Source organism: Amycolatopsis sp. NBRC 101858 (genome assembly GCF_030269325.1).
Classification (GTDB): domain Bacteria; phylum Actinomycetota; class Actinomycetes; order Mycobacteriales; family Pseudonocardiaceae; genus Amycolatopsis; species Amycolatopsis ponsaeliensis.
This window is the reverse complement of the sequence record NZ_BSTD01000001.1, coordinates 968,054-1,025,355: the sequence shown is the minus strand read 5'-3', so window position 1 is coordinate 1,025,355 and position 57,302 is coordinate 968,054. Positions and strand designations below refer to the sequence as shown.

Annotated in this window: 49 protein-coding genes and 1 pseudogene (1 of these 50 cut by a window edge); 33 read left to right on the top strand and 17 right to left on the bottom strand. The window is 72.2% G+C overall.

Annotated features, from left to right (window positions below):
• A protein-coding gene (locus QSK39_RS04850) for an ABC transporter ATP-binding protein (RefSeq protein ID WP_285476444.1) crosses the window boundary here: on the bottom strand, positions 1-1,699 show its 5' portion. The gene continues 83 nt to the left of window position 1, outside the view; only the first 1,699 of its 1,782 coding nucleotides appear in the window; the start codon lies at positions 1,697-1,699; the stop codon falls past the left edge of the window.
• A gap of 113 nt (positions 1,700-1,812) precedes the next feature.
• Between QSK39_RS04850 and mshB the strand changes: the two genes are divergently transcribed.
• The 3 genes from mshB to QSK39_RS04835 are packed head-to-tail and all read left to right on the top strand — an operon-like array spanning position 1,813 to position 3,819.
• Positions 1,813-2,655, top strand: coding sequence for an N-acetyl-1-D-myo-inositol-2-amino-2-deoxy-alpha-D-glucopyranoside deacetylase (gene mshB, locus QSK39_RS04845; RefSeq protein ID WP_285476443.1), 843 nt, complete (start codon positions 1,813-1,815; stop codon positions 2,653-2,655).
• Positions 2,652-3,047, top strand: coding sequence for a hypothetical protein (locus QSK39_RS04840; protein WP_285476442.1), 396 nt, complete (start codon positions 2,652-2,654; stop codon positions 3,045-3,047). Before mshB ends, QSK39_RS04840 begins: the two co-directional genes overlap by 4 nt.
• Entirely contained in the window at positions 3,040-3,819 is a 780-nt protein-coding gene (locus QSK39_RS04835) for a hypothetical protein (protein WP_285476441.1), read from the top strand. Before QSK39_RS04840 ends, QSK39_RS04835 begins: the two co-directional genes overlap by 8 nt.
• A gap of 28 nt (positions 3,820-3,847) precedes the next feature.
• On the opposite strand, the gene QSK39_RS04830 is transcribed toward QSK39_RS04835, so the two are convergent.
• On the bottom strand, positions 3,848-4,609 hold the full coding sequence (locus QSK39_RS04830; RefSeq protein WP_285477929.1) for a site-2 protease family protein: 762 nt from the start codon (positions 4,607-4,609) through the stop codon (positions 3,848-3,850).
• A 261-nt stretch (positions 4,610-4,870) separates the two neighbouring features.
• Here QSK39_RS04830 and QSK39_RS04825 point away from each other — a divergent pair, with 261 nt between their 5' ends.
• Entirely contained in the window at positions 4,871-5,158 is a 288-nt protein-coding gene (locus tag QSK39_RS04825; RefSeq protein ID WP_230862597.1) for a WhiB family transcriptional regulator, read from the top strand.
• A 134-nt stretch (positions 5,159-5,292) separates the two neighbouring features.
• The gene (locus QSK39_RS04820; protein ID WP_285476440.1) at positions 5,293-8,568 is read left to right on the top strand and encodes a glycosyltransferase family 2 protein; all 3,276 of its coding nucleotides are present in this window, start codon (positions 5,293-5,295) and stop codon (positions 8,566-8,568) included.
• Between the two features lie 316 nt (positions 8,569-8,884).
• Here the strand turns inward: QSK39_RS04820 and QSK39_RS04815 are convergent, their stop codons facing one another.
• Entirely contained in the window at positions 8,885-9,349 is a 465-nt protein-coding gene (locus QSK39_RS04815; protein WP_285476439.1) for a metallopeptidase family protein, read from the bottom strand.
• A 79-nt stretch (positions 9,350-9,428) separates the two neighbouring features.
• Between QSK39_RS04815 and QSK39_RS04810 the strand changes: the two genes are divergently transcribed.
• The 6 genes from QSK39_RS04810 (at position 9,429) to QSK39_RS04785 (ending at position 14,537) form a co-directional block, all read left to right on the top strand.
• Entirely contained in the window at positions 9,429-9,782 is a 354-nt protein-coding gene (locus QSK39_RS04810; RefSeq protein WP_026468546.1) for a DUF3499 domain-containing protein, read from the top strand.
• Positions 9,783-9,862: 80 nt separating this feature from the next.
• Positions 9,863-11,218, top strand: a complete 1,356-nt coding sequence (locus tag QSK39_RS04805; RefSeq protein WP_285476438.1) for a phosphomannomutase/phosphoglucomutase — start codon at positions 9,863-9,865, stop codon at positions 11,216-11,218.
• An 84-nt stretch (positions 11,219-11,302) separates the two neighbouring features.
• Positions 11,303-11,524: a Trm112 family protein gene (locus QSK39_RS04800; protein ID WP_285476437.1), complete on the top strand. Its 222-nt coding sequence runs from the start codon at positions 11,303-11,305 to the stop codon at positions 11,522-11,524.
• Entirely contained in the window at positions 11,508-12,602 is a 1,095-nt protein-coding gene (locus QSK39_RS04795) for a serine/threonine-protein kinase (protein WP_285476436.1), read from the top strand. Before QSK39_RS04800 ends, QSK39_RS04795 begins: the two co-directional genes overlap by 17 nt.
• Before the next feature lie 54 nt (positions 12,603-12,656).
• Positions 12,657-13,886 carry a mannose-6-phosphate isomerase, class I gene (manA, locus tag QSK39_RS04790; RefSeq protein ID WP_285477928.1) on the top strand — a complete coding sequence of 410 codons (1,230 nt, stop codon included), beginning with the start codon at positions 12,657-12,659 and terminating at the stop codon, positions 13,884-13,886.
• 99 nt (positions 13,887-13,985) lie between these two features.
• Positions 13,986-14,537, top strand: a complete 552-nt coding sequence (locus QSK39_RS04785; RefSeq protein ID WP_285476435.1) for a hypothetical protein — start codon at positions 13,986-13,988, stop codon at positions 14,535-14,537.
• A gap of 678 nt (positions 14,538-15,215) precedes the next feature.
• On the opposite strand, the gene QSK39_RS04780 is transcribed toward QSK39_RS04785, so the two are convergent.
• The gene (locus QSK39_RS04780) at positions 15,216-18,128 is read right to left on the bottom strand and encodes an AfsR/SARP family transcriptional regulator (protein WP_285476434.1); all 2,913 of its coding nucleotides are present in this window, start codon (positions 18,126-18,128) and stop codon (positions 15,216-15,218) included.
• 168 nt (positions 18,129-18,296) lie between these two features.
• Between QSK39_RS04780 and QSK39_RS04775 the strand changes: the two genes are divergently transcribed.
• From QSK39_RS04775 to QSK39_RS04765, 3 genes are all read left to right on the top strand, one after another.
• Complete coding sequence (locus tag QSK39_RS04775; protein ID WP_285476433.1) at positions 18,297-19,214, top strand: cation diffusion facilitator family transporter; 918 nt, start codon at positions 18,297-18,299, stop codon at positions 19,212-19,214.
• 86 nt (positions 19,215-19,300) lie between these two features.
• On the top strand, positions 19,301-20,827 hold the full coding sequence (locus QSK39_RS04770) for an amino acid permease (RefSeq protein ID WP_285476432.1): 1,527 nt from the start codon (positions 19,301-19,303) through the stop codon (positions 20,825-20,827).
• A gap of 261 nt (positions 20,828-21,088) precedes the next feature.
• On the top strand, positions 21,089-21,751 hold the full coding sequence (locus tag QSK39_RS04765) for an LPXTG cell wall anchor domain-containing protein (protein ID WP_285476431.1): 663 nt from the start codon (positions 21,089-21,091) through the stop codon (positions 21,749-21,751).
• A gap of 48 nt (positions 21,752-21,799) precedes the next feature.
• Here the strand turns inward: QSK39_RS04765 and QSK39_RS04760 are convergent, their stop codons facing one another.
• Complete coding sequence (locus tag QSK39_RS04760) at positions 21,800-24,058, bottom strand: hypothetical protein (protein ID WP_285477927.1); 2,259 nt, start codon at positions 24,056-24,058, stop codon at positions 21,800-21,802.
• A gap of 93 nt (positions 24,059-24,151) precedes the next feature.
• On the opposite strand from QSK39_RS04760, the gene ahcY reads away from it, so the two are divergent.
• The 3 genes from ahcY (at position 24,152) to QSK39_RS04745 (ending at position 26,274) form a co-directional block, all read left to right on the top strand.
• Positions 24,152-25,624 carry an adenosylhomocysteinase gene (gene ahcY, locus QSK39_RS04755; protein WP_285476430.1) on the top strand — a complete coding sequence of 491 codons (1,473 nt, stop codon included), beginning with the start codon at positions 24,152-24,154 and terminating at the stop codon, positions 25,622-25,624.
• A 98-nt stretch (positions 25,625-25,722) separates the two neighbouring features.
• On the top strand, positions 25,723-25,890 hold the full coding sequence (locus QSK39_RS04750) for a hypothetical protein (RefSeq protein ID WP_285476429.1): 168 nt from the start codon (positions 25,723-25,725) through the stop codon (positions 25,888-25,890).
• Positions 25,891-25,935: 45 nt separating this feature from the next.
• The gene (locus QSK39_RS04745) at positions 25,936-26,274 is read left to right on the top strand and encodes a VOC family protein (RefSeq protein ID WP_285476428.1); all 339 of its coding nucleotides are present in this window, start codon (positions 25,936-25,938) and stop codon (positions 26,272-26,274) included.
• On the opposite strand, the gene QSK39_RS04740 is transcribed toward QSK39_RS04745, so the two are convergent.
• A complete protein-coding gene (locus tag QSK39_RS04740; RefSeq protein WP_285476427.1) occupies positions 26,271-27,710 on the bottom strand; it encodes an MFS transporter in 1,440 nt (479 codons plus the stop codon). The two genes, QSK39_RS04745 and QSK39_RS04740, sit on opposite strands and share 4 nt — an antisense overlap.
• Before the next feature lie 49 nt (positions 27,711-27,759).
• Between QSK39_RS04740 and QSK39_RS04735 the strand changes: the two genes are divergently transcribed.
• Positions 27,760-28,365 carry a TetR/AcrR family transcriptional regulator gene (locus QSK39_RS04735; RefSeq protein WP_285476426.1) on the top strand — a complete coding sequence of 202 codons (606 nt, stop codon included), beginning with the start codon at positions 27,760-27,762 and terminating at the stop codon, positions 28,363-28,365.
• Here QSK39_RS04735 and QSK39_RS04730 read toward each other — a convergent pair whose 3' ends face one another.
• Positions 28,366-29,364 carry a hypothetical protein gene (locus QSK39_RS04730; RefSeq protein ID WP_285477926.1) on the bottom strand — a complete coding sequence of 333 codons (999 nt, stop codon included), beginning with the start codon at positions 29,362-29,364 and terminating at the stop codon, positions 28,366-28,368.
• A gap of 247 nt (positions 29,365-29,611) precedes the next feature.
• Here QSK39_RS04730 and QSK39_RS04725 point away from each other — a divergent pair, with 247 nt between their 5' ends.
• The 3 genes from QSK39_RS04725 to QSK39_RS04715 all read left to right on the top strand — a co-directional run bounded on the left by QSK39_RS04725 (position 29,612) and on the right by QSK39_RS04715 (position 31,660).
• Entirely contained in the window at positions 29,612-30,187 is a 576-nt protein-coding gene (locus QSK39_RS04725; RefSeq protein ID WP_285476425.1) for a papain-like cysteine protease family protein, read from the top strand.
• A complete protein-coding gene (locus QSK39_RS04720; protein WP_285476424.1) occupies positions 30,184-30,942 on the top strand; it encodes a hypothetical protein in 759 nt (252 codons plus the stop codon). The genes QSK39_RS04725 and QSK39_RS04720 overlap by 4 nt, the downstream gene beginning before the upstream one ends.
• 64 nt (positions 30,943-31,006) lie before the next feature.
• Positions 31,007-31,660, top strand: coding sequence for a dTMP kinase (locus QSK39_RS04715; protein WP_285476423.1), 654 nt, complete (start codon positions 31,007-31,009; stop codon positions 31,658-31,660).
• Here QSK39_RS04715 and solA read toward each other — a convergent pair.
• The 3 genes and pseudogenes from solA to QSK39_RS04700 all read right to left on the bottom strand — a co-directional run bounded on the left by solA (position 31,649) and on the right by QSK39_RS04700 (position 35,368).
• Positions 31,649-32,779, bottom strand: coding sequence for an N-methyl-L-tryptophan oxidase (gene solA, locus QSK39_RS04710; RefSeq protein WP_285476422.1), 1,131 nt, complete (start codon positions 32,777-32,779; stop codon positions 31,649-31,651). The genes QSK39_RS04715 and solA overlap by 12 nt on opposite strands.
• Positions 32,776-34,831, bottom strand: a pseudogene (locus QSK39_RS04705) (FAD-dependent oxidoreductase). The gene solA and the pseudogene QSK39_RS04705 overlap by 4 nt, the downstream one beginning before the upstream one ends.
• Before the next feature lie 87 nt (positions 34,832-34,918).
• On the bottom strand, positions 34,919-35,368 hold the full coding sequence (locus QSK39_RS04700) for a hypothetical protein (protein ID WP_285476421.1): 450 nt from the start codon (positions 35,366-35,368) through the stop codon (positions 34,919-34,921).
• A gap of 64 nt (positions 35,369-35,432) precedes the next feature.
• Between QSK39_RS04700 and QSK39_RS04695 the strand changes: the two genes are divergently transcribed.
• Entirely contained in the window at positions 35,433-36,413 is a 981-nt protein-coding gene (locus QSK39_RS04695; RefSeq protein WP_285476420.1) for a helix-turn-helix transcriptional regulator, read from the top strand.
• On the opposite strand, the gene QSK39_RS04690 is transcribed toward QSK39_RS04695, so the two are convergent.
• Positions 36,398-37,222, bottom strand: a complete 825-nt coding sequence (locus QSK39_RS04690; protein ID WP_285476419.1) for an IclR family transcriptional regulator — start codon at positions 37,220-37,222, stop codon at positions 36,398-36,400. The two genes, QSK39_RS04695 and QSK39_RS04690, sit on opposite strands and share 16 nt — an antisense overlap.
• Before the next feature lie 164 nt (positions 37,223-37,386).
• Here QSK39_RS04690 and QSK39_RS04685 point away from each other — a divergent pair, with 164 nt between their 5' ends.
• From QSK39_RS04685 to QSK39_RS04650, 8 genes are all read left to right on the top strand, one after another.
• Entirely contained in the window at positions 37,387-37,701 is a 315-nt protein-coding gene (locus tag QSK39_RS04685) for a bifunctional 3-phenylpropionate/cinnamic acid dioxygenase ferredoxin subunit (RefSeq protein ID WP_284747635.1), read from the top strand.
• A 157-nt stretch (positions 37,702-37,858) separates the two neighbouring features.
• Positions 37,859-38,536 (top strand): MtrAB system response regulator MtrA, encoded by a 678-nt coding sequence (mtrA, locus tag QSK39_RS04680; RefSeq protein ID WP_005150760.1) that lies wholly within the window; start codon positions 37,859-37,861, stop codon positions 38,534-38,536.
• Between the two features lie 7 nt (positions 38,537-38,543).
• Positions 38,544-40,268, top strand: coding sequence for an MtrAB system histidine kinase MtrB (gene mtrB / locus QSK39_RS04675; protein WP_285476418.1), 1,725 nt, complete (start codon positions 38,544-38,546; stop codon positions 40,266-40,268).
• A complete protein-coding gene (locus tag QSK39_RS04670; RefSeq protein WP_285476417.1) occupies positions 40,265-41,974 on the top strand; it encodes an LpqB family beta-propeller domain-containing protein in 1,710 nt (569 codons plus the stop codon). Before mtrB ends, QSK39_RS04670 begins: the two co-directional genes overlap by 4 nt.
• 42 nt (positions 41,975-42,016) lie before the next feature.
• Positions 42,017-42,772, top strand: a complete 756-nt coding sequence (locus QSK39_RS04665; RefSeq protein WP_285476416.1) for a ComF family protein — start codon at positions 42,017-42,019, stop codon at positions 42,770-42,772.
• Positions 42,773-43,662: 890 nt separating this feature from the next.
• Complete coding sequence (gene hpf / locus QSK39_RS04660) at positions 43,663-44,349, top strand: ribosome hibernation-promoting factor, HPF/YfiA family (protein ID WP_284747639.1); 687 nt, start codon at positions 43,663-43,665, stop codon at positions 44,347-44,349.
• 206 nt (positions 44,350-44,555) lie between these two features.
• The gene (gene secA / locus QSK39_RS04655; RefSeq protein WP_285476415.1) at positions 44,556-47,438 is read left to right on the top strand and encodes a preprotein translocase subunit SecA; all 2,883 of its coding nucleotides are present in this window, start codon (positions 44,556-44,558) and stop codon (positions 47,436-47,438) included.
• 64 nt (positions 47,439-47,502) lie between these two features.
• A complete protein-coding gene (locus QSK39_RS04650) occupies positions 47,503-48,738 on the top strand; it encodes a cytochrome P450 (RefSeq protein ID WP_285476414.1) in 1,236 nt (411 codons plus the stop codon).
• Positions 48,739-49,127: 389 nt separating this feature from the next.
• On the opposite strand, the gene QSK39_RS04645 is transcribed toward QSK39_RS04650, so the two are convergent.
• Positions 49,128-49,574 (bottom strand): Rv3235 family protein, encoded by a 447-nt coding sequence (locus QSK39_RS04645; protein ID WP_285476413.1) that lies wholly within the window; start codon positions 49,572-49,574, stop codon positions 49,128-49,130.
• Positions 49,575-49,802: 228 nt separating this feature from the next.
• Here QSK39_RS04645 and QSK39_RS04640 point away from each other — a divergent pair, with 228 nt between their 5' ends.
• Entirely contained in the window at positions 49,803-50,177 is a 375-nt protein-coding gene (locus tag QSK39_RS04640; RefSeq protein WP_284747652.1) for an HAD-IA family hydrolase, read from the top strand.
• Positions 50,178-50,180: 3 nt separating this feature from the next.
• On the opposite strand, the gene QSK39_RS04635 is transcribed toward QSK39_RS04640, so the two are convergent.
• Complete coding sequence (locus tag QSK39_RS04635; protein WP_285476412.1) at positions 50,181-50,942, bottom strand: TrmH family RNA methyltransferase; 762 nt, start codon at positions 50,940-50,942, stop codon at positions 50,181-50,183.
• 34 nt (positions 50,943-50,976) lie between these two features.
• Between QSK39_RS04635 and QSK39_RS04630 the strand changes: the two genes are divergently transcribed.
• Entirely contained in the window at positions 50,977-52,383 is a 1,407-nt protein-coding gene (locus QSK39_RS04630) for a WS/DGAT/MGAT family O-acyltransferase (RefSeq protein WP_285476411.1), read from the top strand.
• Complete coding sequence (locus tag QSK39_RS04625; protein ID WP_285476410.1) at positions 52,380-52,871, top strand: DUF6912 family protein; 492 nt, start codon at positions 52,380-52,382, stop codon at positions 52,869-52,871. Before QSK39_RS04630 ends, QSK39_RS04625 begins: the two co-directional genes overlap by 4 nt.
• Positions 52,872-53,447: 576 nt before the next feature.
• On the opposite strand, the gene QSK39_RS04620 is transcribed toward QSK39_RS04625, so the two are convergent.
• From QSK39_RS04620 to rsgA, 4 genes are all read right to left on the bottom strand, one after another.
• Complete coding sequence (locus QSK39_RS04620; RefSeq protein ID WP_285477925.1) at positions 53,448-54,320, bottom strand: NAD-dependent epimerase/dehydratase family protein; 873 nt, start codon at positions 54,318-54,320, stop codon at positions 53,448-53,450.
• Between the two features lie 60 nt (positions 54,321-54,380).
• A complete protein-coding gene (locus QSK39_RS04615; RefSeq protein WP_285476409.1) occupies positions 54,381-55,118 on the bottom strand; it encodes an SCO4651 family lipoprotein in 738 nt (245 codons plus the stop codon).
• Positions 55,119-55,182: 64 nt separating this feature from the next.
• Positions 55,183-56,067, bottom strand: a complete 885-nt coding sequence (locus QSK39_RS04610) for an SCO4651 family lipoprotein (protein WP_285476408.1) — start codon at positions 56,065-56,067, stop codon at positions 55,183-55,185.
• Positions 56,068-56,168: 101 nt separating this feature from the next.
• Positions 56,169-57,191: a ribosome small subunit-dependent GTPase A gene (rsgA, locus tag QSK39_RS04605; RefSeq protein ID WP_285476407.1), complete on the bottom strand. Its 1,023-nt coding sequence runs from the start codon at positions 57,189-57,191 to the stop codon at positions 56,169-56,171.
• Between the last annotated feature and the right edge of the window lie 111 nt (positions 57,192-57,302).

The window sequence follows — 57,302 nt, the reverse complement described above, 5'->3', positions numbered from 1 at the left end:
CCGACAGCAGGCGGCGCGTGTAGTCCTGCTGGGGCGAGTGCAGCACCTGGTCGCGCGTGCCGATCTCGACCAGCTTGCCGTGCTGCATCACCGCGACGCGGTCGGCGAGCAGGTCGACCACCGCCAGGTCGTGGCTGATGAACAGGCACGCGAACTGCAGCGACTGCTGCAGGTCGAGGAACAGGTCCAGCACGCGGGCCTGCACCGACACGTCCAGTGCCGACGTCGGCTCGTCCGCGATGAGCAGCGCCGGGTCCAGGGACAGCGCCCGGGCGATCGCCACGCGCTGGCGCTGGCCGCCGGAAAGCTCGTGCGGGTAGCGGTTCATGTAGTGCCCGCCCAGCTCGACCTTGTCGAGCAGCGAACGCACGCGGGCCGAGAGCTCCTTGCCGGCCAGCACCTTGTGCAGCACCATCGGCTCGGCGATCGACTCGCCGATCGTCATCTTCGGGTCCAGCGTGGACGCCGGGTCCTGGAACACGATCGAGAAGTACCGGCGAAGCGGGCGAAGCTCCTTCGCGGACATCTTCGTGATGTCCTTGCCCGCGATCGCGATGGTGCCCTGGGTGGCCTGGAGCAGGCCGACGGCGCAGCGCCCGACGGTCGTCTTGCCCGAGCCGGACTCGCCGACCAGGCCGACGATCTCGCCCTTGGCGATGGTCAGCGAGACGTCGTCCACCGCGCGGTTCTTGCCCTGACCGCGACGGCCCGGGTACTCGAGCACCAGGTTCTTGATCTCGAGGGCCGGCGCGGCCTCCTCGATCACGGCCTCGAGCTCGGCGTCGGCCAGCCGGATCTCCTCGGCGATCTTGGCCGCCTCGGTGCTGTCGGAGGCGATCCCGGCGTCGTCGAGCAGGCGGCGCCCCTCCGGGCGCTGGCCCAGCACCGGCACCGCGGCCAGCAGCCGCCGGGTGTAGTCCTCCTTCGGCGACGCGAACAGCTCGCGCGACGGGGCCTCTTCGACGATCTCGCCCTGGTACATCACGATGACGCGGTCGGCCATGTCGGCGACGACGCCCATGTCGTGGGTGATCAGCACGATCGCCGTGTCGAGGGTGTCCCGCAGCTTGCGCAGCAGGCCGAGGATCTCCGCCTGCACGGTGACGTCGAGCGCGGTGGTCGGCTCGTCGGCGATGATCACCTTCGGGTCGCAGGAGATGGCCATCGCGATGACGACGCGCTGGCGCAGACCGCCCGAGAGCTGGTGCGGGTACTGCTTGAACCGCAGCTCCGGGTTCGGGATGCCGACCATGTCGAGCAGTTCGACCGCGCGCTTGTCCGCGGCGGCCTTGGAGATGTCGAGGTGCGAGCGCAGGGCCTCGCGCAGCTGCCAGCCGACCGTGTAGACCGGGTTCAGCGCGGTCATCGGCTCCTGGAAGATCATCGCGACCTGGTTGCCGCGGATCTTCTGCATTTCCTTGTCTTTGAGATCCGCCAGGTTGCGTTCGCCGAGGCGCAGCTCGCCGGCGATCCGGCTGGTCTTGGGCAGCAGGCCCAGCACCGACATCGACGTGACGGACTTGCCGGACCCGGACTCCCCGACCACGGCGACGATCTCGCCGGGCTGCACGTCGAACCCGATGCCCTTGACGGCGTCCACGACGCCGTCCTCGGTCTGGAACGACACGCTCAGGTCGGAGATCGACAGGACCGAACCGGACACGCCGGCGACGTCCGCCGAAGTTGCTTCAGTGCTCACCAAGATGCCCTTCGTGGGGGTACAGACGATCGCGACGCGGCGGTCGCGACTCGCGCGAGGATAACCGAGGGTGTCCCCGACGAAGGTCGGAGCACGGGAATTACGCTCAACCCGTGATCTCCCCGGTACCGCGCAGGCTGCTGCTCGTCCACGCCCATCCCGACGACGAGAGCATCACCACCGGCGCCACGATCGCACGATACGCCGCCGAAGGTGCCGAGGTGACCGTCGTGACCTGCACGCTCGGTGAAGAGGGCGAGATCATGGCCGGCTTGCCCGAGCTGGCCGGGCTGGGCGCCTGGGCGGCCGACCAGCTGGGTGGCTACCGCGTCGCCGAGCTGAAGGCCGCGTGCGCCGCGCTGGGGGTGTCACGACATCGTTATCTGGGCGGGATCGGCCGGTGGCGCGATTCGGGCATGGCGGGCACGCCGTCGGCCGCGCACCCGCGCGCGTTCACCGGGGGGAGCGCCGAGGAGCAGGCCGGGCAGCTGGCGGAGATCCTCGACGAGGTGCGGCCCCAGGTCGTCGTCACCTACGACGCCTTCGGCGGCTACGGGCACCCCGACCACATCCGCGCCCACGAGATCACCATGGCCGCGGCCCCGAGCGCGGAGTCGGTGATGCGGGTGTTCCACACCGTCACGTCGCGTGACGCGATGCGCACCGGGCTGGCCGCGCTGCGGGCCGGCGAGCCCGAGTACCCCGTGCCGCCCGACGACGAGCTGCCGGTGACGCCGGACGAGGAGATCACGACGAAGCTCGACGTCGCCGCATACGTCCCGGCGAAGCTGGCGGCCTTGCGTGCGCACGCGACGCAGCTGGCCGTGGTCGGCGGCGACGTCCCGTACTTCGCGCTGACGAACGAGGTCGCCCAGCCGATCCCGGCGCACGACTCCTTCGTCCTCGCCCACGGCCCGGCCGGCGGCGCGGCGGACGACCTGTTCGGCGGGCTGTGACGGTGCCCGAGCCGCTGACCTGGGAGCAGAGGCTGTTCCTGCTGCTGCTCGCCTTCGACACGGTGCTGCTGGCCGTGCTGGAGCTGTTCTTCCTGCCGCTGCGGATCGGCGTCGTGCCGCTGCCGGTGACGGTCGTCGTCGGCGCCGTCACCACGCCGTGGTTGGTGTCGACCACGGCGAAGCTGGTGCGGCCCGGGCTTTCGTGGGTACCCCTGGTGGTGTGGGTCGTCGTCGTGTTCGGCGTCGGCCTGCTGGGCCCGGGCGGCGACCTGGTGCTGATCCAGGACTGGCGCGCGCTGGTGCTGCTCGGCGCGAGCGCGCTGCCGGGTGCGCTGGTGCTCGGTGGCGGGCTGGGCCGCGCCGCCGCGGGAAGGAGTCCGGGACGTGGCTGAGGCGATCTCCGACAAGCAGGTCGTGGCGGTGCTGCGGCCGTTCGTGCGGGCGTGCGGGCCGATGCTCGACGCGCTGCGGGAGTCCGACCCGTTCGGCCTGCAGGCGCGCGCGGCCGACGACCTGGCCGAGGTCGAGTCCGGGCTGAAGGCGAAGCTGATCCACGGCGTGACGTCGGTGAAGGTGCCGGGCACGGCCGCGTGGGCGCGGATGACGGGCTACGACCGGTCGAGCTGGTGGATGAACCGCGTCGGCCGGTTCACGGCGCTGCTGACGTCGATCCCGGGCCTGGGCGGCGCGCTGGCCGACCGGCTGCCGGTGCAGGACACGCTCGGGGCGGCGTCGCAGGGGCTGCTGCTGTGCGCGATCGCCGGCGAGTACGGCGTGACGGACGTGGGCACGCGGGTGCGGCTGATCGCCTCGGTGCTGTTCGAGCGGGAGATCGACGCCGACCTCGCGGCGGGCAGGCACCCGGAGCACGACGAAGCGGCGGAGGCGGAGGAAGCCGCCAGGCTGACCGAAGAGCTGACGGCGTCGGAGAAGAAGCACGGCAAGGCGACGGTGAAGGCGGCGGCGGGCACGCTGTGGCGGCTCGGGCGCGGGCTCCTCGGGATCACCGAGGAACTGGAGAAGCGGCCGCGCGGCAACCTCCTCCACCGGGCCCTCGGCATGCTGCCGGTCGTCGGCGCGGCGGGGGACTACCTGGGCGAGCGGTCGGGGCTGCGCGAAGTCTGGAAGCGGGCACACGCCTGGCTGACCGAGCACCGCACCTGATCTTCCCGCGCGGTGCCCGGCGCAAACCTCAGTTCCAGAACTGGAACACGCTGAACCCGATCTGGGCACCGTCCACGTAGCCGCCGAAGGCACCGAAGATCGCGTACGAGGCGTTCCACAGGGCCGCGTTCGCCGGGCGGAAGAACCACAGGATCGCGAACAGGATGATCGGCGCCCAGGGGCGCACCTTGGCGCCGAGCTCGCGCGCCCGCGGCGGGAGGTACGGCTCGATCGCGCCCCAGCCGTCGAGGCCCGGGATCGGGAGGATGTTCAACAGGAACGTCACGATCTGGAGCAGCGCCAGGTAGGACATCGCGATCACCAGGCCGCCCGCCATCGGGACCAGCGACACGACCAGGGCCAGCGCCGCGCCGACCGCGAGGTTGCTCAGCGGCCCGGCCAGCGACACCCACGACGACGTCCCGCGCGACCGCAGCGCGCCGCGGTTGATCCAGACCGCGCCGCCCGGGAGCGGGATGCCGCCGATGATCAGGAAGATCAGCGGCAGGATGATCGACAGGACCGGGTCGGTGTACTTCCGCACGTCCAGCGTCAGGTAACCCTTGTGGGCGACGCTGTAGTCACCGCCGCGGTAGGCGACCATCGCGTGGCCGAACTCGTGCAGCGACAGCGACGCCACCCAGCCGGCGGCGACGAAGATCACGACCCCGGCGATGAGCAGCGGGTCGCGGTCGCGGACGAAAACGGTGTTGATGTCACCGAACGCGGCCATCACGCCACCGGCGACGGTGAGCGCGAGGATGCCGAGGAAGACCGGGCTGGGACGCACTGCTGACTTCTGCACGCTTCCAGTCTTCCGTATGCCCGGTGTGAAGTTACCGGCGTGTCCCCTTGCGCGGTCGGGCCCGAACGTCCCCCGAACTCGCTACTCCGCTTGACCTGACCGCACTACACGGGTGTAATCACAGTGATGTCATTCGTTGTCGAGGGGACAGCGAGTGTCGTTTCACCACCGCCAGCCTGGGGAGTGCTAGGGAGCGAGGAGGCGGACGTGCGGTTGGAAGCCGATGGTAAGGAATGGGGGCACGTCATGGGTTGGGGCGAGATCCCGGAGCAGGCTCTGGGAGATCTCACCGAGCTCATCGATGCCACCGAGGAAGAGCAGGATTGGCAGGAACGCGCCCTGTGCGCGCAGACGGACCCGGAGGCGTTCTTCCCCGAGAAGGGCGGTTCCACCCGCGAAGCCAAGCGGATCTGCCTGGGTTGCGAGGTCAAGGACGAGTGCCTTGAGTACGCGCTGGCCAAGGACGAGCGCTTCGGCATCTGGGGCGGTCTGTCCGAGCGGGAGCGCCGGAAGCTGAAGAAACGCGCTGTCTAGAGGGGGTCTCACCGGTGATGCGTGGCGTCACCGGTGATTCCACGTGGTGAACGCTCGGCGTGGGTTCACCACCGGGTGACGGACCGGGGCCGTAGGGTGGCCGCACCGATCCGCCGCCTGATCTGGAGCGTTCGTTGCCCCGCACCGCCGCGCCGCCCGTCCTGCGCACCGCGCCCGTTCTGGCCATTGTGGTCTGTCACAACGGCGAGAACTGGCTGCCGCTGGCGCTTTCTTCGTTGCGCCGCAGCACTGTCCGGCCCCGGCACGTGCTCGCCGTGGACACCGGTTCCACCGACGCGACCCCGCGGCTGCTCGCCGAGGCCGCCGAAGATCCCGGCCCGGACTCCGTGCCCGTGCTCTCGGGCGTCATCACACTTTCAGGTGATACCGGCTTCGCCGCCGCGGTCGCCGGAGCCGTCGAGCACGCCACCGAGCGGTGGGGCGACCCCGGTTCGTGGCTGTGGCTGCTGCACGACGACTGCGCGCCCGAGCCCGACTGCCTCGACGAACTCCTGCGCGTCGCCACCAAAACCCCGTCGGCGACCGTGCTCGGCTCGCTGGGCCTCGACTGGACCGACCCGCGGCTGATCGTCGAAGCCGGCCTGTCGACCGACGCCTCCGGGCACCGCCAGCAGATCGCCGCGCTCGGCGAAGAGCCGGCCGAGGTGCTCGCCGTGCCCAGCGCCGGCTCCCTCGTCCGCCGCGACGCCTGGGACGACCTCGGCGGCTTCGACCCCGATTTCCCGTTGCTGCGCGAGGATCTCGACTTCGGCTGGCGGGCGAACGCCGCCGGCGGGCTCGTCCTCTCCGTGCCGACCGCGCGGGTGCGCCACGCGCGCGCCGTCACCACCGGGCAGCGCGCGGCGGACGCCGTCGCCGCCCCGCTCGCGACCGCGAACCGCGCTCACGGGCTGCGGGTGTTCCTCGTGAACTGCTCGCCGTTTTCCTTCTGGCTGGGGATGATCCGGCTCCCGCTGCTCTCGCTGCTGCGCGCGCTGGCCTTCGTCCTGCTGCGCCGCACCGGCGAAGCGCGGGCCGAGTTCTCCGCCGCGACGTACCTCCTCAGTGGACGCGGCGGATTGCGCGCCGCCCGCGCCCGCCGGCGGCGGAATCCGCGGCCTGGCACGGTTCGCGGGCTCTTCACCGGACGCGGGACGCGCTTGCGCAACGCCGTGCGAGCCGGCGTCGTCGGGCTGGTCCGCCGCGGCGTCGAGGAAGACGTCGCGCTCGGCCGCGTGCCCGAAACCGTCGAAACCGAGTCGGCGTGGGTAACGCCCGAGGCGCTCGACGCGCGTGAAACCCGTCCCGTCGGGCCGGACGCGCTGCCCGCGGGCGCCCTGCGCGGGCTCAGCTCGCGGGGGAACGGGCTGCGCAAGCCGGGCACGCTCGTCGCCGTCGCGCTGCCGGAAACCGCGGCACCGGAACCGGTCCTCGAAGACACCGACGTCACCGTCGTCGAGGAGCCCGAACCGGAGATCGTCTTCGTCGAGGTGAACCGGCGGCGCGTGCTCGCGGCGACGATCTTCGCGCCGCCGGTGGTGCTGCTCGTCGTGATGACCGCGCTGGGCCTGGTGGTCAACCGCGCCCGGCTCGGCCTCGACCTCTTCGGCGGCAAGCTGCTGCCGGTCGGCGGGCTCGGCGAACTCTGGTCGTCGTACCTGACGCCGTGGCACGCGATCGCCGGCGGCACCGGCGCGCCCGCGTCGGCGACGCTGCCGGTGCTCGGCACGCTCGGCGCGGTGTTCGCCCCGATCGGCGGCCCGGCCGCGCTGGTGGCGATCCTGCTCCTCGGCGACATCCCGCTGGCCGCGCTGAGCGCGTACGCGGCGACGCGGCGGCTGCGCGTGCGCCGCTGGGTCCGCGCGGTCGTCGCCGCGACCTACGCGCTGCTGCCCGCCGCGACCGCCGGGGTGGCGCAGGGCCGGCTCGACGTCGTCGTGGTGCACCTCGCGCTGCCGCTCGTGGCGGCGGGCATCGCCGGGCTGCTGGTCCGGGCGGACACGCGGTGGCTGCACGTGTCGGCGCTCTCGGCGTTCGGGGTCGCGCTGCTCGGCGCGTTCTCCCCGCTGGCGCACGGGCTCGCGCTCGCCGGGCTGCTGGTCGGGTTCGTCGTGCTGCCCGCGCCGACCGGACTGGCGCGGCGGATCGCGTCGGTCGGCATCGTGGTGCTGCTGCCGCTGGCGTTGCTGCTGCCGTGGCCGACGGTGCTGCTTCGGCACCCGGAGCTGCTGGTGCAGGGGCTCGGCGGCGCGGCCGCGGTGGTGTCCGGCACCGATCTGGCCGGGCTCGACCCGGGCGGGCCGGGCGCGTGGCCGATCGGCGTCGCGGTGATCGCGGCGGCCCTGATCGCGATCGTCGTCCGCCCGACGAAGCTCGCGGCGGGCGGGCTCGCGCTGGCCGCGCTGGGGGCCGGCGGCCTGGTGCTGGTGCGGCTGGTGACGGCGACGCCGATGCAGGGTGGATCACCCGCGCACGGCTACGCGGGCGTGCCGCTGCTGATCGTCGGCGCCGGGTTGCTGTGGGTCGTGCTCGGCTCGTGGCAGCGCGGTGGTTCGGCCGGGGTGCCGTCGCCGTGGCTGCCCAAGGTGTTCGCGGTCGCCGGGGTCGTGGTGTTCCTCGCGCTGGCGGCCGGCGCGGTGGTCGTCGGCGGCCAGGGTCCGCTTCGCGCGGGTGAACGGCCTTCGCTCGCGCCCGAGGTGTCGGCGGAGGTGTCGGCGTCCGGCCGGTCGGTCCTGGACCTCGCGACGGACGCGACCCGCCAGATCGGCGGCCGCCTGCCCCACTACGGCGACGACGAACTGGCCCCGACGCCCGGCACCCCGGCCCGGCTGGCGGCGTGGCGCCGCGACCTCGGCCAGGGCGACGCGGCGGCGGTCCAGCGCGCGTTCGCCGCCGCGGCCGCCTCCGGGGTGCAGTTCGTGGTGCTGCCGGCGGGCGTCGACCCGCAGGCGTACGTGCCCCTGGCGAAGGACCTGGTGTCGGTGGCCGCGCCGACGTCCGACGGCCGCGCCGTGCTCCGGCTGCTCCCACCGGCCGGCCAGGTGATCTTGATCTCCCCGGAGCAGGCGAAGGCGGCGGTGACGGGCGGCGGCGCGCCCGGGAACGCGCCGGGCGTGGCCCCGGTCCAGGCGGGCCTGCCGGACGTGCGGGTGCGCGTTTCGGACGGCCCGACCGGGCGGCTGCTGGTGCTGGCGGCGGAGCAGGAAGCGGGCTGGAAGGCGTCGGTGGGCGGCAAGAGCGTCCCGATCGTGCCGGCCTGGGGGCACCAGGTGGCGGTGTCGGTGCCGCCGACGTCGTCCGAGGTGACGGTCGAGTTCCCGGGGACGGAACGGAACCTGCTGCTGCTCGCCCAGCTGGCGGCGGTGCTGTTCACGCTGCTGACGGCGGTCCCGGCCCGGCGCCGCCCGTGACGATCACGGCCCAGTGGGTCCGCGCGTCCTGGACGAAGCGTTCGCGTGGCGGACCCGCCGCGGCCGCGCGGAACGCGCTCCCGGCCGGCTTCGCGCTGCCCGAGCTGCCCGAACGCGGCGCGCACGTGGTGCGGATGCGTGAAGAGGCCGGCTTCGCGCCGGTCGAGACCGTGGAGGGCCTGGGCGCGCTGAACGTGAGCCTCCGCGAGCAGGCGGGCGCTTGCGGGTGCTGCCCCGCGTCGGGCCGCTGTACGGGCTCCCGCCCCGGAAACGGCGCCCGCCTGCTTCGTCGACGAGCAGGGCCCGGTCCGGCAGGTCACTCGCCTTCGATGACGTCCGGCTCCACGCCCAGGTACCCGGCCACCTGCTCGACCAGCACGTCGTGCACCAGATCGGCCAGCTCCGACGGATCCTTCGCCCGCGCCTCGAGCGGCCGCCGGTACAGCACGATCCGCGCCCGCGTCGGCAGCCCCGTCCGGTCGACTCCGGCCGGCACAAGACGGGACAACGGCACCGCGCCGTCGTGCAGCACGCCGTCCGAGGGCGCCCGGCCGTTCTCGCGGACCTCGGGCACGTCGTCCACCGCGACGTCGAGCTTCGTCAGCTCGTGGCGCCACCGCGCCTCGATCGGCTCGAGCGCGTCGAGCACCAGCGCGTCGAACCGCTCCGCGCGGCTCGCGGCGGCGGGCAGGGTCGCCGGGTACAGCGTCCCGCGCAGGCCCCGGCCGTGCCGGTCCCGTCGCGAGCGCCGCCGCTGTCGGAAGTCACGAGCCGTCGCCACCCCGGAAGTCTATGCGGTCGGCACGTCCCAGCGCGTGTCGCTCCTACTAGCTTGCGGCGACGCGCTATCGTTTCGGATCGTGCGGAGCGTACGGAAGTGTTCGCGTACCGGCTGTCTCGAGCCGGCTGTGGCCACGCTGACGTATGCCTACAGTGACTCGACCGCCGTCGTCGGCCCCCTGGCCACCGCTTCCGAGCCGCACTCGTACGACCTCTGCGAAGCCCATGCGCTGCGGCTGACCGTCCCCAAGGGCTGGGAAGTCGTCCGGCACGAAGGCGCCTTCGCCGCTCCGGACCCGTCGGCCGACGAGCTGACGGCGCTGGCCGAGGCCGTGCGCGAGGCCGGCCGCCCCGGCAAGCCGGCCCCCGCGCCCGAGCCGGAAGGCCCCTCCGGCCGCCGCGGGCACCTGCGTGTCCTCCCCGGTCGCGCCTGAACGCGTAACCCACCACCCCCGCCGGTAGGCTTTCCGCGCGGCGCAGCGGGCGCCGGGACGACTAATCGCGGGGAGACGGCGTGCCAGACCTTTCGGGCATCGTGAAGGCCTACGACATTCGCGGCGTGGTCGGCGAGCAGCTCGATGCGGACCTCGTCCGCGACTTCGGCGCCGCGTTCGCCCTGCTCATCAAGCCCGAGGCGCCCGCGGTGGTGATCGGGCACGACATGCGCGACTCGTCGCCGGGCCTGGCGGCGGCCTTCGCCGAGGGCGTCACCTCGCAGGGTCTCGACGTCGTGAGCATCGGGCTGGCCAGCACCGACCAGCTCTACTTCGCCTCGGGTTCGCTGAACCTGCCGGGCGCGATGTTCACCGCGAGCCACAACCCGGCCAAGTACAACGGCATCAAGATGTGCCGCGCCGGCGCGTCCCCGGTCGGCCAGGACACCGGGCTCGCCGAGATCCGCGACACCGTCGAGCAGGGCGTGCCCGGGTTCGAGGGCCAGCGCGGCACCGTGTCGGAGCGGGACGTCCTCGCCGACTACGCCGCCTACCTGCGCAACCTCGTCGACCTGTCCGCCAACCGGCCGCTGAAGATCGTGGTCGACGCCGGCAACGGCATGGGCGGGCACACCGTCCCCACCGTCTTCGACGGGCTGCCGATCGACGTCGTCCCGATGTACTTCGAGCTCGACGGCAGCTTCCCGAACCACGAGGCCAACCCGCTGGACCCGGCGAACATCGTCGACCTGCAGGCGAAGGTGCGCGAGGTCGGTGCGGACGCGGGCGTGGCCTTCGACGGCGACGCCGACCGCTGCTTCATCGTCGACGAGCGCGGCGAGCCGGTTTCGCCGAGCGCGATCACGGCGCTGGTCGCCGTCCGCGAGCTGGCCAAGGACCCGGGCGGCACGATCATCCACAACCTGATCACGTCCAAGGGCGTGCCGGAGATCGTCGCCGAGCACGGTGGCAAGCCGGTCCGCACCCGCGTCGGGCACTCGTTCATCAAGGCCGAGATGGCCAAGACCGGCGCCATCTTCGGCGGCGAGCACTCCGCGCACTACTACTTCCGCGACTTCTGGCGCGCCGACACCGGCATGCTGGCGGCGCTGCACGTGCTCGCCGCCCTCGGCGAGCAGGACGGTCCGCTGTCCGACCTGACCAGCGCGTACTCGCGCTACGCGGCCTCCGGTGAGATCAACTCCACCGTCGACGACCAGGTCGCGAAGATGATGGCCGTCAAGGACGACTTCGGCGTGCGCCCCGGCGTCGAGCTCGACGAGCTGGACGGGCTGACCGTCCAGCTGCCGGGCGGTGCCTGGTTCAACCTGCGCCCCTCGAACACCGAACCGCTGCTCCGGCTGAACGTCGAGGCCGCGAACGCCGAGGCCGTGCAGGGGCTGGTGGACGAAGTACTCGCGATCATCCGCAGCTGACCCGTCCCCGTGGAGGGGCTTCCGCGGCCAACTGTGTCCGGAAGGTGCCCTTCACCACACCTCATCGCGTGGTATGGAGGAACCATGGCCATCACGCTCGACGCCCAGCTCCTCGAGATCCTGGCGTGCCCGTCGCCCGATCACGCCCCGCTGCGCCCCGGGGCACCGGACGACCCCGAGGCCGACGCACTGACGTGCACCGAGTGCGGCCGGGTGTACCCGGTCCGTGACGGGATCCCGGTGCTGCTCCTCGACGAGGCCCAGACTCCTGGCGACAGCGGAAATTCCGATGCCGACAGTGCTTGACGACTCGTTGCTCGACGACCCCGCGCGGCTGGCCGAGGCCGACAGCGCGGGGCTCCTCCGGGCGGCCGCGATGGCCGGTGCCCAGGTGCGCGCGACCGCCGAGATGGCCGCCGAGCTGGAGCTGTCCGACCGGCTCGACGTGGGCCGTCCGCGTGCCGTCGTGCTGATCGACCGGCCGGGCGTGAGCCGGACGCTCACCCGGCTGCTCGCGGCGCTGCTGGCGCCGTCGTGCCCGGTGCCGGTCGTGGTGGCCGAGGTGGTGCCGAGCTGGATCGGCGCGCTCGACGTCGTCTTCGCGCACACCGACGACCCCGGCGACCGCGAGCTCGCCGCGTCGCTGGAACGTGCGGCGCGCTTCGGCGCTTCGGTGGTGCTCTCCGCGCCGTCGGAAGGACCGGTCGCGGCCGCGGTGGCGGGCAAGGGCGTGCTGCTGGCGCCGCGCGTCCCGGTGCCGCCCGAGCTCGCGTTCCCGCGCGGCCTGGCCGCCGGGCTGCTCACCGCGAACGCGCTGGGCCTGCTGGTGGCCGACGTCCAGGTGCTGGCCGACCAGCTCGACCTGGAGGCCGAAAAGGACTACCTGGCGCGGGACTCGTTCGCGAACCCGGCCAAGGCGCTCGCCCTGCGCGTCGCCGACCGCGTGCCGCTGCTGTGGGGGCTGGACCCGGTCGCGGTGGCCGTCGGCGAACACGCTGCGCACGCGTTCGCCGCCCATGCGGCTACTGTGTGCGACGTCGAGGACTATCGTCAGGCACTGGCGCGCCCCGCGTTGCGGCGGGCAGCGCAATCAAGTGGCGCGGAGCGTGACATCTTCGCCGATCCGGACGATCCATCAGGTGACATCCCGACCCGGGTGCTGCTCCTCTCGGTGCGAACCGGTCCGGCCACGGACGCGGCGCGCTACCAAGTCGAGGATCTGCTGCCCGGTGCGGACGTCATCGCCCCGGCCGAGGAGATCGAGGCGGACGAAATCGTACGGGCCGCGGTGCTGGCACTGCGGTTCGAACTGGCGGCGGTCTATCTCGGGCTGGCGGCGGGCAGCATCGGCGGCGCGGGCCGCTTCGAGCCCGTGACGGCCTGAGAGCCGCCGAGCACCGGCCCCGGCCGGCGCCGAAGGAGTGGAGTTGAGGTGACAGTGGAGCTGCTGCGCAACGCGGTGCGGCCCTACGCCTGGGGATCGCGGACGGCGATCCCCGAGCTGCTGGGCCGTCCGGTACCCGCGCCGCACCCCGAGGCCGAACTGTGGATGGGTGCCCACCCGGGCGACCCGTCACACGTCATCGGCCCCGACGGGACCGAGCGGAGCCTGCTCGAGCTGGTCGACGCCGACCCGGTGCGGCAGCTCGGCGAGCGGTGCGCGAAGCGCTGGGGCGGGCGGCTGCCGTTCCTGCTGAAGATCCTCGCCGCGGAGGAGCCGCTGTCGATGCAGGCGCACCCGTCGGCGGCGCAGGCCGCGGAGGGCCACGCCCGCGAGGAGCGGCTGGGCATCCCGCGGGACGCGTCGAACCGCAACTACCCGGACCCGACGGCGAAACCGGAGCTCGTCTGCGCGCTGACGGAGTTCCACGCGCTGGCCGGGTTCCGCGAGCCCGAGCGCACGGTGAAGCTGCTGAAGGCGATCGAGACGCCCGGGCTGGCGAAGTACACCGGGCTGCTCGAGGCGCAGCCGGACCCGTCCGGGCTGCGGGCGCTGTTCACGACGTGGATCACGCTGCCGCAGTCGTCGCTCGACTCGTTGCTGCCGGAGGTGCTCGACTCGTGCGTCAAGCACGTCCAGGAGCACGGCGAGTTCGCGGTCGAGTGCCGGACGATCCTCGAGCTCGGGGAGACGCACCCGCGGGACGCGGGCGTGCTGGCGGCGTTGCTGCTGAACCGGCTGACGCTGCGCGCGGGCGAGGCGATCTACCTGCCCGCCGGCAACCTGCACCTGTACCTGCACGGCACCGCCGTGGAGATCCTGGCGAACTCGGACAACATCCTGCGCTGCGGCCTGACGCCGAAGCACGTGGACGTCCCGGAGCTGCTGCGCGTGGTCGACTTCGCGTGCGGCGAGATGCCGGTCCAGTGCGGCGACGGCGGCGACCGCCTCGCGGTGTACCGCACGGACGCGCCGGAGTTCGAGCTGTCGCGCGTCGAGTGGGCGCCGGGCGAGGACGACGAGATCTCGGTCGACAGCGTGGGCCCGCAGATCCTGCTGTGCACGGCAGGCGACCTGCTCGTGACGGCCGACGACGGCGAGAAGGTCGAGCTGCGCCGGGGTCAGTCGGTGTGGCTGCCGGCGGCGGACCCGCCGGTGCGCGTGCGTCCGCTGGACGGGGCGCGGGCCCAGCTGTTCCGCGCGACGGCGGGAACCTGCGACGACTGACGCACTTCTGTGTGCGTTCCGTGTGGTGCTCTTCTCCACTATCGCTCGTAGGGGTGGTTGTTACGCCCCATCGTGTCGATTTTCGAGGAGAACGAGCTTGTGACTTCCTATCCCGATGCCGCGACCGGGCTTCCCCAGCCTGCCCCGGTCGCGGCGCCGTCCCGCCCCGGAGCGCTGCTGGCGCTCGTGGGGGTGGCCGTGGTGTCGGCGCTGGCCGCGATCGTCGACGGGGTGCTGTACTTCGTCGGCGGCCGCGACATGGCGCTGGACGTGGCGGCGCAGACGATCGCGGCGATCACCGGCGCTTCGGCGGACTCGGTGAAGGCCGACGGCGGCGCGCTGCTGGAGGCGGCCCTGGACGAGGTGCAGAGCACGCTCCAGGTACGCGGAGCGATGGCGGTGTTCTTCGGCGCGGTGCTGGTGTTGTGGGGGTTGCTGGCCCTGCGCGGCGCGGTGTGGGTCCGGGTGCTGGTGACGTTGGCGGCGCTGGCGAACGCGGCCGTGGCGCTGAGGCTGGCAACGGACATCGAGGGCGGAACGGCAGCGATCCGCGGGATCGCTTGGCTGACGCTCGCGACGGGTCTGGTGGTCGTGGCGCTGGCGTGGTTGCCGGCGATCAACCGGTACGCCCGGGCGCGCAAGGGTCGGTAACAGCTCCCTGGGGGTGGCGCCGGCCGGATTTTGGTTCGCCCGGCGTCTGTGGGCTGGGGTGGTGCCGTGAGGGGGCGGCACCACCCTGTTTGTTCCAGTGCGGGGTTACGGCGGGGGTTCGGTGAGGGCGAGGGGCGCTCACCGGAGGGGCCGGTGCCGCGCAAGCCGAGTGCGGTTCGGGGCCGTGCGAAGCCGAGGTTGAGCGGGGGCGGCCGGGCTGACCTTGTTCGGCTTCGCCGGATGAGGGGCGTTCGCGCAGGGCGGGGGTGGCCGAGCGCCGGTTGCCGGGTGAGGCGAGGGGGCTCATTGGGGGAGGCCGGCCGGTGGGCGGAGTCGGCGGGAGGTGGGCTCGGCGAGCGCAAGTCCCGCTCTCCGGAGGGGCGGCTGGGCCGGTACCGCGCGAGTGAGCAAGCCGGGCGCGGTTCGGGGCTGCGCGAAAGCCGAGGTCCGGCAGGGGTGGCCGGGCTGGCCTCGTTCGGCTTCGCCGGATGAGGGGGCATTCGTGCAAGGCGGGGTGGCCGAGCGCCGGTTGCCGGGTGAGGCGAGGGGGCTCACTGGGGGAGGCTGGCCGGTGCCGGTTGTCGGGCGGAGTCGGCGTGAGGTCGGCCCAGCCGGCCCGGAGGTGGGCCCGGCGAACGCAACTACCCAGCGCGAAGGCGACCGGGTCGGCATCCGTCGTCAGGCCGGCTCCGTCAACGCCAGCAGTGCCCGTCGCAAGGCGGCTGCGCTTGCGTCGCGTGGGTCGGCCAAGCCCTCCGCCTCGGCCGCTGCCTCCGCGGCCGCCTCCTCCTCTCCCGCCTCTTCGCAGGCCCGGCTCAGCACCAGCCACGTCAAGCCCGTTGCCGGTTTGCCGCCCATCTCGCGGAACTCGTCCAAGCACGCCCGGAGCACCGGGATCGCCTGGGCCGCGCGGCCTTCGCCGATCCAGCTCGCCGCTATCGCCCTGGTGCACGACAGCTCGCGGGGCCGCTCGTCCAAGTCTCGGGCCAGGGCGCGGGCCTCCTCGAACGCCGCCGTCGCTCGGTCGCGCGACCCCGTTGCCGCCGCGATCGCGCCCGATGTTCGCAACGACTTCGCCAGTGCCGAACGCGCCACCGTGCCGCGGAGCAGCTCCACCGACTCCGCGATCGCCGTCGCCGCCTCCGTGTCGTCGCCCGTCAGCAGGGATGACCACGCGAACCCGTGCAGTGCCGTGCCGATGCGGCGCGGGTCGCCCGAAGAGCGGGCCGAAGCCAGCGCCAGCAGGTCTACCTCGCGGGCCTCCGCCACCCGGCCCAGCCGCAGCAGAGCCGCCGACTCCGCTTCCCGGACCAGAAAGTGGTCGTCCCAAGTGGACAGTGAGCGTGCGGTCTGCAACGCCTCCTCGGCGCGGCCCAGCCCGATCAGGCAGTGCGCCAGGTTCGCCGAAACCCACGCGTGCGTGCGGTGGTCGCCGTGGGCCTCCAGCTCCTTCGCGCACTCGCGGTACGCCGCCGCGGCCTCCTCGTACTGCCCGCGCGCGTGCCGCAGCAGCGCCAGGTTCGCCTCGGCGATCGCCGCCGACGGGCGGTCCTCCGTCGCCGCCAGGACCGTTTCGTACGCCGCGCGCATGTCGGCGTAGTGCCCGTGCAGGTACAGGTACACGCTCAGCTTGTCCAGCAGCAGCAACGCCTTCCGCGCACCCAGCGACCCGATGAGCCGCACGAGATTCACGCGCTCGGCCGCGAACCACTCCTCCGGACGCTCCAGCAGCCGCTCGACCAGGGCGTCCGGCAACGGCTGCGGGAACGGCTCGTGGGCCATCGCCGGCATCGGCACCGTGCGCGGCAGGCGGGCCGCCGCCGCGTCGGCGAGCGCGAGCGTCGCCGCGAGCACCGTCGCCGCACCGCCTTCGACCGGTGGCCCCTCCGCCGCGTACAGCCGGACGAGGTCGTGCATCCGGTAGCGGCCCTCGCCGGTCGCGTCCGGTTCGCGGGCCTCCAGCAGGCTGGCTTCGACGAGCTCTTCGACCGCCTCGTCCGCGTCCGGCGCGCCGATGAGCGTCGTGACCGCCCACGCCGGCAGGTCGACGAGCCGGCACCGCCCGAGCAGCCGGAACGCGCGCCGCGCCGGGGGCCGCAGGCCTTCGTGGCTCAGCGCGATGCTGCTCCGGACGGCCAGATCGCTCACGGTCAGCTCGTCGAGCCGGCGGACCTCGTCCTCCAGGCGGTCGGCCAGCTCGCCGAGCCGCAGGTGCGGGCGGATGGCGAGCCGGCTGCCGGCGATCCGCAGCGCCAGCGGCAGCCGCGCGCACGCCGCGATGATCCGGCCGGCGTCGGCGCGCTCGCGGGCCACCCGCGCCCCGGCGAGCCGGTTGAGCAGCTCGGTGGCTTCGGCGTCGGACAGCGGACCGAGGGACAGCCGGTGCGCGCCGGCCAGCCCGCTCAGGCGCTGCCGGCTCGTCACGAGCACCGCGCAGCCCGGCGTGCCCGGCAGCAGGGCGCGGACGTGCTCGGGGTCGCCGGCGTCGTCGAGGACCACCAGCACCCGACGGTCGGTCAGCCGGCCGCGGAACACCGCAGTGCGGGCGCGGACGTCGTCCGGGACCGCCGGGCCGGGCACGCCGAGCGCGCGCAGCAGGTCGGCCAGCACCTCGCCGATTTCGCGCCCGCCCAGCGGGACGTACAGCTGGCCGTCCGGGAACCGCGCCCGCAGCCGGTGGGCCGCGCGCACGGCCAAGGTGCTCTTGCCCGCGCCGGGTTCGCCGCTGAGCACGGCGACCGGGACGCCGGCGCCGCTGCCCAGCACGGCGGTCAGCTCGGTGAGCTCGGCGTCGCGGCCGGTGAAGTCCGCGATGTCCGGCGGCAGCTGGCATACCGGCCAGACGGGCGGCGGCATGCGCGGGACCGGGTCCTCGCCGCGCAGGACGGCGGCGTGCACGCGACGCACCTCGGCGCCCGGTTCGACGCCGAGCTCTTCGACCAGCGTGGTCCGCAGCCGCCGGTAGATCTCCAGGGAGTCGCCTTGGCGCCCGGCCCGGTGCAGCGCGATCATCAGCTGCGCGGCCAGCCGTTCCCGCAGCGGGTGCTCGGTGATCATGGCCTGCAGCTCGCCGGTCAGTTCGCCGTGGCGGCCGGCGGTGAGCTCGGCGTCCACGCAGTCCTCGAACACGGCGAGCCGTTCGGACTCCAGGCGCGCGACGTCGGCGTCGAGCGGCGGGACGTGCAGCCCGGCCAGCACCGGTCCCCGCCACTGGGCGAGCGCCCGCCGGTAGTGCCCCGACGCGGCGAGGGCGTCCCCGGCCCGCTGCCCGTCGGCGACGGCCGTCCGGAAGACGAGCAGGTCGAGCTCGGCCGGCTCGACGCGCAGCCGGTAGCCGAGCGGCCCGTGCTCGACGCGCAGGCCGTCGATCTTCTCGCGCAGCCGCGAGAGGTAGGTGTGCAGGTTCGAGGCGTAGGACTTCGGCGGCCGCTCCGGCCACAGCGCTTCGACCAGCACGTCGACGTGGACGTGCTGGTTGGCGTTGAGCAGCAGCACGGCCAGCAGGGTGCGCTGCCGATCGCCGCGCAGCGCGACCCAGTGCCCCGGCGGGCTTTCGATCGCGAGCGGACCGAGGACGGCGAAGGACGCCATGTCACCTTCCCCAGGCTGGTGAGCAGGGAGAGTCACGGTAGCGGAGGAGTACGACAGAAACCGGCGGCCGGGGAAGTCGGAGGCCGGTTAGCCCGGGCGGGGACCGTCGCGGGCTCGCCGCCCTATTAGGCTCCACCCGGACATTCAGGACCAACCAGGGGAGCGGTCGTGTCAGCTGGAGGCGGAACCAAGGCGATCATCGCCGCGCTCGGGGCGAACGCCGGGATCGCGGCCGCGAAGTTCGTCGGCTTCCTCGTCACCGGGTCGTCGTCCATGCTGGCCGAGTCCGTGCACTCGCTGGCCGACACCACGAACCAGGGCCTGCTGCTGCTCGGCCAGAAGACGTCGAAGCGGGCGGCCGACCAGGAGCACCCCTTCGGCTACGGCCGCGACCGGTACTTCTACTCCTTCATCGTCGCCCTGATGCTCTTCAGCCTCGGCTCCGCCTTCGCGATCTACGAAGGCGTCCACAAGGTCGGCCACCCCGAACCGCTGGACTCGCCGATCGTCGCCGTGATCATCCTGCTCGTCGCCGTCGGCCTGGAGGGCTACAGCTTCTACACCGCCATCGGCGAATCGAAGAAGATCAAGGGCGACGCCACCTGGTGGGGCTTCATCCGCCAGGCCAAGGAGCCCGAGCTCCCCGTCGTCCTCCTCGAGGACGCCGGCGCGCTGCTCGGCCTGGTCCTGGCGCTGCTCGGCGTCGGGTTGTCCGTCGTCACCGGCAACCCCGTCTGGGACGGCGTCGGCACCCTCGCGATCGGCGTGCTGCTCGGCGTCATCGCGATCATCCTGATCATCGAGATGAAGAGCCTGCTCATCGGCGAAGGCGCCACCGAGCCGATGCTCGCGACCATCGTCGACGAGCTCGCCGCGGGCAAGGTCGAGCGGGTCATCCACATCCGCACCCAGTACATGGGCCCGGACGAGCTGCTCGTCGCGGCGAAGCTGGCGATGGTCCCCGGCCTCGACACCGCCGAACTGGCCTCGGCCATCGACGACGCCGAGGCGCGCGTCCGCGCCAAGGTGCCCGTCGCACGGCTGATCTACCTCGAACCGGACCTCGACCGCAGCCTCGCGAAGTAGGCCCAGCCGTTCGGCGAGCCGTCACGCGTCTGACCCGATAGGGTGACCTACCGCGATACACGCAGGCCAGCGGCAGGAGGTCAACGGTGCCCGGAACGGGATTGTGGCGCACTAAATCGATCGAACAGTCTATTTCGGACACCGATGAGCCGGATACCAAGCTCCGGCGGAACCTGAGCGCGTGGGACCTCACGGTGTTCGGTGTCGCGGTCGTCATCGGCGCCGGCATCTTCACGCTCACCGCGCGCGCTGCCGGTGACTACGCCGGTCCGTCGGTCTCACTCGCGTTCGTCTTCGCCGCGATCGCCTGCGCGCTGGCGGCGCTCTGCTACGCCGAGTTCGCCTCGACCGTGCCGGTCGCGGGAAGCGCTTACACGTTCTCCTACGCCACGTTCGGCGAGTTCATGGCGTGGATCATCGGCTGGGACCTGATCCTCGAGCTCGCCGTCGGCGCGGCCGCGGTGTCCAAGGGCTGGTCGGTCTACCTCGAGACGGTGCTCGGCTACCTCTTCGGCAAGGGCGCCAAAACGACGTTCGACATCGGCGGCGTCACGGTCGACTGGGGCGCGCTGGTCGTCGTGGCGATCCTGACGACGCTGCTGGCCGTCGGCACCAAGCTGTCTTCGCGGGTCTCGATGGTGATCACCGGCATCAAGGTCGCCGTCGTGCTGTTCGTGATCATCCTGGGCATCTTCTACATCAAGGGCGCCAACTACTCGCCGTACATCCCGCCGGGCTCGACCGGCGGCTCTGGTGAGACCGGTGTCGACCAGTCGCTCTTCTCGCTGATCGCGGGTGGTGCGAGCAGCTCGTACGGCGTCTTCGGCCTGCTGGCCGGTGCCTCGCTGGTGTTCTTCGCGTTCATCGGCTTCGACATCGTGGCGACCACCGCCGAGGAGACGAAGAACCCGCAGAAGTCGGTGCCGCGCGGCATCTTCGGCTCGCTGATCATCGTCACCGTGCTGTACGTCGCGGTCTCGCTCGTGGTCGTCGGCATGACGTCCTACAAGGACCTGGCCACTTCGGCCGGCGACGGCAGCCACAAGACGCTCGCCACGGCGTTCTCCGCCAACGGCGTCGACTGGGCGGCCAACCTCATCTCCTTCGGCGCGCTGGCCGGCCTGACCACCGTCGTCATGGTGCTGATGCTCGGCCAGGTCCGGATCATCTACGCCATGTCCCGCGACGGCCTCATGCCGCGCAGCCTGGCGAAGACCGGCGAGCACGGGACGCCCAAGCGCGCCACGCTCATCGTCGGCGGCCTGGTCGCCCTCGCGGCGACGTTCTTCCCGGCCGACAAGCTCGAAGAGATGGTCAACGTCGGCACGCTCTTCGCGTTCGTGCTGGTCTCGGCGGGCGTCCTGGTGCTGCGCAAGACGCGGCCCGACCTGCCCCGCGCGTTCAAGGTGCCGCTGGTGCCGCTGATCCCGATCCTGGCGATCCTGGCCTGCCTGTGGCTGATGCTGAACCTGACCGTGCTGACGTGGCTGCGGTTCGTCGCCTGGATGATCGTCGGCGTGCTGATCTACTTCGGCTACAGCCGGCGGCACTCGCTGCTCGGCAAGCGCCAGGCCGACGGGCTCGACGAATCCGTCAAGGCTCCGGAGGCCTAGCGTCACCCACCCGTTCGTGAAGCCCCGCCGATCCGCGTTCGCGCAGGTCGGCGGGGCTTTTTCGCGGAACTTCACATCGGACGATCTTGCGTTTCGTGCCTAAAAGGGGACCCGGTGTAGCCAGTCGAGTGACGTGCGATACCTTTCGATCCTTCGCGTGCCACTGACGGGTGAATTACAGCAGCGTGATTCGCACGCTCGGTGGCTTCGCGACCCCAGATTTCGCAAGTGCTCTCTCCCCGCCGGTATCAGGAGTTCTGAATGCGCAGACGTACCTTCCGCGGCGCCGTCGCCGTCATGGCGCTGACCACCGCAGCCCTCATCGGCACCGCCGGCTCCGCGCTGGCCTGCCACAGCGACGACAACCGCCCGCACCCGACGCCGGGTCAGGCGACGCCGTGCGCCAAGGGCACCGACCTCAAGCAGAGCGACGTCGAGTTCAAGATCGTCAAGAACCGCCTGAACATCTCGAAGGTGAACGAGGGCGTCACGGTCACGCGGATCGTCGTCGTCGGTGGCGATGACGGCTTCAACGACTACACCCCCGGCAAGCAGGGGCTCGACAAGGCCGCGCCGTGGAACGACCTGCGCGCGCCGTTCAGCCGCAACGGCCACCAGGCCGACCTCGACCACTGGTACCTCTGCGGCAAGAAGACCGACAAGCCGACCGAGACCACGAAGCCGCCGACGACCAAGCCGACCGAGACGACGAAGCCCAGCGCTCCGGCGACCTCGGACACCTCGGTTTCGCCGTCCAGCACCGCTCCGGCCGTCGTCCCGGCGGGCAACGAGTCCGGCACCGGCGGCGGCCTGGCCAACACCGGTTTCGACAACATGTGGCTCGTGTGGATCGCGGCCCTGCTGATCCTCGGCGGTGGCGGCCTGCTCGCGCTGCTGAAGTTCCGCCGCAAGGCTTCCGAGTGAAGCTGAGCTAGCTCGCGGTCGAAGGCCCCTCGCTCCGGCGAGGGGCCTTCACTGTTTCGGGGGGAAGTCCGCGAAGAGCAGGCCCTGTTCGCCGCCGGCCGGTTTGCCGAGACCGGCGGCCATCGCGACGGCGTGGTCCCACTCCGCGTCGACCACGTAGTCCTGGTGCTTGAGCACCCCCGGCGCCCAGCGGTGCCGCCCGGTCGGGCCGCGCAGCGGGTCCGGCAGCCAGTGGTCGCCGCCGAGGATGAGGACGCCGTTCGCGTCGGCCTTCGCCTTCAACGGCCCGGTGCCGCCTTCGGGCTGGTAGCCGACACCGTAGAGCTGCCGGTCGGAGACCTCGTGCCGCCAGGTCGTCACGCCGCCGCCGAAGATGTCGGTGCCCCGGCAGAGGGCGCGCCAGCGGCCGTCCAGGTCGGCGAAGAGCGTCTCGAGCGATTCCTGCGGGAGCAACGCGGGGAAAGCACGCTGGTAGCCCCACTGCAACGGGGAGCCGGCGGTGAGCACGCCGACGCGTTCGAGGTCGGCGGCCGGCAGCTCGGCCGCCAGCCGGGCGGCGGCCATGACCGTGAGCAGGCTGCCGAGGTTGTAGCCGGAGAGCACCACGCGCGTCGCCGGTTCGGTGAGGTGCTCGCGCGCCCGCGCGGCCAGTTCCGGGACGACTTTCAGCGCGTAGCACGGCGGCACGGTCGGGTGCGCCGCCCGCGGCCAGAAGCAGACGAGGTCGGCCAGCGCCCCGAGGTGCCGGCTGCGCTGCGGGGTCCGCGCGGCCGTGTAGACGACGCGCAGCAGGCCCGCGGCCAGCGCGCCGAGCGCGACCACGCCGATCGCGGACAGCGGCCCGAACCAGCCGGGGACGAGCCCGAACCCGAACCGCAGCACCAGCAGCGCCGCGCCACCCGCGGACATCGCCGACGCGACCGTGAGAGCGAGGTGGTGCAGGTGCCGCCGTTCCCACGCCGAGCGCGCCCACGCCGCCGCGGCCTGCGCCTCCTGCCGCTCGTCGTGCTCCATCAGCCCGACGATCTCCGGGACGCCCCGCCGCACCCGGCGCAGCGGGACGGCGACCGCGAAGCCCAGCGCGGCGAGCACCGCGGCCAGCGCCAGCCCGGCTCCCCACAACACCGTGACCAGCAGGTACGTGTCGGGCACGTGCAGGAGTTCCGCGCCGGACAGCCGGCGCAGCGCTTCGGCGAGGCCGGCGCCGAACCCGCCGCCGAGCAGCCCGGCCAGCGCGAGCACCGGCGCGGCCGCCCAGCCGCCCAGCCACGGCCGCAGCCGGCGCGGCTTGTGCACCCAGCCGGGCCGGGCCAGCAGCGCGGCCGGGACCAGGAACAGCGCGAACAGCACCGTGACGGCGACCAGGGCCGCGCCGAGCCCTTCGACGACGCCGTTGGTCCCGGGCAGCGGACCCGGGCCGGGCCGCAGCCGCACGGCGGCCACGACGACGAGCAGCGCGGCCAGCGCGATCACGCCGGGGCGGGCGAACCGGCCGGTGTCGACGCCGATCGCGGCCGCGACGACCGTGGCGAGCACCAGCGCCAGCGTGATGATCCACACCACCAGGTCGAAGACGGCGCCCGGCACCCGGAACGGCCCGCCGAGCAGCAGCAGCGCGACCGAGACCAGCGCCGCGACCGTGTGCAGGCAGCGCAGCGCCGGGGTGTCCGGGTCGGCGCGCATCCGCAGCGGACCGCCGGTGAGGTCGCCGTCGGCGTGCACCGCCCACGTCGCCGACGAGATCCGGTGCAGCACGAAGATCACGGCCAGCAGCGGCACGACGCCGACCGCGATCCGCGCCGGCACCGAGCGGAGGACGTCGGGGACGACGGGCAGGCAGCCGGACCCGGGCGCGAGGCACTGCGTGGCGAAGAGGTCGAGCGCGATCGTCGCGAGCTGGCCCATCAGCAGCATCGTGAGCAGCAGCGCGCTGACGCGCAGCAGGCCGCGGCACACCGCGCCGAGCACGCGCGGCAGCCGTCGGCCGGGCGGGGCCGGCGGCAGCATCCAGAACGTGACGTTGGCGAGGGAGAACGGGAACAGCAGTGCCCAGGTCGCCTTGGCGGCGCCGCCGGAGGTCATCCCGTGCCACAGGTAGCCTTCGAGGGTCCGCGGGATCGACCGGCCCAGCGCCGGCAGCACGGGCCCGGGTGCCGGCCGTCGCAGGCGGTCGGCCGGGCGGATCACGCGGCCCAGCCCGTCGCCGGCGACGTCGACGGTGGACACCGCGTCGAGCAGCGTCTCGCCGCTGGTGCCGACGAGTCCGGCGACGCGGATTTCGACGACGCGGGTGTCCGGGCCGGGCATGGGCACGGTGCAGGCCTCCTACGCGATCCTGGGGCAGGTCGAGCGGACAACGGTAGTGTTCGGACGTCATCGAGTCTTGGAGGAATCGCCACTATGCCCCCCGAAAGCGTTGCCAAGCGGCACCAGACCCGCGGCGGCATCGAGTTCGCCGTCGCCGACCTCGACGCCGCCGAATTCGGCCGCAAGGAGATCCGCCTCGCCGAGCACGAGATGCCGGGCCTGATGGCGCTGCGGCGCGAATACGCGGAGGTCTACCCGCTGCGCGGCGCGCGCGTCTCCGGTTCGCTGCACATGACCGTGCAGACGGCCGTCCTGATCGAGACGCTGGTCGCGCTGGGTGCCGAGGTGCGCTGGGCGTCCTGCAACATCTTCTCGACGCAGGACCACGCGGCCGCCGCGATCGTCGTCGGCCCGCACGGCACGCCCGAGGAGCCCCAGGGCGTCCCCGTCTTCGCGTGGAAGGGCGAGTCGCTCGAGGAGTACTGGTGGTGCACCGAGCGGATGCTCACCTGGGACGGCGAGGGCCCGAACATGATCCTCGACGACGGCGGCGACGCCACGATGCTGGTGCACAAGGGCACCGAGTTCGAGAAGGCGGGCGTCGTCCCGACCCCGGACGAGAACACGTCGGACGAGTTCCGCGTGTTCCTCGAGCTGCTGCGCGACTCGGTCGCGGCCGACACCGGCAAGTGGACCAAGATCGGCGAGGGCGTCCGCGGCGTCACCGAGGAGACCACCACCGGCGTGCTGCGGCTGTACCAGCTCGCCGCGGCCGGTGAGCTGCTGTTCCCGGCGATCAACGTCAACGACGCGGTGACGAAGTCGAAGTTCGACAACCGCTACGGCATCCGCCACTCGCTGATCGACGGCATCAACCGCGGCACGGACGTCCTGATCGGCGGCAAGGTCGCGGTGGTCTGCGGCTACGGCGACGTCGGCAAGGGCGCGGCGGAGTCCCTGCGCGGCCAGGGCGCGCGCGTGGTCGTCACCGAGATCGACCCGATCTGCGCGCTGCAGGCGGCGATGGACGGCTACCAGGTCCGCACGCTGGAGAACGCGCTGCCCGAGGCCGACATCGTCATCACGACGACCGGCAACAAGGACGTCGTGCTGGTCGAGCACATGGCGAAGATGAAGCACCAGGCGATCCTGGGCAACATCGGCCACTTCGACAACGAGCTCGACATGGCGGGCCTGGCGCGCTACCCGGGCATCCGGCGCATCAACATCAAGCCCCAGGTCGACGAGTGGATCTTCCCGAACGGCAACACGATCATCGTGCTGTCCGAGGGCCGGCTGCTCAACCTGGGCAACGCGACCGGGCACCCGTCGTTCGTGATGTCGAACAGCTTCTCGAACCAGGTGATCGCGCAGATCGAGCTGTTCACCAAGTACGAGGAGTACGACAAGGAGGTCTTCCGGCTGCCCAAGAAGCTGGACGAGAAGGTGGCGAAGATCCACCTGGACGCCCTGGGCGGCGAGTTGACGAAGCTGACCAAGGAGCAGGCCGAGTACATCGACGTGGACGTCGAAGGCCCGTTCAAGGCGGATCACTACCGGTACTGAGGTAATTGGGTTTCAGCAGGTCAGGGCCGTCCCGAACGTGTTCGGGGCGGCCCCTCTGTTTCGCCTGGGGGACAGCCGATGAGTGAAGAATGGACGATATGGCCACTGAGGCCCGCGCCTGGCAAAACCGCTTGGTCGCTGAAGGCAAGCTGCTCACTTTCGCGCCGGAGGGCCCGGTGCCGAGCCTCGACGAGATCGAGGAGCTGTCCCGTGGCTGGGGCACCGCCGTCAGTGAGGCGCTGGACTGGACCCGGGGCAAGTGGTGACGGTATGCAGAGCGGAGTAGCCAAGGCCAACGGATTCGAGGTGTTATGACCGTCGAGCTCTTCGCCGGGATCGCCGTCCGCGACTTCGAGGGCGCCGTCGCCTGGTACGAACGCCTCTTCGGCTCCCCGCCGACCTTCGTCGTGCACGACACCGAAGTCCTGTGGGAAGTCACCCCGCACGGCTCCGTCTACGTCGTCCAGCGACCCGAACGGGCCGGGCTCGCCATGCACACCCTCTTCGTCGAGGACTTGGACGAACGGGTCGCCGGGATCTCCGCGAGGGGTATCGAACCGGCGGACCGGGAGACCTACGACAACGGTGTCCGCAAGATCATCTACCGCGATCCCGAGGGAAACGAGCTCGGCATCGGCGGCGGTCGCTAGGCACGCCGTGATCGGGCGAACCCCCAGGCGACGAGTGCCGCCGCCACAACCGTGAGCGTCAGGCCCGCCACCGTCACCGCCTCGCGGAATTGCGCGGTCTGCTCCGCGCTCCAGTGCGTCGTCGCGATGTCGCCGGTGAACAGTGCGGCGAGGATTGTGCCGGTCGCGGCGATGCCCGCGCCGGAGGTGACTTCGGTGGCCGTGTCGGTGAGGGCCGCGCCGATCGTCGTGCGGTTCTCCGGCAGGCCGCGCAGGACGTTGACGCCCGCGACGACGCCGACCACGCGCATCCCGGCCGCCACGAGCACCAGCGCGAGCGCCACCCACGCGTAGCCGAACCGGCTCAGCAGGCCGTACACGGCGAGCCCGGCCACGACCGCCGCGGCGCTGATCCACGCCGCTCGTTCGAGGCCGGCCCGGCGCACGAACGGGCTGACGAACGCGCCACCGGCGACCAGCACCACGACCTGCGGCAGCATCCCGGCGGCGGCGAGCGCGGGCGGCCAGCCCCAGTCGAGCTGCAGCTGCAGCGTCACCAGGTAACCCAGCCCGGCGGTCGCGAGCCCGGCGGCGGCCTTGAACGCCAGGCCGCTGGACACCAGCGGGTGCGCGACGAGCTTGAGGTCCAGCAGCGGATACCGGGCCGACCGCTCGCGGACGACGAACAGGAGCGCGGCGGCGACGGCCGCGGCGGTGGCGGCCCAGGGCTCCCAGGCGTCGGGGCCCTCGTTCACGAACAGCGTCGGGGCGACGAGCGCGAGCACGACCGTCGCCGTGCCGAGCACCGCGCCGAGGACGTCCACCGGGTCGCGGTGGAGGCCGGCCGGGTCGTCCGCGGCGATGCCGAACCGGACGCCGACGAACGCCAGCGCCGCGACCGGCACGTTCACCAGCAGCAGGACCTGCCACGGCGCGATCGCGAGCACGAAGCCGCCCGCGGTCGGGCCGATCGCCAGCCCGACCAGGCCCACGGTCGAGATGAGGGTGGTCGCGCGGACGCGCAGGCCGTCGTCGCCGAACAGCCGGAACGCCAGCGCCATCGAGCCCGGGGTCGTCATCGCGGCCGCGACGCCCATCGCCACCCGCACGGCGATCAGCTGCTCCGCGGTGCCGACGAACGCGGTCGCCAGGCTCGCGACGCCGAGCAGGACCAGGCCGATGAGCATGATCCGCCGCCGGCCGAACCGGTCGGCCAGCGCGCCGAAGGCCAGCATCAGGCCGCCGAACACCACGGCGTAGGCGCCGGTGACCCACTGCAGCGTGGTGGTCGACGCGGAGAGTTCGCGCCCGATCGTGGGCAGCGCGACGTTCAGGATCGAGTTGTCGAGCATCTCGAAGAGGAACACCGCGGAGAGTCCCGCCAGGGCGACCCACGCCTCGCGCAAGGATCGAGGGGCGGGTTCGGTGAGAATGCCGGTGGTCTGTTCGGAGGACATGCCACTAAGTTAACTGACTAAGTTTAGTGACACAAGAGAGGGTGATCCGATGCCCAGGACCGGCGAGCGTGGCGGGCCGCAGACGCGGGCGAAGATCTCGCAGGCCGCCACCCGGCTGTTCCTCGAGCGCGGGTTCGACGCGGTGACGGTCGCCGAGGTCGCGAAGGAGGCCGGGGTCTCGAGCGTGACCGTCTTCAAGCACTTCCCGCGCAAGGAGGACCTCCTGCTGGACCGCCAGGTCGACGCGGCCGACGTCCTGCGCTCGGCGGTGCGCGACCGCGCGCCGGGCGTCGACGTGCTCGAGTCCCTGCGCGAAGCGACCCTCCGGCTCCTCGACGAGCGCCACGGGCTGTCCGGTGTCGCCGACGGCGCGATCCCGTTCTTCCGGACGGTCGCGGCGTCGCCCGCCCTGATCGCGCGGGTGCGGGAGATCGGCGCGGACCTGCAGCGGCTGCTCGCCGACGAGCTCGCAGGCGACCGGGACTTCGACGACGACGGGCCGCTGTTCGCGGCGTTCTTCATCGCCGGTTACGCCACGGTGCTGGTGCGGACCGCCAGTCGGCTCATCGACGGCGGCGAGCCGGACGTCGTGGCGGCCGACCACCGCGAACGGCTGGAGCGGCTGTTCGTCGCCCTGCGCAGCGGCGTGGTGTGATCAGTTCCACTCGACGGCGACGCCGGCCAGCCCGGGCCCGGCGTCGCTGAAGAACGCGCTGCTCACCCCGCCCATGTCGCACGCCAGCTCCTCCGCCACCACCGGCAGGGCGTCGTCGCGCGCCCGGACCTGACGCGTGCAGCGGGCCGGCAGCGCGTTGCGGTCGAAGCGCAGCTGGACCAGGTAGCTCGCGCACCGGTCGCGAAGCATCCGGTAGTACCCCGGCGACGCCGAGCCCGAGTCGTCGCGGACCTCGTAGCAGAACACGTGGATGTCGCCCTCGGCGAGCTTGCGGTCGAACAGCAGCTCCGTCGCCATCGTGTCCGCGTCGGGGTTGCGGCGCATCCGGCCGATCCGGCAGCCCTCGTCGGTGATCAGCTCGACGTCGTCGATCCGGCAGCCCGGATCGCCGTTGTAGACCGTCAGGTAGCGGTCCGGGCCGTGCCGGCGCGCCCGCGTCACCAGCCGCGTGCGCAGGCTGACCTGGCGGTGCTCCGCGTCGAACGTGATCGTGTCGTGGACCGACAGCAGCTCGAGGTCGGCGTTGTAGTGGTTCGACGACGGGTACGCGCCGAGCTCGGCGAGCAGGTCCTCGACGATCGACCCCATGTCACCGGAACGCAGGTCGTGGAACGACGCCGCCGGCTGGTGGCCGCGGCGGACCAGTCGCGGTCCGATCAGCACCACGAGGGCGTCCGCGGGCAGCTGGAGGACCGATTCCAGGGCCCGGACCGCCGGGAGTGCCTTGGGCACCTCGGGCTGGCGCAGGCCGCGTTGCCAGTAACTCAGCGTGGACTGTCCGATTTGGACCCCGCGCAGCGCGAGGTGCGCGCGCAGCCGCGCGAGCGAGAGGCCGCGGTAGGCGATCGCCAGTCTCAGGGCGTGGTGGAACTCGCCGGTGCGGAGCGCTTCGGTCAGCTCTTTCGGCAGTTCGGCGACCGATGCCCGGGTCGTACGGGCGCCATCGATGATCAGTGGGAGGTTCCCGTCTTGTGCCACCGCTCGTCCCTTCACCCGACCAGTGTGTGCGCTGGGCGTGAACACCGCGGAACGTTCACGTTAGCAGCGTAGAGTGCCCGGGCCGACCCCCGTTCAGGGTGGTTGGCCTCGTTGTGGTCACTGTTCCGCGTTCCGGCTGTGACCCGGAACGGTCCGTTCCTCCGGATGGCGTTCTTGCTCCTTGTGACCGGGTTGTTCACCGTTGTGACCACCGCTGGTTCGCCCACGTTCGAGCAGGAGGCCGTCCGTGCTGGTGAAGTCGAGCCGGGTACACGCCACGTTGGCCGTGTGCCTGATGTTGTGCCTGGTCGCGCCGGCCACTGCCGGAGCCGCGCCCGGAGTGCCGTCGACCTTCCAGACCCGAATCACGATGCAGTCCCAGGAGCGGAGCCAGTGGTGCTGGGCGGGCTCCGGGGCCACGATCGCGGCCTTCCACGGCGCCGCGGTCAGCCAGACGCGCTTCTGCCAGCTCGCCCACGGCGAGACCGGAAAGGACTGTGCGAACCTCCCCGGCACCCTCGCCGACCCGCAGCGCGCCTTCGCCAAGCTCGGGTTCGCCTCGCCGGGGCGCTACCTCGACCACCGCATCTCCTACGCCGACGTCCGGACGCAGGCCGCCGCGAACCGGCCGGTCGAAACCCGCGTCGGGTACCGCTCCGGCGGTGGCCACACCCACGTCCTCTACGGCTACGACACCAGCGGCGGCTGGGTGTCCTGGGGCGACCCGGGGCCCGCCAAGCGCTACAACTGGTCGACCTACGGCTACTACACGCACAACTCGTCGTTCACCTGGACGCACACGCTCACCGGGATCTCCCGATGAGCAGGCGGGCGCTCGTGCTCGCCGTGCTGACCGGCGCGGCGCTGCTGATGACGGCACCGGTGTCAGGCGCGGCCCAGGCCGCCGGCATCAGCAGCGCCGACGCCGTGGCCGCGCACGCCGCGGCGGCGGACCTCCAGGACACGCTGGTGCGGTTCTTCGCCCAGGCGCCGGACGCGAAGGGGCCGGTGACGGTCCAGGTCGCCCCGGACGCCTACCCGGTCTACGAGCTGTCGCCGGACTTCGTGGTGGGCAAGCCGGGCGCGGCGCCGGGCGACTTCGCCTACTTCGCGGTGCCCGCACGGGCCTCCGACGGCCGGACCGCGACGCTCTGGTCGGTCCGCGGGGACGACGGCGCCTGGCAGATCGGCAACATCGCCTCGGGCGACGTCGAGGCGGCGTTCGCCCGCACCCTGCCCGCGGGCGCCCAGCTGCTGCACGAACCGCAGGTCGACGCCTGGTACGCGGTCCGCGACGGCCGCGTCACGCCGCTGTCGGCGAGCACGGCCGCGGTCACGGTCGCCGACTACCAGCGGACGGTTTCGCAGCGGTACACCGACAAGCTCCCCGGCTCGGCCTACGCCCGCGAAGGCGAGGCGGGCGGCTACGACGCGACGTCGCAGGTGATGCCCCGCGGCGACGGCGGCCCGGCACCGTCCGGCCACGACACCGGCTGGGTGCCGCTGCTGATCCTGGTCGGCGTGCTGGCCGTCAGCGGCGCGGGCTACGTGCTGCACCTGAGGCGGATCTCCGCCTGAAGACGAACCGGCGGGCTCGGCGTCGATCCCCTTCCACCGAGCCCGCCGGTCCACCACCGTTACTGTGACCCCCGTGGGTCGACTGGTGGTCATCGAAGGGCTCGACGGCGCGGGCAAGCGCACGCTCGCCGACGGGCTGACGGACGCGCTGAGCGCGAAGGGCGCGAGCGTCGCGAAGCTGGCGTTTCCGCGCTATGGCGAGAGCGTGCACGCCGACCTCGTCAAGGAGGCGCTGCACCGCGGGCACAGCGACCTCGCCGACTCGGTGTACGGCATGGCCGTGCTCTACGCGCTCGACCGCAGCGGCGCCGCGGACGACATCCGCGCGCTGCGGGACACGCACGACGTCGTCCTGCTCGACCGCTATGTGGCCTCCAACGCGGCGTACGCGGCCGCGCGGCTGCGGCAGGACGCCGCGGGTGAAGTCGTGAAGTGGGTGTGGGAGCTCGAGGTCGCGCGGTTCGGCTTGCCCCGCCCCGACGCGCACCTGCTGCTGCGGGTGGCACCGGCGGTGGCGGCCGAGCGGGCGGAGCGGCGGGCGGAAGCGGAGACCGACCGCGAGCGCGACGCGTTCGAGACCGACGACGGGCTCCAGCGACGCTGCGCGGCCGTGTACGACGAGCTGGCCGCGTCGGGCTGGCTGGCGCCGTGGCACGTCCTGGACGGTGTCGCGGGCGTCGACCTCGAAGGGCTCGCGAAGACGCTGCTAACGCAGTAACCGGGCCGGGTCGAACTGCGCGATCGGGTGGGCCGTCGCGCCGTCCACCACCAGGTCGGCGACGATCTCGCCGATCACCGGCGCGAACTTGAACCCGTGGCCGGAGAACCCGCACGCCAGCACCACCCGCTCCTCGTCCGGGTGCGGTGCCACGACGAAGCTCTCGTCGGCGGTGTCGGTGTACATGCACGTCGCCGCGCGGAGGAATGCTCCCGGCAGCGTCGGGAGGTGCCGTTTGACGACGGACGAGATCTCGTGGACCTCTTCGGCCGACACCGTCCGGTCGATGCCGTCCGGAGTGCACTCGCGGCCGCCGGTGTGGAACGCGACCTTGACGCCGTCCGCGGGTGCGTTGTGCGCCGGGAAGCCGTAGAAGGTGTAGCCGTCGCCTTCCCAGAGGTACACCGGGTGCTCCCGGAACGGCTCGATCCCGCCCGAGGGCGCGAACCAGTACTGCACCTGCCGCCGGACCGTGAACTCCACGCCGAAGTCGCGCAGCAGCTCACCGGCCCACGCTCCGGGCGCGAGCACCAGCCGGTCGGCCGTGTAGTAGCTGTGCGACGTCCCGACGCGCACCCCGCCGGCCATCGTGCTCCAGGTGAACACCTTCTCCTCGTGGTGCAGCTCGGCGCCGCACCGCGCGGCGAGCTGCAGGTGCGCGGCGACGCTGCCCTCGGGCGACACCAGCCCGGCGCCCGGTTCGTACAGCGCGACTTCGTCCGCCGACGGCGCCAAGGTCGGGAAGCGCCGCCGGATCGCGGGAGCGTCCAGGAGTTCGTGCGGGATGCCGAACGCGCGGGCCGAGGCCACGCTGCCGGTGATCGTGCGCGAGCCGGCCGTGCCGACCATGATCCCGCCGCAGCGGGTGAACAGCCGCCGTCCGCTGTCGCGTTCGAGGCCCTCCCACAGCTCGTGGGCGCGCAGCAGGAGCGGGACGTACTCGGGGCCTTCGAGGTACGCCTGGCGCGTGATCCGCGAACCGCCGTGGCTCGACCCGCGGTTGTGCACCGGCGCGAACTGGTCGATGCCGAGCACCCGCTGCCCGCGCCGCGCCAGCCGGTACGCCGCGGCGCTGCCCATCCCGCCGAGGCCGAGCACGATCACGTCGTAGTGCGTCATCCGACCCTCCCCGGCACACGTTCGCCGAAGTGCTCGATCTCGACCGGTGTCCCGGATGCGCTGTGCTCCGCCGGAAGCCAGGCGTACGCGAGGGCCTGCCCCAGGGTGTGGCCGTACCCGGCGCTGGTGACGTACCCGGCCGCGCGGCCTTCGACGTACACGGGTTCCTTGCCCTGCAGGACTTTCCCGGTCGTCAGGCGGGTCAGCCGGCGGCTCACGGTCGCCGGGGACCGGCCCGCCAGCGCGTCCCGGCCGAGGAAGTAGCCCTTGTCCCGGCGGACGGCGTCGCCGAGCCCGGCCTCGTAGGGGTCGTGCTCGGTGGTGAAGTCGACGCCGGCGACGGGCGTGCCGGCCTCCAGCCGCAGGCTCGTGAACGCCTGGTGGCCGGCGACGGCGATGTCCCGTTCGCGCAGGGTGTCCCACAGGTGACGGCCGAGGTCCGCCGTCGTGTGCAGCTCCCAGCCGGGCTCGCCCACAGTGGACAGTCGCAACGCGACGACCGGGACGTCGCCGACGTACGTCTCCTCGGCCGAGCAGTCCGTTGTGGACAGTTCCGGCAGCAGGTCACCGGCCAGCGGTCCCCACACGCCGAGGCAGCACGTGCCCGGCGTCGTTTCGTGGACCTGGACGGTGCCGTCGCCGGGCAGGTGCCGCCGCAGCCAGGCGAAGTCGAGACGCCCGCCCGCGCCGACGTGGAACCGCTCGTCGCCGAGACGGGCCACGGTGAGCCGGCCGCGCACCCCGCCGTCTTCGCCCAGCAGCAGCGTTTCCGTGACCGTGCCCGGCGGATTCGCGAGATCGCCGGTCGTCATGGTGTGCAGGAACGGCAGCGCGCCGGGACCGGTGACGGCCAGCCGCGGCACGGACGTCAGGTCGAACATCGCGACGCGCTCGCGGGTCGCGTGCGCTTCCGCACCCGCCTCGGACGCGTACCGCTCCGGCCGCGCCCAGCCGCCCGCCGAACCGAAGTGCGCCCAGCGTGAGCTGCCGTTCGTGGCAGGGACCGGTCCGCACCGGCTCCGCGGTGAACCGGGCCGACGGCGCGAACCGGGCGAGGTCGCAGCCGTGCAGCGCGAGCACCGGCTGCCCGTCGACGAGCCAGCGCGCCAGCTCGCGCGCGACCCCGGCGGAGTGTTCCGCGCGGACGGCCTTCGCCACCCAGAAGCCGTCGAGCTCCGGGTGCTCGCCCAGCAGCGGCAGCCCGTCGGGGGTGCCGGGCAGCAGGATCTCCGTCGTGGCTTCGGCCGCGGCGTCCCGGAGCGCGGGCAGGAGCGCGACCGCCGATTCCCACGCGCCGCCGACGCCGAGCCGGTCGACGTGCTCGCGGACGGTCAGCCCGGTGCCGAGGTCGCGCAGCACGGGTTTGCCCGCCTGGACGTGTTCGTCGTTGTGCCCGGCCAGGTCCGGCAGCGGCGACGTCCGCGTGTACCGCAGCCGCCGCGGCGCTTCGGGCAGGGCGAGCCCGTCGGAGCCGTCGCAGAACACGACGACGTCGGCCCGCACCCGCCCGGTCGCGGTGACGACCCCGGTGACGCGGCCGCCGGCCCGCTCGACCTCCAGGACCTCCTCGGCGCTGAACCGCGCGCCCCGGGCCTTCGCCCGCCGGGCCTGGGCTTCGGCCGCGCGCCGCGCGTGCAGCAGGCCGTCACCGGGGACGTGGAACCCGCCCAGCACCCGGGTTTCGTCGAGGAGCGGGTGCAGGTCGGCGCACTCGCGGGGCGTGCGCAGGAAGCCGCGCACGCCCCACGACGTCGCCCAGCCGTGCCGCCGCTTCAGGTCCGCGAGCCGTTCGGGCGTGGTCGCGAGGTCCAGGCTGCCGACCGGGTTGAAGCACCACTGGCCGTCGAGGCCGCCGTACTTCGCCGCGGTGTACTTCGCGAACTCGGTGAGCGTGCGATCCGCGTCGGTCCGGAACACCAGCCCCGGCCGGTCGTCCGTCTCGCCGCCGCCCAGGACGGTGACGTCGGTCCAGCCGCGTTCGGTCAGCTCGTCCGCCAGTGCGCAGCCGAGCAGGCCGCCGCCGGCGACGACCACCCGGGGCCGTGCTGCCATCGTGTTCCTCCGGGCGACGAAGTTGCGTCTTCGGCAACAACGTGCGTTATGCGAGACGTCGTGTCAAGCGCCCGAAAAGGTGCCGGCTCAGGCGCGGGTGAACTCCATGACCCAGTTGGATTCCCAGGTCCGCCCGCCGTCGGCGGAGAACTCCTGCTCCCAGCGGGCCGAAGTGTCCGTGATGTCCGACCAGAGGTAGTGCGCCCGGATCGGCTTCCCGTCGTGGACGTCGTCGCCGTAGAAGTCGCCGCGGCCGCCGGTGAAGGTGCCGACGACCGGCGGCTGGAGCAGCCCGGTGCGGTCGTTGGCCCAGTAGATCGACCACTCCTTCCGCTCGACGTCGAACAGGCGCAGCGTGAAGCCGCGGAACCCGCGGGCGGGGAAGAGGATCTCCTCGGTGTTGCCGCCGCCGTCGAAGAGCGGGGTGCAGGTGGTGGTGCCGGGGAAGACGTCCCAGTCGTCGCTGCCGGCGAAGAGGGTCGTGAGCCGCCGGCTGACGACGGTCCAGGAGCCGTGGAGGAAGGCGAAATCGGTCATGGCGGTGATCTTGGGCCGCGGCCACTGACATCTTCTGTCAGTGGTGGCTGGCAGACTCCGCCGGGTGCGCGCGAGCCGTCTGGTGTCCCTGCTCCTGCTGCTGCAGAACCGCGGCCGGATGAGCGCGTCGAAGCTGGCTGCCGAGCTCGGCGTGACCCCGCGGACGGTGTACCGCGACGTCGAAGCGCTCGCGGCCGCCGGCGTCCCGATCTACGCCGAGACCGGCCCCGACGGCGGCTACCGGCTGATGGACGGCTACCGCACCCGGCTGACCGGGCTGACCGCCGGTGAGGCCGGCTCGCTGTTTCTCACCGGCCTGCCGCAGCCGGCCGCGGAGCTGGGCCTGGGCGCCCAGGTGGCCGCGGCCGAGCTGAAGCTGATGGCCGCGCTGCCGACGCCGTACCGCGACGCGTCGGTGCGGATCCGGCAGCGCTTCCACCTCGACGCGCCCGGCTGGTACCGCGAGGCCGACCCGGTCCCGCAGCTGCTCGCGGCCGCGGAAGCGTTGTGGCAGGACCAGGTCGTCGAAGTCGCCTACCGCCGCTGGTCGCCGGAGCCAGGCGTGGTGATGCGGCGGCTGCACCCGCTCGGCCTCGTCCTCAAGGCCGGCGTCTGGTACCTCGTCGCCGGGCCGCGCGTGCGCACCTACCGCGTCGGGAGCATCGAGGAGCTGCGGACGCTCGACGAGCACTTCACCCGGCCGGCCGGGTTCGACCTGGCGGAGTTCTGGCGCGCGAACGTCGAAAGCTACGAAGACGGCGAAACCGGCGAGACGGCCGTCGTGCGGCTTTCGCCGGCCGGAATCGAGGCCCTGCCGGACATTCTCGGCCCGCGGGCGGCCCGGCTCGTCTCCCGCACGCTCGGACCCGAGGACGACGACGGCTGGCGCCGCGCCCGCGTGCCGCTCGAGAACGTGCCCCACGCGGCCGCGGGGTTGCTGCGGCTCGGCACGGGCGCGCAGGTGCTCGAGCCCCCGGAACTGGTGGCCCACATGGGAAGGACGATCCGCGCGATGGCGCGGCTGTACCCTCAGTCCCGGAAGTAGCCCAGCTGCGCGGAAAGGTCGTCCGCGGCTTCGGTCATCGGCCGCACGATCTGCTTCACGCGCTGCTTCGAAAGCCGGTACGACGGGCCAGAAGCGCTCATCGCCGCGACGACGTCGCCGCCCGGGCCGTGGATCGGCACGGCCACCGCGTGCATGCCGAGTTCGAGCTCCTCGTAGCAGGCCGCGAAGCCGTCTTCGAGCACCCGCTCCAGCTCGGTCATCAGCTCGTCCGGCTCGACCGTCGTGCGGGGCGTGTACTGCTCCAGCTTCCGCTTCAGCACGCGCTTGCGCTCGGTTTCGGCCATGTACGCCAAGAGGATCTTGCCGCTGGAGGTCGCGTGCAGCGGGGTGCGCTGGCCCGTCCAGTTCTGCGTGGTGATCGCCGCCGAGCCGCGCGCCTGGCTGATGTTGATGGCGACGCCGTCGTCGGCGATGGCGATGTTGACCGTCTCGCCCAGTTCCTCGGCGAGGGTCAGGCAGCTGGCGCGGCCGAGCTTGGCCAGGTCCATCCGGCCGGTCGCGGCGCCCGCCAGCCGCACGATGCCGAACCCGATCGCGTACTTCCCGCGTTCGCCGAGCTGCTCGACGAGGCCTCTGGACTCCAGGACGCTGAGCAGCCGTGACGCCGTCGACTTGTGGACGCCCAGTTCGCCCGCGATCTCGGTGATGCCGGTTTCGCCGTTGCGGGCGAGCAGCTCCAGCACGCTGATCGCCCGGTCGACCGACTGCACCTGGCTTTGGGTTGCGTTGCCACCGGCCGAGGCGTGCTTTCCCGCCGAGGTTGCGTCAGCAGAGTCCTGGTTCCGCATAGCGCAACACTATCCGTTTTGCGCCGTCCCTATCGGCTGAGTGGGCGAATCTCTTGACGCGGACGCCGTCGGGGTCGGATTGTTGCGCAAGAAGCGCAGAGTCGCGCGATGCGCAACATTCACGAACCGTCCCGGCATCCCGCCAGCCGTTTCCGGAGGCCCTGATGATCCGCGCCTGCGCCGTCACCGACCTGCCCGAGGGCGAAGCCCTCCGCCTCGACGGGCCCGTCCCGATCGCGGTGTTCCACACCGAGGACGGCTTCTTCGCCGTCGACGACACCTGCACCCACCAGGACGCCTCGCTCGCCGACGGCTGGCTCGAAGGCTGCTTCGTCGAGTGCCCGCTGCACGCCGCGCGGTTCGACCTGCGCACCGGCTTGCCCACCTGCCTGCCGGCCAAGGCGCCCGTGCGCACGTACCGCGTGGTCGTCGCGGACGGTGCGGTGCACGTCGACGCGCCCGTCCCGGCCGTCCCCTGAGCCTGTTGCCGCAGGTCCGTGAAGGCCGTGTGCCGGCCTTCACGGACCGTCCAGTGCCACCCGGATGGAGCAGGCACCGGCCGCGATCTTGATCTTTCTGGTGGTCAAACACGCGGGTCGCGCGTCCGGCCGCCGGAACTAGTGCGAATATGTGGACATGAAGGCACGTGTTCTCGTGGTCGACGACGACCCCGCCCTCGCGGAGATGCTCACCATCGTGCTCCGTGGGGAGGGGTTCGACACGGCCGTGGTCGCCGACGGTTCGCGCGCGCTGCCCGCGCTGCGCGAACTGAAACCCGACCTCGTCCTGCTCGACCTGATGCTGCCCGGGATGAACGGGATCGACGTCTGCAAGGCGATCCGCGCCGAGTCCGGGGTGCCGATCGTCATGCTCACCGCCAAGAGCGACACCGTCGACATCGTGCTCGGCCTGGAGTCCGGCGCGGACGACTACGTCGTGAAGCCGTTCAAGCCGAAGGAGCTGGTCGCGCGGGTCCGGGCGCGGATGCGCCGCACCGAGGCCGAGCCCGCGGAGTCGCTCACCATCGGCGACCTGGCGATCGACGTGCCAGGGCACGAGGTCACGCGCGAGGGCAAGGCCATCCCGCTGACCCCGCTGGAGTTCGACCTGCTGGTGGCGCTGGCCCGCAAGCCGCGCCAGGTGTTCACCCGCGAGGTGCTGCTCGAGCAGGTCTGGGGCTACCGGCACGCGGCGGACACCCGCCTGGTGAACGTGCACGTCCAGCGGCTGCGCTCGAAGGTGGAGAAGGACCCGGAACACCCCGAGGTGGTGTTGACCGTTCGCGGTGTCGGGTACAAGGCCGGCCCGCCGTGACGAGTCGATGAGCACGGAGACCGGTAGACGGCTCCCCGCGTTCGCGCGATCGACGGCACGCCTGGTGCGGCGTGTCGTCGTTTTCGCGCGCCGTCGCGCGGTCGCGTTCAACGAGCTGTGGAAGCACTCGCTGCAGTTCCGCGTCACCATCTCGACGCTCGCGCTGTCCTCGGCCGTGGTCTTCGTGCTCGGCATGGTGCTGCAGAACCAGATCACCGAGCGCCTGCTGGACACCAAGCGCGACGCGGCCTTCGCGCAGACCCGGGCGGCCGCCGACACCGCCGCCGGCGAGCTGGTCGGCCTCGGTGCCGAGACCGACGAGGCGATGACCGCCCGGCTCCAGAACGCGCTGAAGAAGATCGCGATCACGCCGACCAGCCAGGACGCGGCCGGCTCGGCGGCCGGCACGTTCGTCCCGGTGCTGGCCAGCGGCGGCCACGACCAGGCAGGCGACGAGCCCACGTTCGCCGGGCCGTTCCAGAACGTGCCGCCGCGGCTGCGCCAGTTCGTCGAAGCCAACGAGATGAGCTGGCTCGAGCACACGGTCGGCGACACCGACGGCGGGCGCACGACGTACCTGATCGTCGGCACGCCGCTCAACACCGTCGCCAGCCCGCTGCAGCTCTACCTGCTGTTCCCGCTGACGACCGAGCAGAACACCGTCGCGACCGTGCAGAACACGCTGCTGGTCGGCGGGCTCGTGCTGCTGCTCCTGCTCGCGGGGATCACGAACCTGGTGACGCGGCAGGTGGTCCGGCCGGTCCGGCAGGCCGCCGCGGCGGCCGAGCAGTTCGCCGGCGGCGACCTCGACCAGCGCCTCACCGTGCTCGGCGAGGACGACCTGGCGAAGCTCGCGGTGTCCTACAACGGGATGGCCGCGAGCATCCAGCGCCAGATCCGCCAGCTCGAGGATTTCGGCGGGCTGCAGCGCCGGTTCACCTCCGACGTCTCGCACGAGCTGCGCACGCCGCTGACGACCGTCCGGATGGCGGCGGACGTGCTGCACGCGTCGCGCGAGCAGTTCCCGGCCGGGCTCGCGCGCTCGACCGAGCTGCTGGTCGACGAGCTCGACCGGTTCGAGTCGCTGCTCGGCGACCTGCTGGAGATCAGCAGGCTCGACGCCGGTGTCGAGGACCTGTCGGCGGAGTTCATCGACGTCCGCCCGATCGCCACCCGCGCGGTCGAGCAGGTGCGGGTGATCGCCGGCAACGCGGGCAGCTCGGTGGAGCTCGTGCTGCCCGACGAGGAGGTCGTCGCCGAGGTCGACGCCCGGCGCGTCGAGCGGATCCTGCGCAACCTGCTCGGCAACGCCGTCGACCACAGCGAGGGCCGGCCGGTGGTGCTCACCGTCGCGGCCAACGAGACCGCGGTCGCGGTGACCGTCCGGGACCACGGCGTCGGCCTGCGGCCCGGCGAGGCCGACCTGGTGTTCAACCGGTTCTGGCGCGCCGACCCGTCGCGCAACCGGCGCACCGGCGGCACCGGGCTCGGCCTGGCGATCAGCCAGGAGGATGCGCGCTTGCACGGCGGCGAACTCGACGCGTGGGGCAACCTCGGCGACGGCGCGTGCTTCCGGCTCGTGCTGCCGCGCCGGCAGGACGTGCCCGCCGGCGACCCGCCACTGGTGCTGCCGCCGCCCGACCGCGTCGCCGCCGAGGTGCCCCTCGGGCTGATCGAGATCACGCCGGCGCCCGAGGCGATCTTCGCCGAACGTGAGGAAATCGGTCAGTGAAACGACTTTTGCTCGCGGCGTTGTGCCTGGTGCTGGTCGCCGGCTGCGCGAACGTCCCGCTGGAGTCCCAGCCCGTGGTCGTCTCCGGCGAACGCCAGGGCCAGGGTTCGGGCGACGTCGTGCCGGAGCCGAAGCCGGACAGCGACCCGCTGACCCTCGTGCGCGACTTCATCGGCGCGACCCTCAAGCCGGGTCAGAACAACGCGGCCGCCCGCGCCTACCTGGACGAGCAGGGCCGGGCGAACTGGCACCCGAGCCGCAGCCTGACGATCATCCAGGACACCTTCGGCACGGTCTACGACCCGGCCCCGCAGCCCGACCCGAACACCCTCGTCGTCAACGTGCGCGGGATCGACGTCGGCACGCTCGACCAGAGCAGCGCGTTCGTGCCCGACTACAACCCGGCGGCGCTCAAGGTGAAGGTGCGCAAGCAGGCGAACGGCCAGTGGCGGATCGTCGACCCGCCGCCCGACCTGTACGCGACCGAATCCGACTTCAGCGAGAACTACACCGCGGTGCCGGTGAACTTCTACTCGGAGCAGTCGGCCACCTTCGTCCCGGACCGGCGCTACGTCGTCGCGAAGCCGCAGTCCGGGTTGCCGAGCCGGGTGATGTACCTGCTGGTCAACGGGCCGTCGACGAGCCTGGCCGGGTCGGTGAAGAACCTGCTCGGCGAGCCGGTGGAGATCGACACGAACGTCAAGAGCCTCGACGACGGGACGCTGCTGGTGCCGCTGACCGGGCTGTCCGGGGTCGCCGACGACATCCGGAACCTGATCGCCGCGCAGATCGTCCTGACGCTGCAGTACGTGACGTCGGCGCGGATACGCATCCTCGCCGACGGCGCCCCGCTGGTCGCGAACCACCCGGACTGGCGGTCGAACGACCTGCCCTCCTACGGCGCGAACCTCTCGCCGAACCTGGCGCTGCTGGGCCTGATGACGGTCGACGGCCGGGTGCGCTCACTGGGCGACGGGGCCCCGGTCGGGGGCCCGGCGGGCAACGGCGGCTACGACGTCGTGAGCGCGGCCCAGTCGATCGACGGCAAGCGCCTGGCGGTCGTGGAGCGCGACAGCGGCCGGGTCCGGCTCCGGATCGGCGACCTGGGGCACGACCTGCCGCTGGCGGGCCTGTCCGGGACGACGCTGAGCCGCCCGACGTGGCGGCCGGGCACCGGCGAGGTGTGGACGGTGGTCGACCAGGTGTCGGTGGGCCGGATGGTGGTGAACCAGAACAACCAGTGGACGGCGCTGACGGTCAACGCGACGGACCTCACCCAGCAGGGCTACATCTCCGAGCTGCGGTTCTCCCGCGACGGCGCCCGGGTGGCGGCGGTGGTCAAGGGCCAGCTGTGGGTGGCTTCGGTGGTCGGCACCGGCGATTCGGTGGCCCTGCGCGAGCCGAGGTTGCTGCAGTCGCACGACCTCAACGACGTGGTCGGCGTGGACTGGGTGGCCCAGGACATGCTGGTGGTGGCGACGAGGTCGCCGTCCCAGCCGGTGGTCCGGGTGACCGTGGACGGCCAGCGGATGGACGCGTTCAACAGCTCCAACCTGACGCCCCAGGTCCACGGCGTGGCGGCGGCGCAGAGCCGGTCGATCGTGGTGGCGGACGCGAACGGGCTGTGGACGGCATCGGCACTGGGCGAGGTGTGGCGGCCGCAGCCGCATTCGCTGAAGGACGCGGATCCGTTCTACCCGGGCTGAGGGTTTTCGAAAACTGTCGGTGGTGACGGGGACACTGTCCGTGTGCTGCTGCTCGATTTGCTGATCCCCGCCCGGTGCGCCGGCTGCGGTGCCCGCGGGGCGCCGTGCTGCGCCCGGTGCGCGGGGGTGTGGGGTTCGGTGTCCGAGGTGGTCAGGGTCCCGGTGACGGGTGTGGCGCGGGTGTTCGCGCTGGCCCGGTACCGCGGTGTGGGGCGGCGGTTGCTGATCGCCTACAAGGAACGCGGGCGCCGGGATTTGGCCGCGTCGCTGGGGCGGGCGTTGGCGGAGGCGCTGGTCGTGCTGCCGCTCCGAGGGACGGAGGCCGGCGGCCAGTCTCCGGGAGCTGCTCATCGTTCCGCCGGGGTCCGGGAGCCCGGGTGGACTTCGGCGCCGTCCGCCCGGGCCCGGGTCGCCGCGCCGGCGGTCCGGTCGATCTGCCTGGTTCCGGCACCGAGCCGCCGATCGGCAGCCAGGGTCCGCGGCGGGCCCCACGTGGAGCGCCTGGCGGTTGCGGCGGCGAGCGTCCTGGCGGAGCGGGGTTTCGAGGTAGCGGTGGCCCCGGCATTGGAGTTGACCGGCGGCGCGCGTGACGCGGTCGGGTTGGACCGCGCGGAGCGGGTGGCGAACCTCGCGGGCCGCCTCCGGTTCCGCGAAGCGGGTCGCCCACCACCAGGATTCCCGGTGGTGGTGCTGGACGACGTGATCACAACGGGAGCAACGGCGGCCGCTTGCGTCCGGGCGCTGGCAGGGGAGGGGATCGAGGTCGCCGCGGTGCTGACGCTGCTCGCGGCTGGGTGAATCGTGCCCGCTCACAGCTCACAGCTCACAGCTCACAGCTCACAGCTCACAGCTCACAGCTCCGGCTATGAGGCTGGCCGTGTCTGCCCGCGGTAACCGCGGCAGGGCCTCCTCGCCGGTGTGGCGGGTCACCGCCCCCTGCGCGCAGCTCGCCGCACCAGCTCCCAGGTCGGCCGCGCCAGCCGCCATGACCGCAGCTCGACCTCGCCGGCCCGCATTCAACTCACCCGCGGCCGCCAACCAGGCTGGCCGCACCTGCCGCCGTGGCCGCAACCCGGCCTCACCGGCCCCGACCACCGCAAACCCGCCACCGGTCCACCCCACCCACCCTCACCCCGCACCCGGGTGACCCCAACGTCACCTACACGAGTGACATCCGCCGGGAACGCAACCAGCCTCGCGGCCGTTGTCCGGGCATGAGGGTGTCGATCATCAACACTCGGCCGCCGCGCCACTCCACCGGGGTGGCGGATGCGGTGGACGTGGCCGTCACCCTCGGCGTCCACCAGCCGGTGGTGATGCGCCGTCCGTGTGAACCCACGGCGGATGCGGCGCGTCCGACCAGCGGGAGTTTTCTGGTGTTCACCCTCCGCTCACTGCGCGGGGTGACGGAGTCTCATTCCTCGACATCCCCCGGCTCGGGGGCTGTTGCAACGGGCGTGAGGAAGCTAACGTGCTCCGCTATCAGCAATCCCCGCAGGCAGGGAGGTGACGAGCCCATGTCCCTGGCGCCGGAGGTGCGCTGAGTCCGCGCTCGGGCTCTCGGCACGAGACGTCGTGAACCGGTCCCGAGTTCCTTCTCAGCCCGCGATCCGGGCTTCCGTCCCCGCTACACCGGCGCCGTGTGTGAACTCAACAGCTCGCAGTCATCTCAGCGAGGGAGGTCGTGTATGGACATCGTCGTTAAGGGCCGCAACGTGGAGGTGCCCGAGCACTATCGGGCACTCGTCAGCGAAAAGCTGGCCCGCCTCGAGCGCTACGACAGGAAAGTCATCCGGTACGACGTGGAACTGTTCCACGAACCCAATCGGCGCCAGGCCAAGAGCTGCCAGCGCGTTGAAATCACCGGAAAGGGACGTGGCCCGGCCGTACGCGCTGAAGCGTGTGCCGCCGACTTCTACGCAGCGCTTGATTCCGCAGTCACGAAGCTGGAGAACCGGCTGCGGAGGACACACGACCGGAGGCGCGTGCACTACGGGCGCAGCCGCCCGGAGTCGGTCGCCGAAGCGACCTCGGTGCTGCCGGGTGGTGGATCCCCGGCCGCTGCCAGTCCCGCCGCGCGTACCGCGGTGTTGGAAGCACCCGAAGCCGAACCACAGACGAACGGCTTCGCGAGTGCCGGTGAGATCCATCTGCCCCAGCAGCAGAGCTGGGCCGACGACGACCTCGGTCACCAGCCCGGTCGCGTCGTTCGCGAGAAGCAGCACACCGCGGAGCCCATGACGGTGGACCAGGCTCTCTACGAGATGGAGCTGGTCGGCCACGACTTCTACCTCTTCAACGACTCGGACGCGGGCCGGCCCAGCGTGGTCTACCGGCGGAAAGGCTTCGACTACGGCGTGATCCGGCTCGGCTGAGCCGGCACTGAAGGAGGCCTGCCGGATGGCCCGCACGCGGCTCGCGTGCGGGCCATCCGCATGTCAGGACGTACGGCGTGTGCACACGACACCCACCGTTCCCTACGATGGGGTGGGATGGTGGCGCCGACCACGGCGGCCGCCGCGGGAAAACCTGCCCGGGACCGGCCCGGGCGCACTCATGATCAGCTAGTGAGGTCGACCGGATGGTGCTGAACCGCCTGCTCCGCGCGGGTGAGGGCAAGATGGTGAAGCGGCTGCGCAACATCGCCGATCACATCAACACCCTCGAAGACGACGTCAAGGACCTGACCGACGCCGAGCTGCGGGCCAAGACCGAGGAGTTCCGCAAGCGGAACGGCGACGGCGAGTCGCTGGACGATCTGCTGCCGGAGGCCTTCGCGGTCGTCCGGGAGGCGGCCAAGCGGGTGCTCGGCCAGCGCCACTTCGACGTCCAGCTCATGGGCGGCGCGGCGCTGCACCTCGGCCAGGTCGCCGAGATGAAGACCGGTGAGGGCAAGACGCTCACCTGCGTCCTGCCGGCCTACCTGAACGCCATCCCCGGCAAGGGTGTGCACGTCGTCACGACGAACGACTACCTGGCCAAGCGCGACTCGGAGTGGATGGGCCGCATCCACCGGTTCCTCGGCCTCGAGGTCGGCGTCATCCTGTCGGAGCAGCAGCCGGACGTCCGGCGCGCCCAGTACAACGCCGACATCACCTACGGCACGAACAACGAGTTCGGCTTCGACTACCTGCGCGACAACATGGCGTGGAGCCTCGACGACTGCGTGCAGCGCGGGCACCACTTCGCCGTCGTCGACGAGGTGGACTCGATCCTCATCGACGAGGCCAGGACGCCGCTGATCATCTCGGGCCCGGCGGACCAGTCGTCGCGGTGGTACGTCGAGTTCGCGCGGCTCGCCCCGCTGATGAACGGCATCGACACCACCACCATGGGGTCGCGGGAGCGCACCGAGAAGACGAACCTGATCAACTCGAAGTACCACTACGAGGTCGACGTCCGGAAGCGCACGGTCGCCGTCACCGAGAAGGGCGTCAAGTTCGTCGAGGACCAGCTCGGCATCGACAACCTCTACGAGGCCGCGAACACCCCGCTGGTCGGCTACCTGAACAACGCGCTGAAGGTCCAGGAGCTCTTCCACAAGGACAAGGACTACATCGTCCGCAACGGCGAAGTCATGATCGTCGACGAGTTCACCGGGCGCATCCTGGTCGGCCGCCGCTACAACGAGGGCATGCACCAGGCGATCGAGGCCAAGGAAAAGGTCGAGATCAAGGCCGAGAACCAGACGCTCGCGACGATCACGCTGCAGAACTACTTCCGCCTCTACGGCAAGCTGTCCGGCATGACCGGTACGGCCGAGACCGAGGCCGCCGAGTTCCACCAGACCTACAAGCTGGGTGTGGTGCCGATCCCGACGAACCGCCCGATGGTCCGCGCCGACCAGCCGGACCTGATCTACAAGACCGAAGAGGCGAAGTACGAGGCGGTCGCCGAGGACATCGCCGAGCGGCACGAGAAGGGCCAGCCGGTCCTGGTCGGCACGACGAGCGTCGAGAAGTCCGAGCGGCTGTCGAAGCTGCTGGTGAAGCTGAGCGTGCCGCACGAGGTGCTGAACGCGAAGCACCACGACCGGGAGGCGCTGATCGTCGCCCGCGCCGGCCAGAAGGGCGCCGTCACGGTCGCCACGAACATGGCGGGCCGCGGTACCGACATCGTGCTCGGCGGCAACCCCGACCTGATCGCCGACCACGTGCTGCGCGAGCGCGGCCTGGACCCGGTCGAGCACTCCGAGGAGTACGAGGCCGCGTGGCCCGAGGTCCTGGAGCAGGTCAAGGCGGAGTCGAAGGCCGAGGCCGAAGAGGTCCGCGAGGCCGGCGGCCTGTACGTGCTGGGCACCGAGCGGCACGAGTCGCGCCGCATCGACAACCAGCTCCGCGGCCGGTCGGGCCGCCAGGGCGACCCCGGCGAGTCCCGCTTCTACCTCTCGCTCGGTGACGAGCTCATGCGCCGCTTCAACGCGACGATGGTCGAGCGCGTCATGACGACCATGCGGCTGCCCGACGACGTGCCGATCGAGCACAAGATGGTCTCCAAGGCCATCAAGAGCGCGCAGACCCAGGTCGAGCAGATCAACATGGAGCAGCGCAAGGACGTCCTCAAGTACGACGAGGTCATGAACGAGCAGCGCAAGGTGATCTACGCCGAGCGCCACCGCGTGCTCGCCGGCGAGAACATGCGCGACCAGATCGAGGGCATGCTCCAGGACGTCGTCAACGCCTATGTGGACGGTGCGACCTCCAACGGCTACGCCGAGGACTGGGACCACGAGAAGCTGTGGACGGCGCTGAAGCAGCTCTACCCGGTCAGCATCGACTGGGACGACCTGATGGAGGACGGCGACCTCGACGCGCAGGGCCTGCGTGAGGCACTGCTGCAGGACGCCCGCAACGCCTACGACAAGCGCGAGGCGGAGATCAACGCGCTCGTCGGCCCGGACGGCATGCGGACCCTGGAGCACCAGGTGATGCTGACGGTCCTCGACCGCAAGTGGCGTGAGCACCTCTACGAGATGGACTACCTCAAGCAGGGCATCGGCATGCGGGCGCTCGCGCAGCGCGACCCGCTGATCGAGTACCAGCGCGAGGGCTTCGACATGTTCCGCGCGATGCTCGACTCGCTGAAGGAGGAGGCCGTCGGCTTCCTGTTCAACCTGCAGGTCGAGCGGGCCGAGGCGCCGCCCGCCGAGGAAGCGGCGGCGCTGCCCACGGGCGTCGCCACGGGCAACGGCCAAGCGTCGGAGGGCCGCCACGCGCGTCCGGCGCCCCCGCAGCCGCCGACGACCGACACCGAGTCCGTCCCGGCCGCCCTGCGCGGCAAGGGCCTCGGCGGCAGTGGCCAGCCCTCGGGCGTGACGCTGTCCGGCCCGGGCGAGGACGGCGAGGTCGAGTCCCACGCCGACGGCGGGGCGCAGGCCGCGGGCGGTGGCGGCGGGACCCGCCGGGATCGCCGCGCCGCGCAGCGCGACGCCCAGAAGAAGGGCAAGAAGGGCCCGCGTCGCTGACGTAGCCGACAGGGCCGGGGTGCGCACGCACTCCGGCCCTGTTCTCGTTTCGAGGGAGCAGCCGGTGGATCCGCAGGAGTTCTTCGCGTTGTTCGGCGCCGAGCGGCGGCCGGATCCGTACCCGCACTACCGGCGCTGGCGCGAGCGGTTCCCCGTCGCGGAACTGGCCGAGCGGATGTTCGCGGTCAGCGGGTTCGCCGAGGCGACGCAGGTGCTGCGCGACCCGGCGTTCGGGCACCCCGAACCGGAGTACCTGGATCCGGCGGACCGGCTCCCGGACCAGCCGGTCGACGAATCGGGACGCGTGGTCCGGGCGTTCCTGTCCCTGAACCCGCCCGACCACACCCGGCTGCGGCGGCTGGTGGCGAAGGCGTTCACGCCGCGGATGGTCGAGCAGCTGACGCCGCGGATCGAGGAGCTCACCGCGTCGCTCATCGACGGCATGCGCGGCGAGGCCGACCTGATGACGTCGCTGGCGAAGCCGCTCCCGGTCGAGGTGATCGCGGAGCTGCTCGGGGTGCCGCTGGACGATCGCGAGCGCTTCGCGGAGTGGTCGCACGCGATGGCGCGGGCGCTGGACCCGCCGTTCCTGCAGCACCCGGACACGATCGAGCCGGCGGTCCGGGCGCGGCAGTCGTTCGTCGGCTACTTCCGTGCGCTGGCGGACCAGCGGCGGCGCGAGCCGGGGGACGACCTGCTGTCCGCGCTGGTGGCGGTGTCCGACGCGGGCGACGTGCTCAGCGAGGGCGAACTGCTGGTGACGCTGACGCTGCTGCTGATCGCCGGCCACGAGACGACGACGAACCTGATCGGCAACGGAGTCCTGGCGATGCTGCGCCACGGCGGTTTGGGCGCGGCGGAGCCGGAGCGGGTGGTGGAGGAAGTGCTGCGCTACGACTCCCCGGTTCAGCTGACGGCCCGGACAGCGTTGCGCGACACGGCTTTGGGCGGCGTGGCGGTGCCGGCGGGCAGCCAGGCGATCGTCCTGATCGGAGCGGCGAACCGCGACCCGGCGGCGGGCCCGGACCCGGAGTCGTTCGACCCGTCCCGGACCCCGGGGCGGCACCTGGCGTTCGGCCAGGGGATCCACTTCTGCCTCGGCGCCCCGCTGGCGAGGCTCGAGGGCCGCATCGTGTTCCGCGAGCTGGCGCGGCGGGTGCCGGAGCTGAGGCTGGCGGGCGACCCGGAGTGGAACGCGACGACGACATTGCGCGGCTTGGCGAGGCTCCCGGTCGTGAGTGGAGAGCCGGCTCAGGACTCGGCTCTCCGCTCACGACCTCGGGAGCGGTCGGCGCGGTAGGTGCGGCGGCGAGGGCTTGGCTGCCCTGCCGGTCGCGTGTGGAGAGCCGGCTCAGGACTCGGCTCTCCGCTCACGACCTCGGGAGCGGTCGGCGCGGTAGGTGCGGCGGCGAGGGCTTGGCCGCCCCTGCCGGTCGTGAGTGGAGAGCCGGCTCAGGACTCGGCTCCCCGCTCACGACCTCGGGAACGGCTGGCGCGGTAGTTGCGGCGGCGAGGGCTTGGCCGCCCTCCCGGTCGCGTGTGGAGAGCCGGGCCGGCACCGGCTCTCCACACGACCTCGGGCATGGCCGGCGCCTGCCGCTCGACCGGCGCGCGGGCGTGCCGCGCCGCCGGTCGCCGGAGGTGGCCGCGCGACCGGCTCCGGTGGTGCGCGGGCGGACCGCCGGCGCGTCACGCCGCCGCCGGGCGGCGCGCCTGCTGGTCCGGCCGACCCGGCTTCAGCAGCGCGAACCGCACGCACTGCCAGCCCGCCGGGGTCTGCGTGAAGCGGGCCGCCAGCGCGAACGACCGGCCGTCCACCTCCACGCGGGCGCACGCCTCGATCACCGCCGCCACCGGCGTGCACACGTGCACCCGGCGCATCCGGTGCCGCGGCCGCGCCCGGTGGGGCCCGCTGAGGCCGGCGAAGACCTCCGGCGTCACCAGCCCGCGGATCTGCGGCACCGGCCGCCGGCCGTCGTAGGCCTCCAACAGCATGGTCAGCACGCGGCCGACCTCGCCCGCCTCGAGCTGTCTCGGTGCCGGCCACCGGGCGTCGCCGCGCCGGTGTTCGGGCTCCGGCACCGCCGAAGGCCGTTCGGCCCGGCGCGATACTTCGTTGCGGACCAGCGTTCTCACGCGGTGTTCCTCGGACATTTCCTCCCCTCCCGGGGGCGGCATTTCGCCGCCGCCAAGGGTTAGAGGGGGGAACCGGTCCGAAAGGCGACGGGAATCGCCCGATCCGGGAAAGAACCGCCGAAGCCGTGGATTCGCCGACGCCGCTGCGGTAAGCGCGGGCCATTGTTGCGCTGTGCGAGACACCGCGTCGCCGCCACGGCTATGGTGTGCCGGGTGCTGAAGGGGTTATTGGTCGATTTCGCCGGAGTTCTCACGGATCCCGACGCCGGCCGCTTCTACGACTACCTCGCGGCCGCGCGCGACCGAGGGGTCCGCACCGCGCTGCTGTCGAACGCGCCCGGGGCGTCGGCCGAGGTCAAGAACACCATGTTCGACTATTTCGACGCACTCGTGTTTTCCGGCGAGGTCGGGGTCGCCAAGCCGGATCCCGCGGTCTACCTGATCGCCGCCGACCGGCTCGGCCTGCCCGCCGTGCGCTGCGCGTTCGTCGACGACTCCGCCGCGAACATCCGCGGCGCCGTCCAGGCGGGCATGGTCGGCGTGCACCACCGGTCGGTCGAGGAAACGCTCACCGAGCTCGGCGCGCTGTTCCCGGACGGGTGAGCGTCACCGCGTGCGGCGGACCAGTTCGAAAGACAGGACCGCCGCCGCAGCTGAGACATTCAGCGACTCGACGTCACCCGGCATGGGAATGGACACCCATTCCGTGACGAGCTCGCCGACTTCGGCACCGACTCCGGCCGTCTCGCCGCCGAGCACGAACGCGGCCCGCTGCGGCAGGTCGACGTCGAAAACCGTGGTGCGCGCCGACGCGCCGAGCGCGTAAAGGCCGTAGCCGGCTTCGGTGAGCATTTCGGCGGCGTCGCGCGCGGAACCGCAGCGCAGCACCGGCGCGCGGAAAGCGACGCCGGCCGAAGCCTTGACCACCAGCGGGTCGAGCGCCGCGACGCCGCGCCGCGGCACGATCACGCCGTCGAGCCCGGCGGCGGTCGCCGTGCGGAGGATCATCCCGACGTTCGCGGGCGTGGTGATGCCGTCGAGCAGCAGCACGCGCGACGGCGGGCGACGGTCCGACAGCGCGGCTTCGAGCGCACGCATCCGCGGCGCGACGACGTCGGCGAGCACGCCCTGATCCTGCTTGCCGTTGCCGGCGAGCACCTTGACCCGGTGGGCGCTGGCGCGCTGCACCGCCACGCCGGCTTCCTTCGCCGCGCGCTGGATCTCCGCGGCGCCGGGACCGCGAGCGGTGTCGGCGAGGATCACCTTGTCCACCCGCAGGCCGCTGTCGGCCAGCGCTTCGAGCACCGGCTTCCGGCCGTAGACGGTCAGGAAGCGGTCCTTCGGCGAGACAGTCGACTCATCACCCACACCCGGCAGTCTCGCATTGTGTAAGGATCGCCCTATGCCCGACCGCCTGTCCGCGCTGGACGCCTCGTTCCTCTACGTCGAGGACCACGCGACGCCGATGCACGTCGGCGGGGTGGCGATCTTCGAGCGGCCGCGCTCCGGGTTCGGCTACGCGCAGCTGCTCGACCTCGTCGGCGCGCGGCTGGCCTACCTGCCGCGTTACCGCCAGCGCGTGGCGGAAGTGCCCGGCCACCTCGCGCGGCCGGTGTGGGTGGACGACGTCGACTTCGACCTGAACTACCACGTCCGGCGCTCGGCGCTGCCCCAGCCGGGCAGCGACGACCAGCTGTTCGACCTGGTCGCGCGGCTGATGTCGCGGCGGCTGGCGCCGGAGCGGCCGCTCTGGGAGGCCTACTTCATCGAGGGCCTGGCCGGCGACCGGGTGGCGCTGGTGACCAAGACGCACCAGTCCGTTGTGGACGGTGTCGGCACGATCGAGCTCGGCCAGCTCATCCTCGACCCCACGCCGGCCGAGCCGGAGCCGTTCGAGGACATCTGGACGCCGCGGCGCGAGCCGAGCCGCGCGCAGCTGGTGCTGGACGCGGTCAGCGAGGGCGTCCAGCGGCCGGGCGAGGTCGTGGAGAACGTCCGCTCGGCCGCGAACGACGCGTTCGCGACGGCGGGCAAGCTCGCCGAGACCGTCGGCGGGGTGGCGTCGACGCTGCGCACGCTGGTGAACCCGGCACCGACCGGGCCGCTGAACGTCCGGGTGTCCGGCGGCCGCGTGTTCTCGGTGGCGCGCACGCGGCTCGAGGACTACCGCAAGATCCGCTCGGCGCACGGCGGCACGGTCAACGACGTCGTCCTCGCGGCGATCACCGGGGCGCTGCGCGAGTGGCTGCTTTCGCGCGAGGAGACGCTGACCCCGAACGCGACGATCCGCGCGCTGGTGCCGCTGGCGGTCCGCGACGCGGAGACGGCGGAGTACTCGACACCGGCGCTGGTCGGCAATCAGGTGGCCGCGTACCTGGTGGACCTGCCGGTCGGCGAGCCGAACCCGGTGCTGCGGCTGCAGCACATCGGCCACGCGATGACCGAGCACATCGACTCGGGCCGGCACGTGGCAGCGCGCGGGCTGCTCAAGGTGGGCGGCTTCGCCCCGGCTACCCTGCATTCCCTGGGGGCGCGGGCGGCGGGGTCGCTGTCCGGGCGCATCTTCAACGTCATGGTGACCAATTCACCGGGCCCGCAGGTGCCGATGTACGCGGGAGAGGCCAGACTGGTCGAGATGTTCCCGGTGATGCCGCTGATGCGCACCCAGGCGCTGGCGATCGGGGTGACGTCGTATCACGGCGGCGTCTACTTCGGACTGAACGGCGACCGCAAGGCCGCGTTCGACGTCGACCTCGTGGCCGGGATGATCGAAGAGTCCTTGGAAGAGCTGAAGGGTGCGCACTGGTGAGGGTCTATCTGCCTGCGACCATCGCGATGCTTCGCGACCTCGAATCCTCGGGGGAGTTCCGCGCCCGCAGCGGAACGGCGTTCGCGCTGACGCCGGCGTTGCGCGAGGCGTATGCGAGCGGCACGGACGAAGAGCTGGAGTACGCGGCCTTGCTGGACGCGGCCCGGGCATCCCTGCGGCTGATCGCGGCGGAGGAGAAGGGCGAGCCCCGCCGGGTGGTGATTTCGGCGGACGTCGCGGGGGTGACGCTGCGGCCGGACCTGGACGCACCGGTGGTCCGCATCGGAGGCCCGATCCCGCTGTCGGCGGTGGCGGCAATCCACGTGGACGCCTCGGAGGCGGCGGACGCGGTATCCGCGGCGGCGGCGGTGATCGACGCGGCGGACCTCGGGGATCCGGACGCGGAGTTCACCTTGGGGGACGCCGAGGACCACGAGCTGGCTTGGTACGCGCCGCAGGAACTGCCGTTTTTGCTGGAGCTGCTCTGAGTTGTCCACAGGTGGGTGCACCTGTGGACAACTTGTGGATTTGACGGCTGAATCGGGGTTTCGGTCGGGGGTGGCCGATAGACTGGAGCCGGGACGCCCCCCAGGGATGGGCGGGGGCTGTCCGGTGGGGGCCTTGGCCCCCCAACCGCTCACCGTCGGCTCGAATGTCGCCGATGAGCTTCATTCGCAATCTCGTCAGAGTTGCCCCGCCCGCCGAGCGGTGATGACTCCGCGATCCGAATGACGGCGTCCGCGAGCTGCGTGGTCCGGCTGACGAAATCGCCGGGTTCCGGAGGACCTCGAGCAACCCCGCTCACGCTTCGCCGGGACAGGGCCAGGCGGAATCGCGTTCATGCGAACTGCACCGCACGGGCGGGACAGCCGCGGCCGGGATTCGAATGTCTTGAACGACTTATGCAGGCCAGCGGACCCGTCCTGGGCCCGACCACTCAACCCAATCGGCTTCGCGCCGGAAGACGCGGTTCGTCGAAGTGCGCCTGGCCGGCGCGAGCACCGCACGCCGTCCGTCGCGCCGGCCCCTGACAGGAACAGGCCGTCCAGCGAGGCCCCAGCAGCTCAGCCCGCGGTGAACCAGTCCGGACCTGGCACCGGCCGTGCGCACCGCCACCCGGTCACGGCCGTCAGCTTCCCGGAATCCACCCGCTGCGACCGCGCCATCGGCTCCGCCATGGCCACCCGCGAGAGCACCCACTTCGGCACCGCCCGCGCCTTCCGCACCCCGGCAGCCGCGGCCATCGCCTCCCCGAGCACGCCCTTCCGCACCGCCGGCGCCCCCACGTTGTAGACACCCGAAGGCGCGTCCAACACCGCGACCGCCGCCGCTCCCGCGTCGGATGGGTGGATCGCCGTCGTCCAATCCGTCCGGGATCCCATGATCAACGGTGCGCCGCGCCGGGCTGACGCCAGCAATGCCGCCGTCAGCGTGTCCGACCCCACCACCGTCCCGATCCGGAGCCGGACCACCGTGCGGTCCTCCAGCGCCGCCACGTTCTCGTGCGCCACCACCGACGACGCCGTCACCCCGCGGGGCCGCAAAGGGGCGTCCTCGGCCAAAACGCGGTCTCCGCCGTCCGCGTACACGAACGAAATCCCCTCCTGGACCACGATCCGCAGCTCCTCGACCTCCCGGACGGCCGCGGCCAGCGCGGCGCTCCCCGCCAGCCGGACCCGGTCGTTCTCCGCCCAGGCGGACTTGCTCGTCACCTTCCGGGGAATGCGCGTCGCCAGGTTCAGCACCGCGTCGTGCCCGCGCAAGGCCGTCACCAGCGATGACGCCGAGAACAAGTCACCCGGCACCGGCTTCGCGCCCGTCGCCTGGATCGCCGGTGCGCGCGACGCGTCCCGCGCCAGCCCGCTCACCTCGTGCCCCGCCGCCAGCAGCCGGGCCACCGCCGGCACCCCCAGCACGCCCGTCGCCCCGATCACCATCACCCGCACGTCCGTCTCCTTTCGACTGAGAACCGGACGAGCGAGCGCGCGAAAACGTGACTAGCCGACTTCGCCCGCGGGCGGCGGCTGCACGTCGACCGGCGCGCCCCACTCGCGGTAGCGGGTCGTGATCCGCGCCTCCCCGCCCTGCACGATCGGCGACAGGTCCAGCACCACCTGCACCGGCCGGCGCGTGTCGTCGAGCCAGAGCTCCACGGGGAACCGGCCGGCCGAGCCCGCGGGCAAACCCGCGGGCAGGTCCGCGCCCAGGCGGGCCAGATCCAGCTCCACCCGGTAGTGCTCCGCGGCCACGCCGTCCAGCTCCGTGCGCTCGGAAGAGACGATCGTGCCGGCCGTCCGGATCTCGCCCAGCGTGTGCGCCGGGTCGTTCTGGGCCGCGAGCTGGGCGAGACTGCCGCCGAGGACCTGGGAAAACGGGTCGGTGCCGTCCGCCGCGACCGCCACCCACGGCTTGCCCGCCCCGACCTCGTCGCGCGACCCCTCCGGGACCTTCGCGTACAGCTTCCCGGCCACCAGCCGCAGCTCCATCGGCTCGCCGATGAAGTCGGTCGTCATCACCTGGGACGTCCCGCCGGGGCCGAACCGCGCCTGGCCCTGGCCCTTCGAGCGGACCTGGCCCACCGCGACGTCGGTGCTGAACTTCGCCGAGCCGCCGGCTGTCGTGGCCGCCGTGGCGGCGTCGGCCAGCTCCCGCGCGTCGGTGAACGCGGGTGGGGGCGGCGCGCCGGAGCAGCCGGTGAGCAGGACGAGCAGCAGCACGACGGCGGCTTTGCGCATGGTGCCCACCAAAACACAGCGGCTCCCCCGAACACGTTCGGGGGAGCCGCTGCTACTCAGAGTCTCAGCGTCCGGCCTTCTTCATCAGCTCGCCGAGGTCGACGACCTGGTCGGCCGGCGGGGCCGAGACGTCGACCTGGGTGCCCCAGTCGCTGTACTTCATCGTGAACTTCGCGTCGCCCGCGGGCGCGCCCAGCGCCTGCATCATCGGGCCCTGGTCCATGGTGACCTGGACCGGCAGGTTGTCCTTGTTCAGCCACAGCTCGGCCGGGATCTTGATGTCCTTGCCCTTGAGCATCTCGGTGAGCTTGTCCCGCGCCGCCGCCGGGACCGAACCGGTGAACTGGTCGATCGCCTTGGCGATGTCCAGCTCGACCTTGTAGTGGTTGACCTGCTCGCCGTTCAGCTCGGTCTGGTCGGACGAGACGATCCGGCCCGCCTTCGAGATCTGGTCGAGCATCTTGCTCGGGTCGCTCTGCTCCGCCGACTGCGACAGCGAGGCGCCCAGCGCCTGCGAGACCGGGTCGGTGCCGTCGGCCGAGATCTTGGCCCACGACTTGTCGGTGCCCATCTGCTTCTGCTCTTCGGCGGGCAGCTTGATGTACATGACCTTGTCGACCATGCGCATCTCGGTGGTCTCGCCGGCCGCGGTGCTGGTCATCGAGAACTTGGTGTTCGCACCGTCGAAGGCCATCGCGCCGGTCGCGCTGATCGTCTGGCCGGCGGCGGAGCCCTCCATGGTGAACTTCGCCGACTTGGACTTCTCGGTGCCCTGCTTCGACGCCGACGCCAGCTGGATCGCGTCGGTGAACGGCGAAGCGAGGAGCCCGCCGCCGTTGGCCTGGGTCTGGTTGCCCGCGCCGGCCGGTTCGGCGGTGCCGGAAGTGCTGCACGCGGTCAGCGTGAGCACCAGCGCGGCGCCCGCGGCGACCAGGGTGGTCTTGCGCATCGAATTCCCCTCAGAGTCGGATCTTCCGCTCGGCATATCGCCCGATCGGACGAATAGTTACCACTGGGACGGTGACGATCGGAATCTGGTTCCCGGTTGTCTCAAGCGTCTGTGACGCGGGCCACTTCGTGGCCGCCGCGGGAGGCCAGCAGCCGGCGCAGCGACGCCAGCCGCTCGGCACCCGCCTTGCCCTCGGTGACGACGTCGTCGAGCGCGCAGCCCGGGTCCTCGGGCGGCCCGAGGTGCCCGCAGCCCGACGGGCACTCCTCGGCGGCCGCGGCGAACTCCTCGAAGGCGTCGACGATGTCGTCCGCGGTGACGTGGGCCAGCCCGAACGACCGGACGCCCGGTGTGTCGATCACCCAGCCGCCGTCGGGCAGCGGCAGCGCCACCGCGGCGACGGACGTGTGCCGCCCCTTCCCGACCCCGCTCACCACGCCGACGGCCAGGTCGGCGTCCGGGACCAGGCGGTTGACCAATGTCGACTTGCCGACACCGGAGTGGCCGACCAGGGCCGTCACCCGGTCCTTCAGCATCCCGGCGAGGCCTTCGGGGGTTTCGTCGTAGCGGCTGACGATCGCCGGGATGTCGAGGCCCGCGTAGCCCGCGAGCAGCTCGTCCGGGCTGGCCAGGTCGGCCTTCGTCAGGCACAGCACGGGCTCGACGCCGCCCGCGTAGCAGGCGACGATGCAGCGGTCGATGAAGCCGGTGCGCGGCGGCGGGTCGGCGAGCGCGGTGACGATCAGCAGGCGCTCGGCGTTGGCGACGACCAGCCGCTCGTACGGGTCGGTGTCGTCGGCCGTGCGCAGGAGGGAGCTGCTGCGCTCGTCGACGCGGATGATGCGCGCGAGGGTGTCCGGCTTGCCGGAGACGTCGCCGACCACGCCGACCCGGTCGCCGACCACCACCGGCGTCCGGCCCATCTCGCGGGCCCGCATCGTGGTGATCACCCGGTCGGGATCGGCGTCGATCGCGCAGGTCCAGCGCCCGCGGTCCTTGCCGATGACCATGGCGTTGACGGCGTCGGCGTGCTCGGGACGGCGCTTGCTGCGGGGCCTGGTGCCCTTGCCCGGACGCACGCGGACGTCGGACTCGTCCAGCTTGCTCCAGTCGTTGCGCGCCAAACCCTCGTCCTCTCGTGCACCGGTGCCCACCCGAATGATCCCACGTCGCTCGCCACGGCCCTGGCCTGCGTGTAACGATGGCGTCCCGGCTGTTCCGGTACGCGAGGAGGT

Bases quoted from the DNA above. Each gene is read 5' to 3' on its own strand.
- QSK39_RS04825 (WP_230862597.1), top strand. From the start codon at position 4,871: ATGGGTTGGGGCGAGATCCCGGAGCAGGCTCTGGGAGATCTCACCGAG.
- QSK39_RS04800 (WP_285476437.1), top strand. From the start codon at position 11,303: ATGGCCATCACGCTCGACGCCCAGCTCCTCGAGATCCTGGCGTGCCCG.
- QSK39_RS04795 (WP_285476436.1), top strand. From the start codon at position 11,508: ATGCCGACAGTGCTTGACGACTCGTTGCTCGACGACCCCGCGCGGCTG.
- QSK39_RS04780 (WP_285476434.1), bottom strand. From the start codon at position 18,128: ATGGCGTCCTTCGCCGTCCTCGGTCCGCTCGCGATCGAAAGCCCGCCG.
- QSK39_RS04765 (WP_285476431.1), top strand. From the start codon at position 21,089: ATGCGCAGACGTACCTTCCGCGGCGCCGTCGCCGTCATGGCGCTGACC.
- QSK39_RS04760 (WP_285477927.1), bottom strand. From the start codon at position 24,058: ATGCCCGGCCCGGACACCCGCGTCGTCGAAATCCGCGTCGCCGGACTC.
- ahcY (WP_285476430.1), top strand. From the start codon at position 24,152: ATGCCCCCCGAAAGCGTTGCCAAGCGGCACCAGACCCGCGGCGGCATC.
- QSK39_RS04750 (WP_285476429.1), top strand. From the start codon at position 25,723: ATGGCCACTGAGGCCCGCGCCTGGCAAAACCGCTTGGTCGCTGAAGGC.
- QSK39_RS04745 (WP_285476428.1), top strand. From the start codon at position 25,936: ATGACCGTCGAGCTCTTCGCCGGGATCGCCGTCCGCGACTTCGAGGGC.
- QSK39_RS04740 (WP_285476427.1), bottom strand. From the start codon at position 27,710: ATGTCCTCCGAACAGACCACCGGCATTCTCACCGAACCCGCCCCTCGA.
- QSK39_RS04735 (WP_285476426.1), top strand. From the start codon at position 27,760: ATGCCCAGGACCGGCGAGCGTGGCGGGCCGCAGACGCGGGCGAAGATC.
- QSK39_RS04720 (WP_285476424.1), top strand. From the start codon at position 30,184: ATGAGCAGGCGGGCGCTCGTGCTCGCCGTGCTGACCGGCGCGGCGCTG.
- solA (WP_285476422.1), bottom strand. From the start codon at position 32,779: ATGACGCACTACGACGTGATCGTGCTCGGCCTCGGCGGGATGGGCAGC.
- QSK39_RS04700 (WP_285476421.1), bottom strand. From the start codon at position 35,368: ATGACCGATTTCGCCTTCCTCCACGGCTCCTGGACCGTCGTCAGCCGG.
- QSK39_RS04690 (WP_285476419.1), bottom strand. From the start codon at position 37,222: ATGCGGAACCAGGACTCTGCTGACGCAACCTCGGCGGGAAAGCACGCC.
- QSK39_RS04685 (WP_284747635.1), top strand. From the start codon at position 37,387: ATGATCCGCGCCTGCGCCGTCACCGACCTGCCCGAGGGCGAAGCCCTC.
- mtrA (WP_005150760.1), top strand. From the start codon at position 37,859: ATGAAGGCACGTGTTCTCGTGGTCGACGACGACCCCGCCCTCGCGGAG.
- mtrB (WP_285476418.1), top strand. From the start codon at position 38,544: ATGAGCACGGAGACCGGTAGACGGCTCCCCGCGTTCGCGCGATCGACG.
- hpf (WP_284747639.1), top strand. From the start codon at position 43,663: ATGGACATCGTCGTTAAGGGCCGCAACGTGGAGGTGCCCGAGCACTAT.
- secA (WP_285476415.1), top strand. From the start codon at position 44,556: ATGGTGCTGAACCGCCTGCTCCGCGCGGGTGAGGGCAAGATGGTGAAG.
- QSK39_RS04630 (WP_285476411.1), top strand. From the start codon at position 50,977: ATGCCCGACCGCCTGTCCGCGCTGGACGCCTCGTTCCTCTACGTCGAG.
- QSK39_RS04620 (WP_285477925.1), bottom strand. From the start codon at position 54,320: ATGGTGATCGGGGCGACGGGCGTGCTGGGGGTGCCGGCGGTGGCCCGG.
- QSK39_RS04615 (WP_285476409.1), bottom strand. From the start codon at position 55,118: ATGCGCAAAGCCGCCGTCGTGCTGCTGCTCGTCCTGCTCACCGGCTGC.
- QSK39_RS04610 (WP_285476408.1), bottom strand. From the start codon at position 56,067: ATGCGCAAGACCACCCTGGTCGCCGCGGGCGCCGCGCTGGTGCTCACG.